Genomic DNA, 56,391 nt, shown 5'->3' with positions numbered 1-56,391 from the left:
TCTTTTGGCTTTCCGCGCTCTGCGCGGTGTCTTGGCACGTGAATTGCTGTTCTTCTCTCCCACGTTCTCTTTCTTAGCGGAACGAATCCTCTTGCTTGGAGGGCATGTGTATGGCCCATAACAGCTTACAAGATCCTTTCGATCCCAATACCTCGCTTGAGCATGCCCACGACCATGGTGGGCAGCCCACGCCGGACAACCAGGCTCTGCCTGACACCTCCGAAAAAATCATTGACCGGGCCGTTGAGAGCACGGTGGTGCGAGCCCTGTTTGGCGGGAATGACATGAAGCGGCGCCGCTTCATGCAGCTGGTTGGGGCGGGCGGGGCGGCGGCGCTCATCGAGACCTTCTTCCCCCTCAAAACCGCAAAAGCCATGGCCCAGGAAAAGGCCGGCGCGATTGAAAAGACAGACCTGACGATCGGCTTTATTCCGATTACCTGCGCCACGCCGATTATCATGGCCGAGCCCATGGGGTTTTACGAAAAACACGGGCTGAACGCCAAGGTTCGTCGCGCCGCCGGCTGGGCAATGGTGCGCGACTGGTCGATTAACAAAGACGTTGACGCGGCCCATATGCTGAGTCCGATGCCCCTGTCGATTACGCTCGGGGCCGGCTCACAGCAGGTGCCCTACTTCATGCCGGCGGTGGAAAACATCAACGGCCAGGCCATTACCCTGCATACCAAGCACAAGGAGGTCAAATCGGCCCAAGACATGAAGGGCTTCCGCTTCTGTGTGCCCTTTCGCTACTCCATGCACAACTACTTGCTGCGCTACTATCTGGCCGAGGGCGGCGTCCACCCGGACAAGGATGTACAGATTCGGGTCGTTCCGCCGCCGGAGATGGTGGCCAACCTCAAAGCCGAAAACGTCGACGGCTATCTCGCCCCCGACCCGTTTAACCAACGGGCGGTGTACGAAAACGCCGGATTCATTTACCTGCTGTCAAAAGAGATCTGGGATCGGCACCCGTGCTGTGCCTTTGCCATTTCTCAAGAGTTTGCGTCAAGCTATCCCAATACGTTCCTGGCCCTGTTCAAGTCTATTGTGGACGCAACCCACTACGCCTCCAAACCGGAGAACCGCAAAGACATCGCCAAAGCCATTGCGCCCAAAAACTACCTCAACCAACCCGTCATCGTGCTTGAGCAAGTCCTGACCGGAAGGTTTGCCGACGGACTCGGCAATATTCGGAATGTGCCGGACCGGATCGACTTCGATCCCTTTCCGTGGCATTCGATGGCGGTTTGGATTCTGACCCAGATGAAGCGCTGGAAGCATGTCGAGAGCGACTTTGATTATCAAAAGGTCGCCGAGGAAGTATATCTGGCCTCGGAGTGCGACAAAATTTCCCGGGAACTTGGCTACGACGATCACGCCCAGACCTATAGTACGCATGTCCTGATGGGAAAGACTTTTGACCCCGGTAAACCTGAGGAATACGTCAAGAGTTTTCCGATCAGCAATCTCTAGTCAGGCAAAGGAGGACACAACATGACACGGCAGGAAGCACTGGACATATTACTGACCGCCAAAAAAGAGAAAGGGCTGTCTTTCGCCGACCTGGCAAAGACCCTGGCCAGAGACAAGGTCTGGGTCGCCGCCGCCCTGATGGGCCAGGCGACGCTGTCGGCAGCCGAAGCGCGGCAGCTGGCCGAGGTCTTGGGCACAAGCCCAGAGGTGACCGCCCCACTCCAGGAGCCCCCCCTTAAAGGGGCTTTGGACACCACGGTCCCGGTCGATCCGCTCATCTATCGGTTTCACGAAATCACCCAGGTCTACGGCACGGCAATGAAGGCCGTGATCCACGAGATGTTCGGGGACGGCATCATGAGCGCCATCGACTTTGAGATCGATATTCAGAAACAGGAAGATCCGAAAGGGGATCGGGTCGTTGTGACCTATAGTGGCAAGTTTCTCCCGTACCGCAAATGGTAAGGCTATGAACACACGTGTTGTAACCCTGCGAGACACCACAACGGCCCTGCTCATGCGGCAGGCGGAGGGTGAGGCAGGCGAAAGGCAGGGTGCTGACGCGCGTGCGCGGCCGCCGGGACAAAAAATGTCTCTTCAAGGCCAGCCCTGGCTCCTGTCGGTCGCGCTGCTGGCCTTTTTTCTGGCGGTTTGGCACGTGGTGACCCTTCAGCCCGCGTTTGACCCGACCGGCCTGACACAAGATCAGCTGATGACCATGGAGTTCAACGGGGATATTATCCGGACCGAGCAGGGAAGCTACCTCTACAATCCCGACAAAATCCGAGGCATCCCGGGCCCTCTCATTCTGGCCAGGAAAACGGTTGAGGAGCTGTCAGAGCCGTTCCACAAGAAGGGCACCAACGATCACGGGGTCGGTCATCTGGTCGTCTATACGGTGACGCGTTTTGCGGCCGGATTTATGTCGGCCTCGCTGATCGCCGTGTGTATCGGGATTCTGATTGGTCTGTCGCGACCGCTGTACCAGGCCCTGAACCCCTTTATTCAAATCTTGAAACCGATTTCTCCCCTGGCCTGGATGCCGCTCTTATTGTACAGCGTGCAAGACCCGACCTGGACCGCTATTCTTGTGGTCTTCATGGCTTCGCTGTGGCCAACCATTGCCAACACGGCATTTGGGGTGAGTTCGATCCGCAAGGAGTACATCCAGGTCGCTCGATTACTGCAGCTGTCTTGGACCCGCCGCCTCGTCATGGTCATCCTGCCTGCGGCAGCACCGACCATTATCGCGGGTTTGCGTATCTCTTTTGGCAGTGCCCTGGTGGCTGTGGTGCCTGCCGAGATGCTGCTGGGCGAACTCGGCATGGGCTATTTGACCTGGATTGAGTGGAACAACCTCAACATTTCCGGCGTGATGTTTGCCATTCTGATTGTCGGCGTGGTGGGGATCGTGCTCGATTCCGGCTTCAATCGGCTTGCCCGGTTGGTGACATATACAGACTAGAGCATTTGCCAATTCCCCAGAGCATTCCAGCACGCTAGCCGGGATGGTAGGGACGGCGCAGGCGTCGTCCCTATTGGAGGGAGGTCAGGATGTCCTTTCTTGAAATCGACCACGTGACCAAGCATTTTCCGCTCCGCGAGGGCGCGGCCGGCAACGGCCACAATGCGGACACCTTCTGTGTCTTTGAGAATGTCTCGCTCCAGATCGAGGAGGGAGAATTTCTTACCCTGGTTGGTCACTCGGGGTGTGGCAAGAGTACGCTGCTCAATATCCTGGCCGGTTTTGAGACGGCCTCCGAAGGCGGCATGATCCTGGACGGCAGGGAGGTTGTCGAGCCGGGCTTGGACCGGATGGTCGTGTTCCAGAGCTTTGCCCTGATGCCCTGGCTGTCCGCGTTTGACAATGTCCGCATTGCGGTCAAAGCGGCCTATCCGGAGTGGGACAGAGGGCAGGTTGATAGCCACACCCAAAAGTATCTCAGCATGATGAGCCTGCTCGGTGCGGCCGACAAGAAACCGACCTTCTTGTCCGGCGGAATGCGGCAGCGGGTCGGGCTGGCGCGGGCGTTTGCCGTTCAGCCGAAAGTGTTGCTGCTGGACGAGCCGTTTGCCCAGATCGACGCCCTCACCCGAGGTGTCATTCAACAAGAGCTGATGAAGATGTGGGAGGCAACCGGCACCACGGTCTTCATGGTGACGCATGACGTGGATGAGGCGATTCTGCTCTCGGACCGCGTTGCCTTGATGAGTACCGGCCCCGCCGCCCGTCTGGCCGAATGCTTAGATGTCAGGATTCCTCGGCCGCGGCGACGGGAGACGATTATCGATCTGCCGGAGTACACCCAGCTGCGCAACGAGGTGTTGCATTTCCTGATGCAGGCCAGCTGAGCCGGTGCAGCGCCTCTCGGCCCACGGGATGTAGCCGGTGTCGGGGCTGCCGGCATGTGGCGCTCAGCTGCTGAACAGCCGCACCGGCAGATAGGCGTGCTGCATGGCCCGGATGTCGGCCAGGGGGGTAAAGCCGCCCAGCTCGTCCAGCTCGCGTTGCCAGACCATATCGACCAGGGACGACAGCTGGGGGCGGAGGTCGCGCAGGATGGCCTGGGCCTGGCGGTGGCCGAGGCTGCCCAGCCGCAGGGCGGCGCTCACAAAGCTGACCATGAAGCTGTGCAGCAGCACAATCCCGCCGGCCCGTTGCGGCACCTGCCAGCCGACACATACCACGGCCAGACACACCGGGCCGTTGGCCTGGCTGCGGCGCCGGTCAATCTCGCTGACAAAGGCCCGGAAGAGGGCGTCGTTTTCCGACGGGCGCAGGCTTTCCAGCATGGCCCGGCCCGAGCGGGCCGAGGCCTGGCGTAACTCCTGGGGCAGGAGCGAGGCGCTCAGCGCGCGGTCCACCTCGTGCAGCCGTTCGAGGTCGGCCGCTTCGGCCGCCCGGTAGGCGTGCAGATAGGCCAGCAGTTCGAGCGGGGCGACTTTGTAGCGGAGATAATCTTCGAGCAGACGCCGCACGTCGGTGTCCGGTGCCAGGCTCACAAAGGTCTCAAGCCCGTGCGACAGGTTGACCATGCCGGACGGAAAAAACGAGTCGGCCAGCTGCAGGGCGGCCAGCAGTGCGCTATCGTCCATGTTCATCCATGTTCATCTGGGCGTTCATGGGTGTGAGTTGGCGAGGCGCCCTGCTGATCGCGCGGCCAGGCACGGCGTTCGTAGCGAATGCGAAAACAGTCCGTCATGCGGTGCGTCCGTAACACCGTCTCCATCACCGCCCGGTCCAGCGACACGGGCACCAGGATGTGCTCTCCGACAAACGCCACCGGCCAGTGCTGATTGCCCAGCACGTGGCCCAGCCGCACCGCGCGCCTGAGCCGTTCGGCCGGGTCGGTCTCGGACGAGGGGGTGAGGACCATGACTTCCTGGAGACTGATGTGGATCAGCACTCCCCCGTCCTGGTCGGCCAGGGCAAACACGTCGCCCTCGCCCAGGCTGGTGCCACGCGGCAGGATCAGACCCAGGACGAGACCGCTGGCGGTCTGGACGCGCAGGCGGCTCTTGTGGGCGTCGCGCTCGTCGAGGCTGACTTCCTCCAGCCGGGCCGATTGTCGCCAGCGCCGGACCTGCTCGGCGACCTCGGGGTCGGTGTGCATATTGCCCAGCCGTTTGCGTATCCGCAGCATGGTTCTCCCTCGTCTGCCGACTATTTTGGAAAATGGGGCGCCGGCACGCCCCGATGACGCAGCCGCAGCAGCTGCCAGGCGCTGAACAGCAGACGCCGGACGGCTTGCACCTCCGAGCCGACGACCTTGACGCTGATGCCGCGCTCTTGCGGCAACAGGCTGACCCCCCAGACCGTTCCCGGCAGGTCGGCCTGGAGTTCGTGAGCCCAGTCGGCCGGAATGTCGGGACCGACCAGGAAAGCCTGGCCCCAGACATGATATCCGCCCAGGACTCCCGGCCCGTCGAGGGGGAGTTGGGCGGGCAGGGCCAGGCCGTGGTCTCGGACGAGAACGCGCCGCTCGGCGTCCACGACGCTCAGGCTGGTGCTGAACGCCTCAAAAGTCGCACCGTCGGCTGCGGCTCGGGACAGGATGACTTCGGTTCCCAGAAAACTCGCCCCGGCCGCCAGCTCGATGCGCAGCGCCTGACCGAAACGCGCCCCGGGAAACAGGATCAGCGGCTCGGGGCAGTACTCGGCGTAGGCCCCGGGGCCGAGGCTGAAGCCGACGCGCTGGAGGGCGCAGTTGGCCGTCATGGTGTGGATCTTCTCGGCCGCCTGGTTGGTGATATGAACCTGGGCGCCGGCGTCCAGACTAAACCGTAGCTCGGCGCGGTCGCCCTGGATCAGTCCGCCGGCCGGAGTTTGGACGTATACCACAGCCATGCCCGGCACGGCCGGGTCGAGATACCACGGCCGGGTGCAGTGAAACGGATGCGAGACAAAGGCGTGGCCCAGTCGGGTCGTATCCGAGCGGACGGCGAAGGCCAGCCGACATACCCCCCGCTTTCCGGTCGATCCGGCCGGGCGCTGGGCGAGCGGCTCGGCCGCGTAGGCGCGGAAGACGGCCGGCCAGGCGTCAGACGCCGCCTGGCGCGAAACCGGCGCGTCGGCCGGGTTCGGCTCGGCTAGCCGAACAGCAGCTCGCGCTGTATCCACGCCCCTACCTCGCCGATGCCCTGGCCGGTTTTGCAGTTGGTGAACACGACCGGGCGCTGGCCGCGTACACGCCGGGCGTCCTCAGCCATGACCTCAAGGCTGGCGCCCACATACGGGGCGAGATCGACTTTATTGATGACCAGCAGGTCGGAGCGGGTGATGCCCGGGCCCTGCTTGCGGGGGATATCGTCGCCGCCGGCCACATCAATCACAAAAATGAACGCATCGGCCAGCTCCGGTGAGTAGGTCGAGGCCAGATTATCCCCGCCGCTCTCCAGCAGGATGAGGTCGAGGTCGGGAAAGCGGACTTCCAGCTGGCGGACAGCCTCCAGGTTCATGGTCGGATCTTCCCGGATCACCGTATGCGGGCACGCCCCGGTCTCCACTCCGACGATCCGTTCCGGGGCCAGGAACCCTCGGCTGCGCAAACGCCGGGCGTCTTCTTCGGTCAGGATATCGTTGGTCACCACCGCGACCCGTTTGCCGCTGTCCTGCAGCCGGGGCACGAGCCGCTCGATCAGCGCCGTCTTGCCCGAGCCGACCGGGCCGCCAATGCCCAGACGGGGCACCTCGACGGGCATCAGGGCGTCTCCTCGGGCTCCACAAAGCCGCGTTCCCGGGCGGTCCGCAGCGCCTGCCGGCGAACCTCGGCGTCCGTCGTACTGCCCTCGGTCAGGCTGTTCAGACCCAGCACGATGCGCTGGCCGCCGAACGGCACGAGGCTGACCTGTTTCTCTGCTCCGGGCTCGAAGCGCACCGCAGTGCCGGCCGGAATGTCCAGATGCAGGCCAAAGGCGGCCGCGCGGTCGAAGCGCAGCGCCCGATTGACCTCAAAGAAATGGTAGTGCGAGCCAACCTGAATGGGCCGGTCGCCGCTATTCAGCACGGTCAGGGAGTGGCTCGGCCGGTCGGCGTTGAGGCTGAGCGTGCCTGTGGCCGGCAGAATCTCGCCGGGGATAGGCGTGGGTGTCTGGGATGCCATGTTTTCCTCTCTTGATTAGGTCGTGCTGTCGAAGTGCGCAAGAAGCTTGCCAGTTTGACGGCCGGTGGGGGAGGGCTTTTTCCCGGCCCAGGAGAAAAGATGCCCACAAAGTAAGCATGTCATGCCCAAAGCCTGGGCAGCCGGCCCGTCGCCGACCCGCCCGCCGGGCCAGGAGCCGTCTGCCCGCCTGGCCCCGTAACCCTACTCACTGCACGTATTTTTGCCATGCGACCTCCTGCCGTCAAGCGTTGCGCGCTCCCCGTCGCCCTGACCTGCCAGGATATGGCCCGCTTTTTGCTCTATTCGACTGGCCTGAAGCGCTTCGTGTCACGATCGGAAAGGGAAGGGATTTATGCAAACACACACATGGAAGACTCTGATTGTCGGAGTCTGTTGCGCCTGTGGCGCGCTGGGTGGGACCCCAGGCCGGGTAGCGGCCGACGAGATTGGTGAGTTGCGCCAGCAGCTGGCCGAGCAGCGTCGGGTCATGGAGTTGATGGAAAAACGGCTGCTTGAGCTTGAGGGCAAAGAGCAGACGCGAAGCGAAAAAGAGATCGAGTACGGCTATAGCCAACCCGAGGCGCTGCGCCGCGACGGCCTGGAGGCCGGCGATGTGTACGACGGCGGCTTCTACGTCCGCAGCAAAGACAACAGCTATTCGCTCAACGTGAACGGCTTCGTCCAGAGCCGCTACACGTTTCTGGCCCCGGAACAGGGCCGCAGCCGCAACAATTTCGACGTGGCCCTGGCCCGTCTGGCCTTTTCGGGCACGGTGTTTGACCCCAAGGTGTCCTACTTCTTCCAGTTTGAAGGGACCACCTTCGGCAACAACAACCGCCAGACCATGCTCGACTGGTGGATGCAGTACAGCTTTTCAGACTCCGCCAAGGTCCAGGCCGGGCGCTTTATCCTGCCCTACAGCAGACAGTTCTACACCCATCCGGGCAATCTGTTGTTCTCCGACCTGTCCGAGGCCGACTATGCCTTCAACCTCCAGCGCGCGGTTGGGGCCAATCTGAGCGGCAGTCTCGGCAAGCTGTCCTACCACGCGGTGGTCACCAACAGCATCCGCGCCCTGGATGCCGGCGGGCAGCAGAACGTGGGCTCTGAGGTCGCCTGGCAGGGCCGCCTGGAGTACGACCTGCTCGAACCCTACGGCTACCTGGAAAGCTCGCCCACGCCGGCCGCCGCCCCGCAGCTGTCGCTGGGCGTGGCCGCCGCCTTCAACCCGGTTGACGACGCCTCCGGCTTCCAGAACGTCAGGCCCGGCGACCGGACGACCAACGTGACCCTTGACGGCGGTTTTCGCTACCTGGGCCTGAGCGTCCAGGCCGCCGGCTACTACCGGCGCAACAACTTCCAGAACGCCGCCCAGATCGGCCGCGAAGTCGGTCACGACTGGGGCTATTACGGCCAGCTCGGCTATTACCTGACCGAGCGCCTGGAACTCGCCGGGCGGGTCTCGGGCGTCGATTTCCACTTCGACAACAATGCCAATCGCTCCAACCCCCGGACCCGGGGCGATGTGCGCGAGTACACGGCCGGCCTCAACTACTACCTGTACGGCCACGCCGTGAAACTTCAGCTGGACTACAGCTTTCTGGACGGCGATCCGTTTGACCCGAGCAGAACCAGCACGGGCGATAATCGGTTTCGGATCCAGACCCAGATTCTCTTTTAGCAACCCACACGTAAGGAGGTCCTGCGTATGAAAAGGAAGTTGAGAGGATGGCAAACCGGGCTGCTGCTCGCCGGCCTGCTCGTCGCGTCGCTGACCGGGGCGCGTGCCGGCTGGGCCGCAGACCCGATCAAGGTCGGTATTTTGCACTCGCTGAGCGGCACCATGGCCATCAGCGAAACCTCGCTCAAGGATGTCGCCCTGATGGCGATTGAGGAGCTGAACGAAAACGGCGGCGTGCTCGGCCGTCAGATCGAACCGATTGTGGTTGACCCGGCCTCGGACTGGCCGCTGTTCGCCGAAAAGGCGCGCGAGTTGATCCAGCAGGACAAGGTCGCGGTGGTGTTCGGCTGCTGGACCTCGGTGTCCCGCAAGTCGGTCCTGCCGGTCTTTGAAGAGCTGAACGGCCTGCTGTTCTATCCGGTCCAGTACGAGGGCGAGGAGTCTTCGTTCAACGTTTTCTACACCGGTGCGGCGCCCAACCAGCAGGCGATTCCGGCCGTTGAATACCTGATGAGCGAAGACGGCGGCGGCGCCGAGCGCTTTGTGCTGCTGGGCACCGACTATGTCTACCCACGCACCACCAACAAGATCCTGAACTACTTTCTGGAATCCAAAGGGGTGGCCAAAGCCGACATCATGGAGCTGTACACGCCGTTCGGGCACAGCGACTACCAGACCATTGTGGCCGATATCAAGCGCTTTGCGGTCGGCAAGCCGACGGCCGTGGTGTCTACCATCAACGGCGACTCCAACGTGCCGTTCTATAAAGAGCTGGCCAACCAGGGCCTGAAGGCTGAGGATATTCCGGTCGTGGCCTTCTCGGTCGGCGAGGAAGAATTGCGGGGGATTGATACCGAACCCCTGGTCGGGCATCTGGCGGCCTGGAACTACTTCATGTCGGTCGAGACGCCCGAGAACACAGCCTTTGTCGCCAAGTGGGACGCGTACGTCAAAAAGCATGGCCTGCCGGGTGGCGACAAGCGGGTGACCAACGATCCCATGGAAGCCACCTATATCGGTGTCAAGATGTGGGCCCAGGCGGTCGAACAGGCCAAAACCACCGAGGTTGACGCGGTGCGTCAGGCGGTTGGCAGCCAGGTCGTCCGCTCCCCGTCGGGTTTTGACATCACCATGGACGCTAAGAACCACCACCTGCACAAGCCGGTGCTGATCGGCGAAGTCCGCGAGGACGGCCAGTTCGATATTGTGTGGAATACCGACGGACCGATCCGGGCTCAGGCCTGGAGCCCGTTCATTCCCGACAGCGCCGAGAAGGTCGCCGACTGGACCTATCCGTGGGTGTGTGGCAACTGCACCGCGCCGCAGTTCAAGCACTGAGCACGGCGGCCGAGCCGTTGAGGCGGCTCGGCCCGCCGGCTGCGGAACGCGTATGACGGTCTGGTCTTTTCTCTTGCGGCTGAGCGTCGTGGTGATGCTCAGCCCTCTCTTTGTCAGCTCCGGCCAGGCGGCCGACACCGAGCTGGTCGAGCTGCTCAAGGGACTGGGGGCAAAAAGCCGCAGTCACATCAGACAGGCCATCGGCGAGCTGGGTCGGCTCAACGACCCGGCCGCCCTGCCGGCCCTGGAAGCCCTGGGCGAGCGGCGTCTGCGGGTCGATGAGGCGGGTCATGTCTACATCAGCCACGAGGACGGGCTACGGGCCGCGCTGAGCGGCGAGCCGGTCGGCCTCGACCCCGCGCGTCTGCGCACGCCCCGGATCAATAACGCCATTCGCCGCGCCCTGCGGCCGGTGATCGCCCAGCTGCGGCTGGGCTCTCCGCAGGCCGAGGTTCGTCTGGCTGCGGCCGAAGAGCTGGTCAGGCGGCCGCAGGCCGAGATAGTCGGCCCCTTGCAGGCCGCCCTGGAGCGTGAGCAGGCGCCGGACGTGCGTACGGCGCTGGCCGTTGCCCTGGCCCAGCTCCAGCTCCAGAGCCAGGACCGGGCCGAGCGTCTGGCCGCGATTGGGATGATTGGCGAGTCCGGGAATCTGGGCCTCAGACCTCAGCTCGAAGCCCTGCTGGAGACCGACCAGGACGGTGCGTTTGTCGAGCCCGACGCGGCGGTGCGCCAGGCCGCGCAAACGGTCCTGACCAGTTTTGAGCGCCGCCAGCTTCTGACTAATGGCTTCGGCAACCTGTTCTACGGCTTCAGCCTGGGCAGCGTCCTGCTGCTGGCCGCCCTCGGCCTGGGGATTACCTTCGGTCTGATGGGCGTGATCAATATGGCCCACGGCGAGATGCTGATGCTGGGCGCCTACGCCACCTATGTGGTCCAGGGTATATTCCAGGAGCGCTTCCCGGCCCTGTTTGACTGGTATCTGGTGGTGGCCGTGCCGGCCGCCTTTGGCGTGTGTCTGGTGGCCGGCATGATCCTGGAGCGCGGCGTCATCCGTTTCTTGTACGGCCGTCCGCTGGAGACCCTGCTGGCTACCTGGGGCATCAGCCTGGTGCTGATTCAGAGCGTGCGTGTCCTGTTTGGCGCCCAGAATGTCCAGGTCGCCAACCCGGCCTGGCTGTCGGGCGGCACCGAGGTGTTGTACGGCATCGTCCTGCCCTACAGTCGGCTGGCCATCCTCGTCTTCGTGGCCCTGGTGGTCGGTGCGGTGTGGCTCATCCTCCAGCGCACCCGCCTGGGTCTCCAGGTCCGGGCGGTGACCCAGAACCGGCCCATCGCTTCGTGCATGGGCATTTCGGTCGCCCGGGTCGATATGTGGACCTTTGGCCTGGGGTCGGGTATTGCCGGCCTGGGCGGGGTGGCCCTGTCGCAGATCGGCAATGTCGGTCCCGAGCTGGGCCGCCTGTATATTGTCGATTCGTTCATGGTCGTTGTCCTGGGTGGGGTGGGCAATATTGCCGGGACTGTGGTCGGGGCGCTGAGCCTGGGCCTGGTCAACAAGTTCCTCGAACCCGTCGCCGGCGCCGTACTGGGCAAGATTGGCGTGCTGATTTTCGTCGTGCTGTTCATCCAGCAGCGTCCCCAGGGGTTGTTTGCGCTCAAGGGCCGGATTGCAGAAGGCTAGTCCCGTGGCCGTTGTTTCCCTGACCAAGACCCCAGCCGAGCCGCTCGCAGAGAGGCTGGATGAGCTGCCGTTGCCGGCTACGGGCCTGCTCGGGCTGCACACCCGGGGCGGCTGGAGCCTGGTCCTGGCGGCGCTGCTGCTGGCCCTGGTCGTCGTTCCGGTCCTGAACCTGTTGCCGGCCGAATCGGCTTTCCACCTGCCCGACTACCTCATCCCCCTGCTCGGCAAGTTCATGTGCTACGCCCTGGTCGCCCTGGCGGTCGATCTGATCTGGGGCTACGCCGGTATTCTCAGCCTGGGCCACGGCGTGTTCTTTGCCCTGGGCGGCTACGCCATGGGCATGTATCTGATGCGGGCCATCGGCACCGAGGGCGTTTATCGCAGCGAGCTGCCCGACTTCATGGTCTTTCTGGATTGGAAGGAGCTGCCGTGGTACTGGTACGGCTTCAGCAGCTTCGGCTTCGCCCTGTTCATGGCCCTGCTGATTCCCGGCCTGTTGGCCTATATATTCGGCTTTTTTGCCTTTCGCTCGCGCATCCGCGGGGTGTATTTCTCCATCATCACCCAGGCCATGACCTACGCCCTGATGCTGCTCTTTTTTCGCAACGATACCGGCTTTGGCGGCAACAACGGACTGACCGACTTCAAGCGCATCGTGGGCTTTTCGCTCCAGGCCCAATCGACCAAGCTCGGGCTGTATATGGTGTCCGCAGCCGTCCTGGTGGCGGCCTACCTGGGCTGCCGCTATCTGGTGCGGTCCAAGCTCGGCCGGGTCTTGACGGCGGTCCGTGACGCCGAGAGCCGCCTGATGTTCTGCGGCTACAACCCGTACAGCTACAAGCTGTTTTTATGGACCCTGTCGGCCGTCCTGTGCGGCCTGGCCGGGGCCTTGTACGTGCCTCAGGTCGGTATTATCAACCCTAGCGAGATGCAGCCGTCCAACTCGATTGAGATGGCAATCTGGGTGGCGGTCGGCGGCCGCGGCAGCCTGTCGGGCGCGCTGCTGGGCGCATTTCTGATTAACGGGGCCAAGAGCTGGTGTACGGCCGCCTTTCCCGACCTGTGGCTGTACATCCTGGGCGGTCTGTTCATCGCCGTGACCCTGTTTCTGCCGCGCGGGGTGATCGGCCTGTTTGGTCCGGCCGAGCGCACCGCGCGGCCCTAGTCTGGAGCCTGGCATGGAGCCCAAAGACGAGACGACTGATCGCGATCAGGGCGGCAGCCCGGTGCTGGCCCATGTCGCCCGGCCGGGCGTGATCGACACCAGCCACGGGGTGAGCCTGTATATCGAAGACCTGACCGTCAGCTTTGACGGCTTTAAGGCCCTGGACGGGATCAGTCTGTATCTCAACACCGGCGAGCTGCGGTGTGTGATCGGCCCCAACGGAGCCGGCAAAACGACCCTGATGGATGTCGTCACCGGCCGGACCCGACCCGACAGCGGGCGGGTATTTTTCGGCAACAACCTGGATCTGACCCAGCTGTCAGAGTACGAGATCGCCCTGGCCGGCATCGGCCGCAAGTTCCAGGGACCGACCGTGTTTCAGGGCCACAGCGTGTTCGAGAACCTGGAGCTGGCCATGCAGGCGACCAAGACGGTGTGGCACAGCCTGGTGGCCCGTCTGAGCGGCGAGCAGCACGACCGCATCGGCGCCACTGCCGAGACCATCGGCCTGCTCGACCACCTCCACACCCGGGCCGGCCTGCTGTCCCACGGACAAAAGCAGTGGCTGGAGCTGGGTATGCTGCTGATCCAGGACCCCCAGCTGCTGCTGGTTGATGAGCCGGTCGCCGGCCTGAGCCAGCACGAGACCGAGCGGACGGCCGAACTGCTGGTCTCGCTGGCCGGCCAGCATACGGTCGTGGTGGTCGAGCACGACATGGAGTTCGTGCGCAGCCTGGCCCGGCAAGTGACGGTCTTGCACGAGGGACGGGTCTTGGCCGAGGGCAGTATGGCCGAGGTGCAGAACGACCCTCGGGTGGTCGAGGTGTATCTGGGAGCCTAGCCGGAACGGTTCCGCAGAGGCGTGGACAGCGATGATCCAAATCGAGCAGCTCAACCAGTACTACGGCGAGAGTCACATCCTGTGGGATGTCAGCCTCGCCATTCCGGCCGGTTCGTGCACCTGCCTGATGGGACGCAACGGGGTGGGCAAGACCACCCTGCTGAAGACGATCATGGGCATCCTGCCGGCCGCCTCGGGCAGTCTGCGGTTTGAGGACCTGGAGCTGACGAGTCGCCCGGCCGAGCTGCGGGCCCGGCTGGGTATCGGCTATGTGCCCCAGGGGCGCGAAGTCTTTCCCCAGCTGAGCGTCGAGGAAAACCTGCGCATCGGCCTGCCGGCGCGGCGTGACGGGCGGAGGGCGATTCCAGACGCGGTGTTTGACTTCTTCCCGGTCCTGAAACAGATGCTGGGCCGGCGCGGCGGCGATCTGTCGGGCGGACAGCAGCAGCAGCTGGCCATCGGCCGTGCCCTGGTCCTCGATCCCAAGCTGCTGATTCTGGATGAGCCGACCGAGGGCATCCAGCCCAATATCGTTCAGGAGATCGGCGATATTCTGTTACGGCTCAACCACGAGCAGGGGCTGACGATCCTGCTGGTTGAGCAGAAGCTGCCCTTTGCCCGTCGAGTGGCCGACGCCTTTGCGGTGATGGAAAAGGGCAGTGTGGTCGCCGAGGGACCCATCGCCGGGCTGACCGACGAGATTGTCCGCCGGCATTTGTCGGTCTAGCACTGAGCAAAGAGGAAACGTGTCGTCCAACCACATGAATCTGTTGACACGTTTCCTCTTCGAGGAGGAGCGCCGTGCACTTTACCCCCCACGAACAGGAAAAGCTGATGATTTACCTGGCCGCCCAGCTGGCCCGCGAGCGGCAGGGGCGGGGGCTGAGGCTGAACTACCCCGAGGCCATGGCCCTGATTACCAGCGCGATTCTCGAAGGCGCGCGCGACGGCAAGTCGGTCGCCGAGCTGATGTCCTACGGGGCGACGATTCTCAGCCGCGCCGAGGTCATGGACGGGGTGGCCGAGATGATCGATCTGGTCCAGGTCGAGGCCACGTTCCCGGACGGCACCAAGCTGGTCAGCGTCCATCAGCCGATTCGCTAGGAGGCAGGCATGAGTCACACGATTGAGCGCCGGCAGTATGCCGAGATGTTCGGGCCGACCGTCGGCGACCGGCTACGGCTGGCCGACACGGAGCTGGTGGTCGAGATCGAGCACGACCACACGGTCTACGGCGACGAGGTCAAGTTTGGCGGCGGCAAGGTGATTCGGGACGGCATGGCCCAGTCGCCGGTCCAGACCTCGGCTCAGGGCGCGCCCGACCTGGTCATTACCAACGCCACGGTGCTCGATCACTGGGGCATTGTCAAAGCCGACGTGGGGATCAAAGACGGCCGTATCTGCGGCATCGGCAAGGCCGGCAACCCGCTGCTGATGGACGGCGTATCGGCCGAACTGGTCATCGGGCCGGGCACCGAGATTTTGGCCGGCGAGGGCAAGATCCTGACTGCGGGCGGGATCGACGCCCATATTCACTTTATCTGTCCGCAGCAGATCACCGAAGCCCTGGCCTCCGGCATTACCACCATGTTCGGCGGCGGGACCGGTCCGGCGACCGGCACCAACGCCACCACCTGCACCCCCGGACCGTGGAATATCGCCCGGATGCTCGAATCAATCGAAGCCTTTCCCATGAACCTGGGGTTTTTGGGTAAGGGCAACGCCTCGCGTCCCGAGGCGCTGCGCGAGCAGATTGAGGCCGGAGCGATGGGGCTCAAGCTGCACGAGGACTGGGGCTCGACTCCGGCGGCGATTGACTGCGCCCTGTCGGTGGCTGACGCCTATGATGTCCAGGTTGCCATTCACACCGATACCCTGAACGAGACCGGCTTTGTCGAGGACACGCTTGCGGCCTTCAAGGGCCGCACGATCCATACCTATCATACCGAGGGAGCGGGCGGTGGCCACGCCCCGGACATCATCAAGGTATGCGGTTTTCCCAACGTCTTGCCGTCTTCGACCAACCCGACCCGGCCGTTCACTGTCAACACGATTGACGAACACCTCGACATGCTGATGGTCTGCCACCACCTCGACCCCGGCGTCCCCGAAGACGTGGCTTTTGCCGAGTCGCGCATCCGGCCGGAAACCATTGCGGCCGAGGACGTGCTGCACGATCTCGGTGCCTTCAGCATGATGGCCTCCGACTCCCAGGCCATGGGCCGGGTCGGGGAGGTGATTCTCCGCACCTGGCAGACGGCCCATAAAATGCGCGTCCAGCGCGGACGCCTGGCCGAGGAGAGCGGCGACAACGACAATTTTCGGGTCAAGCGCTACCTGGCCAAGTACACCATCAACCCGGCCCTGACCCACGGCATTGCCGACCACGTCGGCTCAATCGAGGTCGGCAAGCTGGCTGATCTGGTGTTGTGGGAGCCCAAGTTTTTCGGCGTCAAGCCCGAACTCATTCTGAAGGGCGGCTTTATTGCCTGGGCGGCGATGGGCGACCCCAACGCCTCGATTCCGACCCCCCAGCCGGTCTTCGGTCGGCCGATGTTCGGCCATTTTGGTCGTGCCCCGGCCAGCCTGTCGCTCAGTTTCGTCTCCCGCGCGGCGCATGACAACGGTCTGGCCGGGCAGCTCGGATTGCAAAAGCGGCTGGCGCCGGTTCACAACTGCCGGCAGGTGGGCAAAACAGACCTGATCCACAATGGGGCGCTGCCGCACATCGAGGTCAATCCCGAGACGTATGAGGTCCGGGCCGACGGGCAGCTGCTGACCTGCGAGCCGGCCAACGTGCTGGCGCTGGCCCAGCGCTACTTTCTGTTTTGACAAATCTACAGTTCGGGGCTACGAGTCACAGGCTGAGTGCCTGACGGTGTCCGAAGCTGTCCAGACGCAGAGTGGCACTCACGAATTCCGGGGCTTTTCCCAGGGGCGACTCTGGAAAAATTTTCTTTCTTCGTCGTGCCGCTCGACGGAAATCGACGACCGGGCCGGTGGACACGCTGATGCCAAGCTCGCTCAAGGAAGAGCGAGCCGTCGGCGATTCCTCAAGCATGGGCTGTCTGGACGAGTGGGGAATATGGATGAAACGCTCACGATCATCTGGAAGGACAATGCGTTCAAAGGGATAGGTATCGGTCTGTAAACCGGTGAAACTGTCATCGGTCGAACTTGTCACCGTGACCTCTTGCCCTGCGGTGCGCCTCGCTCACACCTGAGGATGAGGTTTTCTTGCAGGACGCCGTCGTCTTTGAAGGCCGTGTTGCGCGAGGCGAATAAGTGCAGGTGTTGGATTGCCGCGCGCTCCAGAACGAACTCGCGAAAAGGTCGATAGTAGGGACCGTTGCAGAAGCTGCGCGGTATGATTGCGACAAGCTGACCGCGATGGGCAAGCAGGGCGAGAGACAGGGCGACAAAGGCTGAGTACAGGTTGACTGTTTCGATACCAGCTCTACGCAAGGCCCTGCGGTGTACAGAATCGCTCCGTATTTTTTTGTACGGCGGATTCAGCAGGGCATGGGTATAGCGGGGAAGAGCTGGGGCAAAAAGGCTCCCGCACATCGACTGAACCGCGATTTCTATGAAGTCGCCCCCCTCGACGTGTGACACGATATTGAGAGACTGCCCGTACTCCTCCAGCGTTTTGTGCAAATAGGGGTGGAGGGACTCGTCACGCTCGAAAGCGTCGATTGTGATGTGCTGATAGTCGAGGCCGCCGGAAGCCAGTCTTTCCAGAAAGGCCGCACTCAGCGAGCCAACCCCGGCGCCAGCGTCGAACAGATGGCAGGAGCTGCTCGGTGTCTGGACAAACAGCCCGGCCATGAACCGAGCCGTTCTCGCCGGGGTGAAAAATTGACCGAGTTGCGATTTCCTCTTCGCCGCGATGGCTCGTGACACCTCACGACGTGTTTGTTCTACTGCGGACAGCATGGGGGGTCCGTTCTTCTCTGCTCATGCTTACGCCACGGATGGCCTTCGCACAAGACATCCGGCTCACCAGAGGCGGTCGCCCCTGAGCCTCGCCTTTCAGAGGTTGGACGCTCACAGCTGCGGCCGTCGTTGACTTGCCGGTGGTTCCTGACTATGCTCCCGTCTGCCTGTCCACTTGCATGTAACAGGAGGCTGACGAAACCTGCCGCTTCTTTCTGAGCACTCCAATTGAGCGCTGGTTTTCGATTGGGGCTGACAGGGCCAGGACATCGGGCCATGCAAGACACTGTGCGGAATCTCCTCGCCCAGGCCGATATTCAGATTGACGGCGACCGTCCGTGGGATATCCACGTCTGTAATCCGCAATTTTACAGCCGGGTTCTGACAGCCGGCTCGCTCGGACTGGGGGAATCCTACATGGACGGCTGGTGGGACTGTCAGGCGCTCGACCAGTGCCTGTCCAAAATGCTCACGGCCGGCCTGCCCGAGAAAGTGATCCCGCTGCGCGAGAAAATGTACGTGCTGGTCGCCAAGGTCACCAATCCACAGCGCAAGGCTCGCGCCTTCGAGGTCGGCGAGCGCCACTACGATATCGGCAACGACCTGTACGAAAAAATGCTGGACACGCGCATGGTCTACAGCTGTGGATACTGGAAACAGGCCGAAACGCTCGACCAGGCGCAGGAGGCCAAGCTGGAGTTGATCTGCCGAAAAGTCCAACTCCAGCCCGGTATGCGGGTGCTCGATATCGGCTGTGGCTGGGGCAGTTTCGCCAAGTACGCGGCCGAGCAATACCAGGCTGAGGTCGTCGGCGTCACGGTGTCCAAGGAACAGCGGGAACTGGCCGACCGGCTGTGCCGTGGGCTGCCGGTCGATATCATCCTCCAAGACTATCGTGAACTGAGGTCGGAGATTCACGGACGCTTCGACGCAATCGTGTCAGTCGGCATGTTCGAGCACGTTGGCTATAAGAACTACCCGGCTTTTTTCCGGGTTGTTGACGCCTGCCTCCAGTCCGAGGGGCTCTTTCTGCTCCATACCATGGGCGGAAACAAGACTGTCTACAGCGGGGACCCGTGGATCAACACATATATTTTTCCGGGGGGGACCCTGCCGTCCATGAAACAGCTCGGAGAGGTCACGGACGGGCTGTTGATGTTGGAAGACTGGCACAGTTTCGGCGCCGACTATGTCAGAACACTACGCGCCTGGTGTGACAATTTTCGGGCCAGTTGGCACGTCTTGCGGGAGCGCTATGACGAGCGCTTTCGGCGTATGTGGGAGTATTATCTGTTGTCCTTCGCCGCCGGGTTTGATGCCCGCCGCATTCAGCTGTGGCAGATTGTGTTTTCCAAGAACCGGCCGCCGGGCTACCAGAGCGTCCGCTGAGCGGCTAGCGCAAAAACCGACACGCGGCCCTGGCCAGAGTGGGGACGAGGCGCGGGCGCAGCAGGCGCCGGTCGTACACGCCGAGGCGCCGCTCGTTTTCCCGCAGACACAGCTCCAGGAAGCCGCGCGGGGAGATATCGAGGTCAATGGCTTCGTGGCCGCGTATGGTGAAGTGTTCGTCATCCATGCCGCGGGCCGTCCGCAACCGCCGCCACGCCTGAACGGTCAGCGCTGTCAGGCGGCGGCCCAGGTGAACGGGCTGTTGCCACCAGCCCAGCCGGATCCGTCGGTAGGCCAGCCAGTTGACGAAAAACAGAATATGACGCGCCTCCTCCTGGATGATCGGCTCAAAGCGTTCGATCAGCGCGGCTGGAAAAAATCCCGAGTCTTTGGCCACGGCAAACAGGCCGAAGGCAAAAAAGGAGTCAAAACATTCGCCGTACTCGGCCCGCATAAAGACCCACTCGATATCCGCCCCGACCGTGACCGGCCGGGCCAGCGCTCCGGTGCCAGCAGGCTGGATATCGTAAGCCCGCAACAGGGAGTCGAGGAGCTGTGAGTGCCGCTTCTCCTCCGCGCCCTGCAGCGCGACCGCGCGGCGGATCAGCGGGTCGGTCTCCAGCGCGGTCTGGGCCTGGACCTTGGCGGCGGTCAGACGTTCGGTGGCCACGGCTTCGTCCCAGAAGGGCAGGCTCCGCAGCCGTTCCCGGCTCGCCGGGTCGAGCTCAGGCCAGCGCAGGCTGGCGACCTGATAGGGCTGATGGGTATCGAGGAACTCTCGGCAAAACACCTCTTTGTGGTGTTCCGAGCCTAACCACGCCATGGGACATGCTCCTGGACCAAAGGGAGCTGAAGAGCTGCTCAGCCGTCCGCCGTATCCGAGCCGTCGTTAGCCAGTGCCTCACGGATCGTCTCGGCTAACTCGTCAAACGTCGCTCCGCGTCCCACGGCCAGACCGAGCACGTAACACAGCAGCGGCGCGTTAGTACGGTTGCCGCTGCTGCGGGCGGCCAGTCCGGCCAGCTCGAGCAGCTCGCGCATGCGGTCCGGCGTCACAGCCAGAGAGTCGGCCGTGTGTCCGCTGGTGGCGGCCAGTCGCTCACCCATTTGTTCTAACCACGCCATGTATCCAACCTCCTCGGAGATAGCCTGCGTAGGCTAGCACGTCGGAGGCGACGGGGCGAGCGAGGGCGATCCGCGGAGAGGTCGTCCGTCAGAACAGGCGGTAGCGCTTCATCCGCTCTCGCAGGACGTTGCGGCTGATGCCGAGCAGACGGGCGGCCTGGACCTGATTATGGCGGGTCAGTTCGAGCGCCTTGCTGACCAGCAGCTGCTCGGCAACGGCGGACACCTTGCCGGCGTGCCGTTCAAACAGGGCGTCGAGGCTGGCGTCCGCTGGGCCGGTCGGAGCCGTTTCCCGGGCGACGGAGTGGAGTTGGCTGTCGTGCAGGGCCAGATCCCCGGCCCGGATGACCGGCCCCCGGGCGCGCAGAACGGCCTGGGCGATGACGTTCTCCAACTCGCGCACGTTGCCCGGCCAGGCATAGTCGAGGAGGGCGTGGCAGGCGTCTTCTGAAAAGCCGCGCGGCCCCTGGGCGTCGGCTTGGCGTTGCAGAAAACGTTTGGCCAAGAGCACGATGTCGTCTCCCCGCTCGCGGAGCGGGGGCAGCTTGATCCGCACGACGTTGAGCCGGTAGTACAGGTCTTCGCGAAACCGGCCCGCTGTCACCAGCTCTTCCAGGGCCTGGTTGGTGGCGGCAATGATGCGTACATCGACCAGGCGGGGCGCGCGGGCGCCCAGGCGGTACAGCTCTCGTTCCTGGAGCACGCGCAGCAGCTTTGACTGCAACACCAGCGGCATATCACCGATTTCATCCAGGAACAGGGTGCCGGTATGAGCCAGCTCAAATTTTCCCGGTCGTGCCTCGGCCGCCCCGGAAAAGGCGCCGCGTTCATGGCCGAACAGCTCGCTCTCCAACAGGGACTCTGGAATGGCGGCGCAGTTCAGCGCCACGAAGGGACCCCGGTCGCGCTGGGAGTAGGTCTTGAGCGCGCGGGCGACGAGTTCTTTACCGGTCCCGCTCTCTCCGGTGATGAGGACGGTCACGTCGCGGGCTGCGGTTTTGCCAATCGTCTTATACACCTCCTGCATGGCGCGGCTGTGGCCGAGCAGCGCTGCGCCCCTGGTCGTCAGCGCCTCGGCCTCGGCCGTCTCGTCGGGGAGGGCTGCTCCGTCGGTCATGGCCGGACTCGAGTGCTGGAGGGTTTCGCTGATCAGCCGCTTGAGCCGTTCGATGTCTAGCGGCTTTTCGAGATAATCCTCGGCGTCAAAAGTCGTGGCCCGGATGGCGGTTTCGGCCGACACAAAGGCGGTCATGATGATGACCGGCAGATCGGGGCGGCGCTGTTTGAGTTCCTGGAGCGTCGCCAGCCCGTCTTTGCCCGGCATGCGCACGTCCATCAGCACGAGCCGCAGGGCTGGGTCCTCGATCTGTTGCAGCGCCTCTTCACCCGAGTAGGCCGACAGCAGCTCGTAGCTGCCGCCCAGGACGCGCCGGAACGAATAGTGCACGTTGCGCTCGTCATCGACCACCAGAATCTTGGTCATCTTGAGGCTCGTTGTTATAAGGGCAGACGGACAATCACCGCAGTACCCGCTCCGGGCTGGGAGGACAGGCGCAGGCGGCCGTTATGGCTCTCGACAATGCGCTGGGAGATGGACAGACCCAGACCGGTGCCGCCCTGTTTGGTGCTGAAAAACGGCTCAAACAGTTTGGCCCGAACCTCGGGCGAGACGCCCGTGCCCTCGTCCATGATGGCGGTCAACAGACTGCCGCCGCTGACCGCGATGCGCACGGTCAGCGTCCCGCCGTGGTCCATGGCCTGCATGGCGTTGAGCAGCAGGTTCAAAAAGACCTGTTTGATCTGGGTCCCGTCGGCCCAGACCGCAGGCAGCTGCCTGGCCCAGTCTTTGACCACCCGAATCCCCCGCGTACGCGCCTCGGGCCCGATCAGCAGCAAGGTTTCTTCCATGACTTCTTCGATCCGTTCGCGCTGAAAGTGGGGCGGCCGCGGACGGGCGAATTCGAGAAACTGCTCAATCAACAGCGACATGCGGGCCAGCTCGGTCCGGACGATCTTGACGTCGTCGGCAAAGGCGCTGTCGGCCGCCAGGTCTTGGCCCATGGCATACATGAGCATGCTGACCGTGTTGAGCGGATTGCGCAGCTCGTGGGCCAGCCCGGCCGACAAGGTCCCTAGCGCGGCCAGTTTCTCGGACTGGCGCAGCCGCTCTCGGGTCTCCATCTCGTCGCGGTGCAGCCTGGCGTTTTCAATGGCGATGGCCGACTGGCTGGCCAGCAGGGTCAGCAGCCGCAGGTCGTCGTCGTCAAAACAGCGCGGCTCGCCGGTATACACGTTGAGAACGCCGATGATCGCCGTCTTGGTCCGCAGCGGAATCGAAACCAGCGTGCACAGCCCCTCCTGGCGCGCCACGTCGGAGACGCGATAGCGGGTTTCCTGGCGTACGTCTGGAATGTGCAGCGGCCGGCCGCTGGTAATGACCTGGCTGATCAGACTCGAATTGACCTCCCGGTCGGGCAGGGCCAGATAGGCGTCGCTGGCGCCGTGGGTCGCGGCCGGGCGGAGCGTGCCGCGCTCGGTGTCAATCAGCAGCAGGGAGGCAACCCGCGCCTCCATCAGCCGGCAGGCCTGGGCCGTCACCCGATTCAGCACCTCGTCGAGCTGGAGGGTCGAGGAGATCTCCGTCCCTATCGAAAACAGTGCCTCGAGACGTTCCTGTAAGGCGTTCATGCTTGGCCACGCGTGTACCGAGAGGACGCGAGGGAAGGGCGCGGCCGGGACATGTCACCGGAGCGCCCTTCCGGCTTGGTCTCAGGCCCGAGGCGCGGCTGAAGACAGCCCCCGCCCGCCGGGCGTCAGGCCGCCGCCCACCGACACGGTCTGAAAGTCGGCATAGGCGACGTTGCCGTGTTCGCCGACATCGAGTCCCTCAAACTCTTCTTCTTCGCTCACCCGCAGGCCCATCGCGGCCTTGATGATACTGAAGACGATGAAGGCAAAAGCGAAGGAGAAGATGCCGATGCTGATGATGCCGATCAGCTGGCTGACGAGCTGGGCGCCGCTGGCCAGGCCGCCAAAGATGCCAACGGCCAGGGTGCCCCATATGCCGGCCACCAGGTGGACCGATATGGCCCCGACCGGATCGTCGATCTTGACCTTGTCAAAGAACAGCACCGAAAAGACCACGATGGCTCCGGCGATCAGGCCGATGAGGGTGGCCGACAGGGCCGCCATCTGATCGGCGCCGGCGGTAATGCCGACCAGCCCGGCCAGAATCCCGTTCAGGGCCATTGATAGGTCGGGTTTTTTCAATACCGCCCACGAGGTCGTCATGGCCCCAAGCGCTCCGCCTGCCGCCGCCAAACAGGTTGTCATCAGCGTCAGCGAGACCAGATGCGGGTCGGCGTTGAGCACCGAGCCGCCGTTGAAGCCGAACCAGCCCAGCCACAGCAGAAAGACGCCGATGGTGGCCAGCGGCATATTGCTGGGCAGAATCGGCCGCACCCGACCGTCGGAGGCATACTTGCCCATGCGGGGACCGAGCAGGATGGCGCCGGCCAGCGCCCCCCAGCCGCCGACCGAGTGGACGATTGTCGAGCCGGCGAAGTCGTAAAACGGGGTGTCCATCATGTCCAGCCAGCCGCCGCCCCATTTCCAGCTGCCGGTAATCGGATAGGAAACAGCCACATAGAGTGCGGCAAAGACCATGAACGACGACAGTTTGATGCGTTCGGCCACGGCGCCCGAAACAATGGTGGCGGCGGTGGCGGCGAACATGGCCTGGAACAGGAAGTCGGTCCAGTAGGTGTAGCCGGCGTTATACACGTCGGTCTGGCCGGCAACCACATCGCTGACCTCGACCCCAAAGCCGGCAAAGGCCAGGAAGCCCGAGGATCCGTCGGCAAAGCCCGGATACATGAGGTTAAAGCCGCAAAAGGCGTAGGTCAGCAGGCCGATGCTGATGATAAAGGTGTTCTTGAACAGGATATTGACGGTATTTTTGGCCTGGGTGAGCCCCGATTCCAGGGTGGCAAAGCCCAGGTGCATGATGAACACCAGGGCTGCGGCAATCATCATCCACAGATTGTGCACCGTAAATACGGCATAGCCGGGTGAGGCGGCAAAGGCGTCGTAGTCGGCATATTGGGCGGCGTCTTGAGCGTGGACAACCTGGGCGGCAAGGGATGCCTCAAGCATGCAGGCACCGAAAACGGTGAGGAGAGCAATTCGTAACCAGCCTTTCATTGTCTGAACCTCCTGGTTATAATCGCCCGGTGTATCCTGTCCGGGCAGTCTTTTGGGGCTGTGTGTGACGGATAAGGGGCGGGGCGTATGGCAGTACGCCCCGCCCGCCGGTGCACCTCGCACCGCTACAGCGCACTCTCTCCACGCTCCCCGGTCCGAATCCGAACGGCCTCTTCCATGGGCAGGATAAAGATTTTGCCGTCGCCGATTCGCCCGGTGCGAGCCGCGTCGAGAATGGTGTCAGCAACCAGCCCGGCTTTGTCGTCATCGACCAGAATTTCCAGCTTGACCTTGGGCAGGAAGTCCACGACGTACTCGGCGCCGCGGTACAGCTCAGTATGGCCGCGCTGACGGCCAAACCCCTTGACCTCGGAGATGGTCATGCCCTGAATCCCCTGTTTGGCCAGGGCTTCTTTGACCTCGTCAAGCTTGAAGGGTTTGATGATCGCTTCGATCTTTTTCATGCCGGTCTCCTTCGTGGTGGGGCAGGCTGTCCGCCCGCCCGTATACTGGCTTACAAGAGGTAGGCGAATTCCAGGATCATCGAATTCTGACTCTTCTTGTACCGGTGGTCTTTGCCGAACACCCGGCGGTTGGCGTCGTCGTGGCGGTATTCGAGCCGCGCCTGCAGGTTGTCGCTCATCGCCCACTTGAGCGTTGTGGTGATTTCCCACAGGTTGACGTTGCCGTCCCCGTCGTAGGCGCCGGTCCGGTAGTTGGCGTCGTCCGCGAACCACTCGCCACGCAGCGCCACCGACCACTTTTCCCAGCCCGGATTCAGCAGGGCGCCGCCCAGGCTGACGATGCCCGACACGCCGGTCCACTCCGCGTTTTTTGTACCCAGGACATCGCTGGCGGTGCCGTGGTCGAAGTTGATCAGGAAATCGACATGATCCATTGGCGTGTAGGTCAGCACCGTGTCGAAGACACCCGTTTTCGACGCGCCGCTGTCATCGTCCTCTGCGCCGTAGACCCCGTTGAAGGTCCAGGCCAGGTTGCCGATTTCCAGACCCAGGCTGCCCAGAAAGGTCTTGCCGTTGTTGTTATCGGCCACGTTGTCCCAGCCGTTCACCACTCCGGCGCTCAGGCTGAGCATGTCGGTCAGGGCGTAGGAAAACAGCGCCCCGGTATGGGTGAAGGGAATGGCATAGCCGAACATGAACGAGCGGGAGATGTTCGGGTTGTAGGGCGATTCGATCACCTCACCGCCCAGCAGGGTGGCAAATTTTCCGAACTGCATATCCAGGCCGTTGCCGATGCCCCAGGTATAGGTCGCATAGGCCTGCTGGATCTCGAAATTGTGGGCGAGGTCTCCGCCCCAGTCGGACTGAATGAGCCCGGCGGTTTTGCCGTAGTCCAGAACGGTATGGAAGCCAATGCCGCTGTCGGTCTGCTTCGAGATCTCGAGCTGCAACAGGTCCATGGTGAAGTCGTTATGGTTGACGTCAAAGATGCGGAGGTCATTGCCGCCCGAATCCGGCGTGTTGAAGTTGTAGTTGTAGGACGCGTAGGCCATCCCGCCGAACTCTATGCCCTTGAGCAGGCCGAGGCCGTCTTCGAGGGCGGTCACGCGCTGGTCGAGCATGGTCGAGGCGTCCGGCGCTTCGGCGTCTGCGGCTTGGGCCGCCGGGGCTTCCGGCTGTTTGAGCCGCGCGACCTCCTGTTCGAGTTCTTTGATGCGTTCATTGAGGGCGCGCAGGCTCTCCTCGACCGCATCTCCATTTGCCCAGGCCGGCAGACTCCACACGACTGCCACGCCTAAACAACTGGCCGCCACAAATTTTTTCATCATTCCTACCTCCTTGGTCTGGTGTGACTTCAGACGCACCTGCCCTGTGCCCGAAGTCTACTCTGTATGAGCAAAGACCGTACCAGCCGCCGCCGTGGTAAAAAGCGTAAAAATCCCGGGGAAAAGCCGGTTTTCGGCCAGCCGGGCAAAAAAGCTGCTCAGCAGACAGGCAGCCGTGCCGACTTGTGCCTAAGTTCTAGACACAGGCGATTGCTTGACAAGACCCAGGCGATTTCCTATGCACGTGGATACGTTTGCAGGAATCACACGAAAGGAGCCACACTATGGCGACGACAGATTTTGAGGCCCGACAACTGCTCAAGGCCTACCGCAAGGGCTTGATCTCGGACGAGCTGTTTGAGGAACAGATGCAAGAGCTGCGGAGCGACCCGGCCAGCCAGGGCTACAGCTACAACGGGAAATCCTATGAGACCGAGAAAGAGCTGGTCCTGGGTATCCTGGACGAGTTTCGGTGCGCCGAGGATTTTGCGGCTGAATACCTGAACCGCTGGGTTGAAGTCAGCGATCAGGAGTGTGTCAAGGGCGGTCTGCGGGTGGTGCAGCAGCGCGAGGCTTACCACGCTCAGATTCTGGAAGAGCGGCTGCGCGAGCTGGGCGGCTCCCCGCAGTGCAGCGTGCCGGCCGAACGGCGCGAGAAAGAGCTGCCGTTCTTTGCCTCGACCGACAGCAACGACATCGAGAAGCTCCAGTCCATTGCCGCTCAGCTCAAGGATCCGGTCGAGATCCTCAAACCGCTGACCGACGCCATCGGCCAGATCCAGGACGATCAGCACAGCAAAGAGTTGCTCGGCTCGCTGGTCGACGATGAGCTGTCCAGTGTCAAATGGCTGATGGGGGCGTGTGAGACGCTGAGCAAATAGGGATCGCGTGTCACGGGCTTTCGGCCTGTGACACGGCCCGTCCTGTCACCATGTCCACCGCCACCCCGTCCGTCTCCGAGCCCCTCCACATTCTCCTGCCCCTGCGTGAAAGCCTGTCCGCCTGGTGGGACGCCATTGCGGCCGGCGTGGCGGCCGCGCCGGACCCTGGCCTGGCGGCGACGAATCTGAGCCGCCTGCTCGACCATGGAAGCGGCCGGGGCAGGGTGCTGGGAGACGCCCGGCGGTGTGCCGACCTGCTCTTTGTGCTCGGCGCCAGCCAACATCTCACCACGGTCTTGCTGCGTCAGGCTGAGGCGTGGGAAGCGGCCTTTTTGGCCGATTGTCAGGCGTCGGGTAGCAGCCTTGCCCAGCATCTGTCCACGCTCCGCGCCCGGCTGCCGCACGAGCTGCCTGAGGAGGAGTTTTGGCACGCGCTGCGGGTCTACCGTGACCGCGCGTACCTGCGCATCGGTACCCGCGACCTGCTGTCCCTGGCCAGGCTGGAAGAGACGACCCGGGAGCTGAGCTGTCTGGCTGACGCTGCGGTCGAGGTCGCCTACGAGTACAGCCGGGCGCGGCTGTGTGAGCTCTACGGTCAGGCTGTCTCGTCCGACGGCCGGCCGCTCGGATTCGTCGTCTTTGGCATGGGGAAGCTCGGTGGTCAGGATTTGAATTTCAGTTCTGACATCGATCTGATCTATATGTACGAGAGCGATGCCGGGCACACCACCGGGGGCAGCAAGGGCAGCCTGGCACCGCGCGAGTTCTTCACCCATTTGGCCCAGAAATTGACCCGAGCGCTGAGCGATCAGGTGGCTGGTGGACGGGTGTTTCGGGTTGACCTGCGCCTGCGGCCGGACGGCTCGAATGGCCCGGTGGTCAATTCCCTGTCCAATACCCTGGGTTATTACGAAGCCTGGGGCCAGACCTGGGAGCGGGCGGCCCTGCTTAAGGCCCGGCCGATTGCCGGAGACCTGGCCTTGGGGGAGCGTTTCATTACCGAGATTCAGCCGTTTGTGTTTCGGCGCTATCTCGATTTTACGACGGTTGAAGACCTCAAGGACATGAAAGCTCGGATTGAGCGCAGCCTGAACAAAACCGAACCCGCCAGCTCCAACGTCAAGCTCGGGCGCGGCGGCATCCGGGAGGTCGAGTTTGTCAGCCAGGTGCTTCAGCTCATTCACGCCGGCAAAGATCCCCACGTGCGGGAGCTGAAGACCCTACCGGCGCTCGACCGCCTGGCCGAGGGCCATTACCTGTCGGCGAAGGATCGTGACCGCCTGCGCCATGCCTACCGCTTTCTGCGTCAGGTCGAACACAAAATCCAGATCGTTCACGACCGTCAAACCCACAGCCTGCCGGACACCGAGGCGGAGATTCGGGTGCTGGCCCGCCGGCTGCGGGTAGAAGACTGGAGAGAAGGCAAAACTCAAAGGGCAAAACTCAAAGGGCAAAACTCTCCTCTCCCGGACGACGAGGTGGCGCTGTTCCGGTCGCTGTTCCACTCCCATACCGAGGCGGTCCATCAGGTTTTCTGCTCGCTCTTCTATGCGCCCCAGGAACAGCAGCAGGCCGACGACCCCCACGCCGAGGCCGTCCAGACTTTTTTTGAGGCGCTGGACGACCGGGAACGGGCCGCCGAGTTGCTGCGGCAGTTCGGCTTTCGCGATATCGAGCACAGCTATCAGCACGCGGTGCTGCTCCACGCCGGACCGCCGCACTCGCCGGCCTCACCCCGGCGGCGCAAGATTCTGTACGAACTCGCCCCGAGTCTGTTCCGCGAGGTGACCCAGACCCCGGATCCGGACTTTGCGCTGTCCGGCATAGCCAACCTGGTCGCCTCGATTGGGGCGCGCTCCAGCTTTCTGGCCTTGCTGCGCGAGAATCCGTCCACCCTGCGCACCCTGGTCGGGCTGTTTGGCACGAGCGCCTATCTGTCGCGGACCTTTTTGCGCCACCCCGAGCTGCTCGACAGTCTGGTGCGGGCCGATCTGGTCCACATCCATAAATCCCAGGCCATGATGCAGGCCGAGCTGTCGGCCCGTTTGGCCGAGGTGAACGACCTGGAGGATCGGCTCGATATCCTGCGCCGCTACCGGACCGAAGAGTTTTTGCGGATTGGGATCAACGACAGCAACGGGCTGCTGGACTGCACCCAGGTCAGCATACAGCTGTCCGACCTGGCCCAGACCTGTCTGGGCGGCGCCTATGAGACGGCGCGGGCGGCCCTGTTTGAGCAGCTCGGGCTCAGCGCCCTGCCGGGCCGCTTCGCCATTGTCGGCATGGGCAAGCTGGGCGCCCGGGAACTCAACTACAACTCGGACCTTGATCTGATTTTTCTGTACCAGCCGGCCGCACAGCTCGACCGGGGCGCTGCCCACCCCAAGGTCGGGCCGCACGAACTCTTCACCAAGCTGGCCCAGCGCATTATCTCGACCCTGCAAGTCCAGACCCGCGAGGGCTATGTGTATAAAATCGACACGCGGCTGCGGCCCTCGGGCCGGTCCGGCTCGCTGGTCTCGTCCCTGTCGGCTTTTGAACGCTACCATCAGGCCAGCTCTCAGGTGTGGGAGCGCCAGGCCCTGATCAAGGCCCGGGTGGTGGTCGGGAATGTGTCTCTGGCCGATCCGATACAGGCCTTGCTGGAGTCAATCGTGTATGCCGACGCCATCACCGTGGATGATGTGGCCGAAATCGACCGGCTGCGCGGACGCATGGAAAATGAGCTGGCCGGCGAGGCCAGCGACCGCTTCAATATCAAGACCGGTCGGGGCGGCATTGTCGATATCGAGTTCCTTGTACAAATGTTGCAGCTGCGGTATGGTCGGCGTCTTCCGGCGCTGAGACAGCGCGCCACACTCCAGGCTCTTGAGGCTCTCCAGACCTGCGGAGTTCTGCCGGCCGACGATTGTCAGCTCTTAAGTCAGGGCTACCGTTTTCTGCGGACCTTGGAAAACCGTCTCCGCATCGACTGTGACCAGCCGGTTGAAGCGCTGGAGAGCGAGGGCGCGCAACTGCCCCGGTTGGCCAGACGGATGGGCTATGGCGGCGACGACGCGGCGTCCCGGCTGCTGGCCGACTATCACGTCCAACGCGAGGCCATCCGGGACTGTTACACGCGCTGGTTTGCACGCCAGAAAGGACCTGAAGTATGAGTGACGCGCAGACACCCACCACCGACACGGCAGAGGATTTTGCGGCGCTGCTGGCCCAGGAAGCGACGCAGCCCACGCTCCAAACGGGTCAGATCGTCAAGGGCAGTGTGATCCAGATCGGCGAGGACAGCATCTTCGTCGATGTCCGCGATAAGGGCGAGGGCATCATCGCCCGGGCCGAGTTGGAGGACGAGGACGGCAGCCTGCAGGTCGAGGTCGGGGACGAGATCGAGGCGACGGTGTTATCGACCGAGGGCGAGATTCGTCTGTCCCGCAAGCTGCTCAAGGGCATGCAGGCCCGCCAGCAATTGGAGGCGGCCTTTGCGCACGGGCTGCCGGTCGAGGGAACGGTCCACGCGGTCATCAAGGGCGGCTATGAGGTCATGGTCGGCGGGCTGCGGGCCTTCTGCCCGTTTTCTCAGATGGATATCCGGCGGGTCGAGTCCTCAGACGTTTTTCTGAACCAGACCCTGGAATTCCTGGTGACGCGCTATACCGAAAACGGCCGCAATATCGTCATCTCACGGCGGCGCCTGCTCGAAGCGGCGGCGGCCAAGGAAGCCGAGGCGGTCCGGGAAAAAATCGTGCCCGACGCGGTCTTGCCGGGCACGGTGACCTCGCTGACCGACTTCGGTGCCTTTGTCGATCTCGGCGGCGGTGTCCAGGGCTTGGTCCACGTTTCGGAGCTGTCCCACTCCCGCACCGTCAAGCCGGCCGAATTCCTGAGCGGCGGTCAGGCGGTGAGCGTCAAAGTCCTCAAGGTCAACGAACAGACGGGCAAGATTTCCCTGAGCATGAAGGCGCTTGAGGGCGACCCCTGGGAACAGGTCGCCGAGCAGCTCAAGGCGCGCCAGATCGTCACCGGCCAGGTCGTGCGGATGGCCGATTTTGGCGCCTTTGTCGAGGTCTTGCCCGGGGTCAACGGCCTCCTGCACGTCAGCGAAATCCCGCGCAGCCAGCACGGTACGCTCAAGGACGCGGCCGCCGAGCAGTCCCAGATCACGGTCATGATCCTCAGCATCGACCCTGACAAGCGCCGGATTGCCCTGGCCCTGGCCCCCGAAGGAGTGAGTCTCGGCCAACAGATCGAAGAAACCGTCATCACCGTCGGCAGCGTGCTGAACGGCCGGGTCGACCGGGTCGAACCGTTCGGGGTGTTTGTCCGGCTCGGGCCCGGACAAATCGGCTTGGTTCCTAACGCCGAGATGGGGACGCCGCGCGGCACCGACCACACCAAGGACTTTGGGCCGGACACCGAGGTGAAAGTCCTGGTCTTGGCGGTTGAGGACAAGGGCCGACGGATCAGGCTGTCGCGTTCCAAAGCCCAAGCCCAGGAGGAACGACTCGAGGCCCAGGCGTATATGAGCGATTCCGGACAGGCCAGCCGTGGTTTTGGCACCACGCTGGGAGATCTGCTGCAGCAGAAAATGAAGAAGTAGGCAGACCGCCCGCGTCGCCCCTAGGCGAGGCTGTCCCGCAGGCGCTTCACGCCCTGAGCCGGGCCACCGGGGGCGCCAAACACGGCTGAGCCGGCGACCAGCATTCGGGCTCCGGCGGCGACCGCCTGAGGCGCGGTGCGGGGATCAATCCCGCCGTCAATCTCCAGCAGGACGGTCGAGTCCCGGGTGTCGAGTAGCTCGCGTAGCCGGCGGACCTTATCGGTGCTGGCGGCGATAAAACGCTGGCCGCCAAAGCCGGGATTGACGCTCATCAGCAGAATCAGATCGACCTCATCCAGCAGGTCTTCCAGGCTCGACAGCGGCGTGCCGGGGTTCAGCACCACCCCGGCCTGCTTGCCCAGCTGCTTGATGTGTTGGACGGTGCGGTGCACATGGAGACAGGCTTCCTGGTGGACCGAGATGATGTCGGCCCCGGCGCGGGCGAAGTCGTCCACATAGCGCTCGGGCTCGACGATCATCAGATGCACGTCGAGGGTGAGGCTGGTGGTGTGCCGAACCGCCTCGACGATGAACGGACCGAGGCTGATATTGGGCACGAAGCGGCCGTCCATCACATCAATATGAATTCCGTCCGCTCCGGCCCGCTCCACCTCGGCGATCTGCTGGCCCAGGCAGCGAAAATCCGCAGCCAGGATAGACGGCAGGATTTTGATCGTACTCATACCGCCCCTTTCAGGAGGAGGGCCGTCCCGGGCTCTCCTCCTGAAGGACGAAACGCGTCCTACTCGATCCCGTACAGCTCGGCGGCGTTGCCGCCGACGATCTTGGCTATGTCGTCTTCGCGCATGTCCTCGAACGCCCCGGCGATAAACTCGCGCGAGCGCGGCCACGGCGAGTCGGTATGGGGGTAGTCTGAGGACCACATGATCTGTTCGGTGCCGACCGCCTGGCGGGTGAACTCGACATTGCTGGTCTCAAACTGGAAGGTCGCCCAGATGTTGCGCTTGATGTACTCGCTGGGCAGCATCGACAGGGTCAGGCCCTCGATATGGCGCAGCCGATCATAGGCGTGGTCGAGCCGATACATGAAGTGGGGCAGCCACGACACGTCGTTTTCGGCCGACACGATTCTCAGCTTGGGGAAGCGCTCAAACACCCCGCCGGTGACCATATCGGCCAGGGTCAGCTGGATTTCCTGGGGCAGGCGCATATAGCCGTACAAGACCCGGCGGCGGCTGAACCGGTTACCGCCCCGGCCGGTCAGGATATGCAGCGACAGCGGCATGTTCAGGTCTTGGGCGGCGGCCCAGAACGGATCGTAGACCGGATCGCTATACGGTGCGTCTTCGGGCGGCGAGCCCCAGATCAGCGTACCCCGCAGGCCCTTGTTGGCGATCCGTTCCAGCTCTTTGACGCCGGCCGGAATGTCTTCCAGGGTGATCGCGCCGAGGCCGATCAGGCGCTTGGAATCATAGCTGCAATACTCGGCCGCCCAGTCGTTGAAGGCGGTGAAACTGGCGGCGCGCAGCTCGGCATCGTCGAGGCCGAACAGCAGCATGCCCATCGAGGTGTACAGCCCCTCGGCGCTGACGCCGTCGCGGTCCTGTTCCTTGAGGCGTTCGGCCGGGTCCCAGACGCTCTTGGGGGCGACCTCAAAGCCTTTCTTGAGGTGTTCGGGCAGCTCCTCGGAGCTTTTGCCCGAACCGAAAAAGCCGCCGACCTGAACCGGCTGGATATTTTCGCACCTGAACCACTCGCCGGGTCTGCCCTTATACCCCTGCTGGGTGTGTGGTGCCCGGTCACGAAACTTGGCGTCAATCCGTTCGGCCCACATTGTCGGTGGTTCGACAAAATGCGAATCCGCAGAAATAATCCGATGTGCTGCCATGGCAGTCCCCTCCTTTAGGCTTCGGTCTGGTGTGTCGGACAGCCTAGCGCGCTTGGCCGGGACGGGCAAGGGAAGGCCCGGGACTCGGTGCTGTCCTATTTTGAACTGTAAGCCACTGTTGCTGTTGAGGGAAAAACCTCAAATTAGGACAGTACCCGGGACTCACGCCTGGCAGATCCCCTTCACTCGCTCTTTTCTCAAAGGCGGCAGCGCTGCTGGTTGCAGTTGCTCAGTGGTGCGCTATGCTCCACGGCGACAGCGGTCTGACTGAAAGAAGGAAGATACGACCATGAACTTCACGGTCGAAGTTGAGCAAGAAGAGGATGGACGCTGGCTTGGCGAGGTAGCAGAACTCCCTGGGGCTCTCGCCTACGGCCAGACCCGTGAAGAGGCCATAGCGCGTGTCCAAGCCTTAGCGCTCCGAGTCGTCGCTGACCGGCTGGAGCACGGTGAGTCAGTGCCGCAGATGGCCGCCGTCTTCTCGGTCATCACATGAGCCGGTGGCCAGCCACTAAAGCGCGGCAAGTGTTGGTCGCGTTGCAAAGGCTGGGCTGGACCATAAAGCGTCGCATTCGTGGCTCACACCGAGTTCTCACACGTCCCGGCTGGCCGGATTTTGTCTTTGCCTTTCATGATAGAGAAGAGATCGGTCCGCGGATGCTGGCTCGTATTGCTAAACGGACTGGCCTCAAACCGGACGACCTCTGATCCGGCCGAGCCCTGCGGTCTCACTTTTTGCCGCGGGCCGAAAGGGTGGGGTAGGGTGGCTCCCAGCACACAAAATTGCCGGTGCCGACGGCTTGGATGGCGGGCGGAGCGTCCATTTCGTCCAGGGACACGCTGTACACCCGGGCCGGGGAGCCGGTGTCGAGCGCGACCGGCCCGATGCGATGCCCGGCAAAGGCCAGTGCGCTGCCGTCTGGAGCGACGGGTGGATGTGAGCCGGCGTACTGGTCAAAAAACGAAAAGATAAAGGTCTGCTCGCGGCTGGGCAGAAAGCGGACCAGTTCACGGCTGGTGTCGTTGGCACGCGACAACCGGTGCCAGCGCATATGGCTGTGGCGGACGTCAACGCTCAGATACAGCAGGGCGTCGCCGCGCGGCGACCAGAAGAACCCCGTAATCGCGCGCTCCGTCTCGTCCAGCAGCGACGTAATCCGGCCGCTGCCCAGATCGAGAATCCGCAGCCCGGAAAACAGCAGCGAGCCCGGTCTGGCGGTGCTGCCAAAGGCCAGGGCTTGTCCGTCGGCCGACCATACCGCGGCGACCGAGCCGGGCAGCACGGCAACCGGCGCCGTCTGGCCGCTCGGTACGTCGAACAGACGGAGCATATTGTCGCCGTTGTCTTGCCGCTCGACATACACCAGCAGCTCTTCGGTCGGCGACCAGGCCGGCACGCGAAAATCGCCCGGTCGGTCTGAGATCTCACGGATAACCTGTCGCGAGGCGACGTCCAGCAAGACCACTCGAGCCGCCTGGTCAGAGCCGGTGCGGCGGCCCACATGGGCGGCCAGCCGCTTCCCGCTCGGCGACCAGGACCAGAACAGCGGCGCGCCGTGCAGCACGGCCGTCATGTCACCCGGCTGGCCCAGGACGGCGACTTCCAGCGACAGCGCGGATTTCTCCCGCTGAATGAGGGCGGCGAACGCATCGGCGCGGGGCGACCAGTTGCCGTAGATCGGCATGCCGCCGCTGATACTGGCCAGCTCCCAGGATTCAACACCGTCGGTCGCAAGCGCGTACAGACTGGTGCGTACCTCCGGACCGCCCGTCCCCCGCAGACCAAAGCAGGCCAGCCGGCTGCCGTCCGGCGCCCAGCTGGGCCACACATGGCTCAGTTGGGCGCCGTCCTTGTCCGAGGCCGGCTCGTCCCAACTCCAGGTCAGCTGCTGTGGCTGGCCCGACTGAGGGGTAGCAATGAAGATGTTGCCCTTCTCGCCGGTGTAGGCGAGACGCGGAGCTGAAGGCGGTGCTGCGACGGCCATAAGCCCTCCCTATCGGTTCGACTTAGCGCTTGGCTCCCTCCAGGACGATCAGCGGCTGCTTGGGCGCGTGCTCGTGGCGCAGCAGGATGTACAGGGCGCCCGGTCCCCCGTCGTAGGCCCGGGCGGTGGCAAAGGCCAGCACGACCTTGGCCAGCTTGCCGCGGGTCAGCCAGTATTTCAGCCGATCTTTCAGCACCGGCATCTGGCCGGGCGAGTTGCGTCCCCGGCCGTGGATGACCAGAACGCAGCGCAGACCGGAGCGCAGCGCTCCGAGCACAAAGCCTTCGACCTCGGCCTGGGCTTCCTCGGTTGTCATGCCGTGCAGGTCCAGCGAGGCTTGGCGGGAAAAGGCGCCCTGGCGCAGCTTATGGACCAGCCGGGTATCCAGCCCTATGACGCAGCCCTCCACGTATTCATCGGTATCGGTGACATCAAACTCGGACCGGCCGGCAACCAGATCGTACAGCTCGGCCAGGGCCTCGTTCTCCTCATCGATCAGGCTGCGGCGTAACACGGCCGGGGACGGCCGGCCGACCCGTGCGCCGGCGTCCTTTTTGAGTGGGACGACATCTTTCATCTCCTGCGCGAACAGTTCGGCGTCGCTGGGCGCCTGCGCGATCCGCAGGGCCGGAGATTTCGGCTTGGGGGCGGACTGGACCTGCTTGTGACGTTTGCGGGCCTGCTTGCTGAGGTGGCGGAAGGGGGAATTGAAGCCTGCCATGGCTTGGAATGGTACACCCGACGTGAAGTCAGGACAAGCGCGCCAAACCGCGTCCCGTCCTCAGCCGTCGGCCGTTTCGGTCACAATCCAGTCGAGATAGTCGGCCGATCCGGCCAGCAACGGCAGGCCGATGACCTCCGGAACCTCGTAGGAGTGCAGGGCGCGTACCCTGGCCTCGACTGCGGCAAAGCGTTCCGCCCGGGTTTTGATCACCAGCAGCCACTCGCGGTCGTCCGCAATCTTGCCCTGCCAGCGGTACACGGAGCGGACCGGGCTGAGAATATTGGCGCACGCCGCCAACCGTTCTTCGAGCAGGGCAGTGGCGATTGTTTCGGCCTCGGCCTCCGAACCGGTGGTGACCAGGACGACGCAGGCCTGGGGGGAGGGAGTGGTCATGGGGTGTGTTCCTGGTCCAGACGCCGCCTGAGTTCGGTGGCGCTCAGCTCATACATGAACGCGCGCTGGCCGTTGATATACAGTAGCGGGATCTCGAGGCCGAAGCGGGCGCTCAGCTCCGGGTCGGCGGAGATGTCGATGATCTCCAGCCGAAACGGCGTCTCGGCCTGGATTGCGAGCAGGGTCGCGCGCATGGCGTCACACAGGGAGCAATCGGGACGGGTGTACAGCGTCAGGCTGGCCATGGCTGGGAATCCTGTCACGGCTGGGGTGGCCGGCCGTTGGACTGGGTCAGCTGCGGCGAGAGCGGTCCGGTGGGTTCGCTATGCTCAATCCGGACCTGTTCGACATGGTGGTTCTCGGTCTTGAGCACGGTGATGCGCAGCCCGTCGCGTTCGCACGCCTCGGAGACTTCCGGAATCCGGTCGAACCATTTGTTGACCAGGCCGTTGAGGGTGGTGTAGTCGCTGCCCTCGGGCAGCTGAAAATCGTCCAGCCGATCATTGATATCCGAGATGGTCAGCGACCCCTGCACGACATAACCGCCCTCGGCCAGCTTTTCCACCCCGGCCGTTTCGTTGTCATACTCGTCCTGGATTTCACCCACCAGCTCTTCCAGAATGTCCTCCATCGTCACCAGCCCGGCCGTGCTGCCGAACTCGTCGACTACAATCGCCAGCTGCTCCTTACGGCGCTGAAATTCGCGCAGCAGCTGCGAGATGGGTTTGGTTTCGGGTACAAAAAAGGCCGGCCGCAGAATGTCCTGGAGGATGATCAGGTCCTTATGCTCCAGCAGTGGAAACAAATCCTTAGCGTGCACGATGCCGCGGATATTGTCCAGGTCGCCGTCGTACAGCGGCATCCGCGTATAGCCCTCTTCGACCATGGTTTTGAGAAGCCGGCTTGAAGAGGCGTGGATGTCGAGAGCGACAATGTGCGTCCGGGCGACCATGATCTCCTTGACAACCGTCTCGCTGAACTCAAAGACGTTTTCGATCAGCTCGTGCTCGGCTTCTTCAATCGTTCCGTCCTCGCGGCTCTGCTCGAGCAGCAGGCGGAGTTCCTGGCCCGAGTGGTAGTGCGACGACTCGCTGGCCGGTTCGATGCCGAGCAGCCACAAGACCTTGTTGGCCACCCAGTTGAGGGCGGTGATGACCGGAAACAACAACACCGAGAACAGCCACAGGGGAAAGGCCACGACCAGGGCGGTCGGTCGCGGACGCTGGATGGCCAGCGATTTGGGAGCCAGCTCACCAAACACGATATGCAGAAACGTCAGCAGCAGAAAGGCGACCGGCAGAGCCAGAGTATGGGCCAGTTCGGGATCGGGGTGCAGGCCGACCGCGGCCATGGCGCCGAGCAACAGGCGGGCGACGACCGGTTCGCCGATCCAGCCCAGACCGAGCGAGGCCAGGGTGATGCCCAGCTGGGTGGCCGACAGGTAGGCGTCCAGGTGGGCGATCAGGTGTTGGGCCATGCGGGCCGTTCTGCTACCGGTCTGGACCAGTAGCTCAATCTGTGAAGAGCGAACTTTGACCAGGGCGAATTCGGCCGCCACAAAGAAGGCGTTGGCCAGCACCAACAGCAGCGTAATGAGAATGCCGAGAGCCGGACTGTCCATGGCCTGCTTTCATCTCTCCCGAGGGGAGGATGACACCAGTGCAGTCAGCCTCGGGCGACTACTTTGATATGGAGGGTCATCCATAAGCTGTGGACCAGCATAGTATGAGCGGTGCTTTTTTTGCAAGAGGGCGGACACAGGAACCCGCCGGATGCGGGCTCGACCCGAGCACGTGCAACACCCTCACCGAGGCTCAGCCCGTCCCCCCTCGGCAGCCAGAAACCCGCTGATATCGGCCTGGCTCAGTGCGGTCCAGCGCTCGGCCAGCAGCACCGCAGCCTGAACCGAGCTGCGTTCGCTCTCGCCGATCAGCTCCCGACTCACCGGATAGCGACGAGTCGGGCTGCGCAGGACCAGCCCGTCACCGTTCGGAGACCAGTCTGCCCGCCGCACCAAGAGCGGGTCCCCAGACTCGGCCGCCGCAGCGGAGACAGACGCGGCAATGTCTGCCAGCAGCGGGTCGTCGCCGTCGATGATAAACCGACACCGTGGGCCGACCGTGTCGCACAAGGTCCGGATTTCCTCCTGCAAGGTGCCGAGCAGTTCGACATCGGTGCTGTAGCTGGGCGTCAGGGTATTCACAATCGCAATATCGGGCCGCACGGTCTGGACCAGGCGGCGCATATCGCCACGCTGGCGCACGCCGAACTCCACCACCAGGATTTCCACCGGCGCGGCTGAAAACAGCGCGCTCCAGCTCGCCCGACCCAGCGTGTGTAGCACCGACCAGACCGATTTGGGCGCGATCTCGACATTGAGTACGGCCAGCGGCAGGCCGATCTCGGTATTATACGAGCGCGGGTTGGTCCGGACCCGGTAGCGCACGGCCAGCAGTTCGGCCAGCAGGCGTTTGGTGACGGTTTTGCCACGGCTGCCGGTAATGGCGATCACCAGCGGTTTTTTACGACGCAGAAAAATCCGGGCCAGCAGGCGTAAGTATGGAATCGCCAGGCTGCGCAGGCGGCGCCGGGGCGCCGAGGCGGGCAGGGGCGTCGGAGAGTGTGGCCCGGGCGGAGCCGTCCGGTCTGACTCGGACGCCCGGGGCGAGCGGATCGCATGGGGCGCCAGGCTGGGCTGGAAATAGCGCGTCAGGCGCTCAAACGCCCGCTCAATATCGGCCGGCTCCCGGCCGCAGTTGATCCGCACGTGGGCCTCTCCGCTGGGACCGAAGGCCAGGCCGGGGACCAGGGCGACTTTTGCCTGTTCGAGCACCTCACGGGCGAGCCGTCGGGAGTCGTGCGCCCAGCGGACCGTGTCCTTGACCCGGGGAAAGACAAAATACGACCCCTCGGGTTTTTGATAGTCGAAGACGTGCGACAGCCGGTCGAGGTGTTCCAGGGTCAGGTCGCGCCGCGCTTTGAACGCGTGGCGAAACGCGGCGATGTGCTCGGCGCCGTATTCCAGGGCGGCCATGGCGGCGTACTGCGAGACGACCGGGGCACAGGTGACCAGGGCGTCGTGGACCTTCAGGATTTCCCGGGCGTAGGGCGCTGCGGTATGCAGGTAACCAACCCGCCAGCCGGTCATGCCGTAGGCCTTGGAGAAGGTAAATACGCGCACCACCCGGTGGCGCACCGCAGACACCTGGGCCGGGCTGAAATACGGCTCCGGGCTGTAGACGAAGTCTTTGTAGGCCTCATCGATCAGCAGAAACAGATTGTGATGCTCGGCCAAGTCGATCAACGTCCGGGTCTGCGCCTCGGAAAAGACGGTGCCGGTCGGATTATTGGGGTTACAGTACAGAATCAGACGGCTGCGGGCCGACACGCAGGCCTCGAAGGCAGCCGGATCAAAGGCAAAGTTGTGCTCCTCGTCCAGCGCCGCAAAGCGCGGCACACAGCCGGCCAGGCGAACCACCTCCTGGTAGGAGGCATAGCTCGGCGAGGCCAGGATGACCTCATCACCGGGTTGGGTCAGGGCCAGCAGGCTGGCCGCAATGGCCTCTATCGAGCCGCACGAGACAATGATCTCGCTGTCCGGATCGTAGTGCATGCCCTCGTGCAGCAGGGATTCGGCGATCAGCTCGCGCAGCTGGGGCAGGCCCGGCGTCAGCGAGTATTTGGCGCAGGCGCCCTCGGCGATTTTCTGTTGGACAAAGGTCTTGATCGGCTCCGGCGTGTCGAAGCTGGGAATCCCCTGGGCCAGCGACACCACGCCGGGAATACGACCGGCGGCCAGTTCCACCTCCTTGATGGGCGACAGCTTGAGCTGGGCGGTGCGGGATGATTGCCAGTGTTTCTCCTGTTTCACCTGGGCGGCGACTCCTCACGGGAACGGCTGGCAGCAGCCTAGCGAGGCGGCCCGGGCTTTGCAATGTGAGGGGCAGTTGGGGTATACCCGGCAAAGCGAACGACAACGGCCGCTCAATGGATAGGAGAAGCGACGATGGCAGAGCGATTTTTTTCTGAGGACGAGCTACGCGAGATGGGCAAACGCTCGGTTGATCGTTTGACCGAGGCGATTGAGGCCGGGGACACTGAGACGGCCAAACGGATCGGTCAGCGGATGTATAACGAATTTCTGAGCATGCACGACCTGTACCGCAACTGGACGACGGCCATGCTGAGCGAGATCGGCCGCCGCTTCGGGGACGAGACGCTGGACGAGATCATGACCGCCGGGGTCAAAGCCTGGTGGTTGCCCAACCTGGAAAAAATGCCTCAGGGGGCGGACAAACTGCCCCAGCGGATCAAGATGTTCGTGGCCGGCCTGCGCGGCCACCTGCAGCCGATGGAGATCCAAGAGGATGACGACAAGGTCGTGATCCAGATGCAGCCGTGCGGCAGCGGCGGGCGGCTGGTCCTGGAAGGCAAATACGAGGGGCCGGACGGCTTTCTGACGGTTGAGAAACCCCAGCGGATGACCTATAACCGGGCCAACTTCCCGGTCTATTGCGCCCACGAGCCCCCGATGGAACTGGTGGACATTGAGAAGAACGGCAAGCCGTTTGTGGTGGTCGAACCGGCCGCAGTCCTGGGCAAGGAGCACTGCTCGTTCATCATCTACAAGGATGCGAGCAAGGTCCCGGCCAAATACTACGAGCGTCTGGGCCTGAAGAAGCCGGAAACCGACACGGCTGACTGAAGTCGGTCGGAAGTGGCAGGAGGAGCGGGCCATGATTCAAGCTGGAGTGGGTCTGTCGACCCAGAAGAACACGGCCGAGGCTGCGCGTGAGGCAACCCAGACCGCCCTCAGCCAAGCCGTGATTGATCGCGCCGACCTGGCGCTGGTCTTTGCCACGGCCGATCATGGGGCCGCCTACAGCCAGCTGCTGCGCACGGTCCAGACCACGGCCCAGACCGCCAACGTGGTGGGCTGTAGCGCCGGCGGCGTGCTGGTGTCCGGCCAGGAGGTGGAGCGGACGGCCGGGGTTGCGGTTCTCACCGTGCGGGCCGACGCGTTTGCCGCCGAGCGATTTTTTATTCCCCAGCTGCGCGGCCGGAGCCAGGAAACCGGCCAGGAGATTGCGACCCGTGTCCAACCTCACCGCGGGTCGGAAAACCTGCTGATGGTGTTTCCGGACACGTATAATTTTAATTCCGGGGCATTTTTTCAGGGCCTGAGCCAGGGCTTGAGCGCCGGTGGGGGGCCGATTGAGGCCGTCGGCGGTGGGGCGTCCGAGGACGGCAGCGTTGGTGAAACCTTCCAGCTGTGCGGCGATACGGTCGGCAACAATGCCGTGAGCGGCGCCCTGCTGAGCGGCAATTTTGCCTACTCGGTCGGCATCTCTCAGTCGTGCCAGCCGATTGGTCCGGTCCATACCGTCACCAAGGCCCACCGCAACCTCATCCTCGAGCTGGACGACCGGCCGGCCTTCGAGGTCTTTGTCGAGCTGCTGCCGCCGCCCCTGCGCGAGGATTTGCGCCGGGCGGCCGGGGTGGTGTTCGCCGGGATGCCGGTTGACGCCGAGCGCCAGCACATTGCGGCCAGCGAGTACGTGGTGCGCAACCTGATCGGTTTTGATGCCGACCAGGGGATTGTGGCGATTGCCGACGAGGTCCACCAGGGACAGAAAATGGTCTTTACCCTGCGCAGCGGCGACGGCTCGCGGGCCGACCTCAAGCGGGTGCTGGAACATCAGGCCCAGACCTGGGCCGACACCAAGCCGGCCTTCGGCCTGTACGTCAACTGCGTAGGCCGGGGCAAGGGCTTGTACGGTTTTGCCGATCTCGACACCTCGTATATCGCCCAGTACATCGGTGACGTGCCGATTGTCGGATTTTTCTCGGGGTGTGAGATCGCGCCCATTCAGCGGGTCGAATCCCTGCTCCAGTACACCGGTGTGCTGATCCTGGTCGGCGAGCGGGCCGCATCACTCCACTAGGCGGGGGGCGACACATGACCAGGGACGAGTTTATTCAGAAAATCGCCAAGGGTATGGACCTGCCCGTTCCGCTGCTCGAACGGCTGACCCAGTCGCGCGCTCCGGGCGACAGCCAGGACGGCGGCTGGCGGCTGGCGCGTATGCCGAGCATGGACGAGGTGGAGGAGTTTCACCTGGAGGCGCGTTTTGCGTCCTCGGGCTGGCGCACGGCCCTGCGCTCGTTCATTGAGGACTAAGCTCTTCTACGAGTCTCCGTTTCTTGAGCGCTTGCTCTGAGAATACGCCGCGCCCGAGTTCTTCCTGCGGCGCGATGTCCCGAGGAACATTCACGGGGTCTGGTCGCCCTGCTGTGCCAGCTCGGCCAGGGCTTCACGCACGAAACCGTCGGGAAGTGTCTGGGCGTTGGAATACCGGGTGCGGCGATGCTCGCCGTTCATATTGACCAGGCACAGCGCGCCCCCTTCCGAGTTGCACAACAACAGCACTGACCGCCCATGGCCACCCGGCGCGTCTATGGCAATCTCGCCGTCCGGCGTGGGATACACCTCCAAACGACGGGGCGAAATCCTGTACATCTCTCTCAACAGGCGGTCTGCGTTTTCCAACGCCAGCCGAGACGGGAGAGGAAACCCCTCTTCGCGTGCCTCCTCGGCTGCTTCCTGAAGATCGCGGAGAGCACCGTGCAGTTCGGCATCCTCTGGAACTCTGTCCGAACGAGATTCATCCAGGACTGCTCCTGCGCCTTCTGGCGGCGGCATGGGAGTCATTCTTCGACCACCCTCTCCATTGCCGCGCGTTTTCCCCTGTCGCATGTGTGAGGTCCTTAGCTACGTGTGTCGCCAATTCCTTTTAGCCGTGCATCCGTGTACCTCAAGTACTCATACGCGCCCAGTGAAGGTTTGTTCTCAAGAAAGGCCCACTAATTGGCATACGCGGGCGTGCCGACAATATTGCCTTTCTTGTTGTCAATTTCTGTCATAAGGGGATCAATCAGGCGATGAGCCGGGCGCTTCTTGATCGTCTCTTCCCGCCCGCAATTGTAGCGGAGGCGGTGAGGATAGCCAGGCGAGGCTTAGCCGAAACCCATGCTGCTTTCCTACTGCGTCACTCAGGCTGACATGCCGCCGTCAACCATGTACACCCCGCCGGTGCAGTAGCTGCTGTCATCGCTGGCCAGGAAGAGCGCCATCTGTGAGACTTCCTGGGGCTCGCCGTAGCGGTGGAGCGGCAGCAGGGTGGCAAAGCCCTCCTTGGCCTGGGCCGGCGCGTCGGGCGAGAAGCCCTCTTCGAGGGAGCGCATCATGCGGGTTTCGATCGGGCCCGGATTCACGGTATTGACCCGAATGCCCTTCTTGGCGCCCTCCAGCGCCGCGCTGCGCATCAGGCCGACCACGGCGTGTTTGCTGGTGATATAGGCCGAGACATTCGCCGTGCCCCTGACCCCGGCCACGCTCGAGGTGATGACGATACTGCCCCCGCCGCGTTTTTCCATCTCGGGCATCACGTATTTGAGCCCCAGCCACACCCCGCGTACGTTGACGGCCATGACCTTGTCGAACATGTCGATCGGGTAGTCGGGAATCGTCTGCACCACGCCCTCAACCCCGGCGTTGGCCAGCAGGATATCCACCCCGCCGTAGCGCTCGACTGCGGTCCGAACGTAGGCCTGCGCCTGCTCGGGGTCGGTCACGTCGGCAACCGCATAGCTGAGCGCCGAGCTGCCGATGTCGTGGGCCGCCTGCTTGAGGGGTTCTTCGGCCAGATCGACCAGCAGAACCTTGGCCCCGGCCTCGACAAACAGCCGGCCGGCCGCCTTCCCGATGCCGCCCGAACCGCCGGTGATAATCGCAACTTTTCCGTCTAAGCGCGCCATACGTCTCTCCTTACTGTGTCCTGTCTTCAGCGTCCGTTTTTCGTCCGTCGCCGGGCTCCTCTTTGTACTGCGTCGAGGTCGGGCTTGTCGAGTAGGGGCGGGTTTCAAACCCGTCCCGCGTTTGTGTATGCTCTACGGGCCAAGACACAAGGAGGAGCGGCCGATGACTGCTGAGGGAGCGATTGATATCGTCTGTAATCTTTTCACCGAACAGGAAGTCCGGCTGGGGCAGACCGGCATTGACGAGACGTTCATGACTCAGCTGCGCTTTTCCGAGGACATTCGCCACGGGGTGTCGATCGAAAAATATCTGGAAAAAATGGACCGAGCTGGCATTGAGCGCTCGTTCCTGATTGCGGTCCGAGCCGGTGACATGCGGGTCACAGGCTCGTTTGCCATCCCGTATGAACGGGTGGCGGATATCTGCCAAAAATATCCGGACCGCTTCTCGGGTGTAGCCGGGGCAGATCCGACGCTGGGCATGCGCGGCCTGCGTGAGTTGGAGCAGGGCATTCGCGAGTACGGCTTTGTCGGCGTGCATCTGTACCCCCACTGGTTCGAGCGGGCGCCCGACCAGGCTCGATATTATCCGATTTACGCCAAGTGCTGTGAACTTGAGGTGCCGATCATGATGCAAGTCGGTCACTGTCTGCGCTACCAGCACGACCGCATTCTGCCCAGCGTCGGGCGGCCGATCACGCTCGATCAGATTGCGATTGATTTTCCGGAGCTGACCCTCATCGGCATTCATATCGGCTATCCGTGGACGGAAGAAATGATCTCGGTGGCCTGGAAGCACGAGAATGTGTATATCGGCTGTGATGCCTACGCCCCGCGCCACTGGCCGCAGCCGTTCGTGCACTATCTCAATACCTACGGGCGGGACAAAGTCCTGTTTGGCACCGACTGGCCGGTGATCGATCCGGAGCGGATGGTCAAAGAGATAGACGAACTCGGCCTGCGACCGGACGCCCAGCGGAAGCTGATGCGTGACAATGCCGTGCGGCTCTTCCGGCTGCCCGAGGGATAAAGGCGGCTTGTGTATTCCCGGTGCGGGGGAGGTCCGCCCCGGGTGTGTCGAAGAGGTCGGAGTGTCTGAGTGAGCCGAACGGCCCGGCTCAGCTCATATTCTCAATCGTGACCGGCTCGACCGGCTCGGCCAGCCCAAAGCCGAAAATCCGCGAGTAAAAATATAACTCGCCGTCCAGTGCCCGCTTGATGTTTTCCGCCCTTCGAAAACCGTGCTGCTCGCCGGCAAACGGCACATGGGCAACGGGCAGGCCCTTTTTCCGCAGCGCCTCGGCCATCAACTCGGCCTGGTTGGGCGGCACGACCTTATCCTCCAAGCCCTGAAACAGAATCAGCGGGCACGACAGGCGGTCGGTAAAATGGATCGGCGAGCGCTGCCGATAAACCGCTTGTTGTTCGGGATAGGGGCCGACCAGGCTGTCCAGATAGCGCGACTCGAATTTGTGCGTATCGCGGGCCAGGACCTCCAGGTCGCAGATCCCGTAGTGGCTGGCGCCGGCCCCAAACAGATCCCGAAAGGTGAGGGCGCTCAGGGTCGTATAGCCCCCGGCACTGCCGCCGGTGATGGCCAGGCGCCGGCCATCGACCCGGCCCTGCTCAACCAGATGACGCGCGCCATTCACACAGTCGTCCACATCGACAATGCCCCACTGGCCGTTCAGCCGCTGGCGATAGGTCCGGCCATAGCCCGTGCTGCCGCCATAGTTGACGTCCAGCACAGCGATGCCGCGGCTGGTCCAGTACTGGATCCCCAGACTGAGCGTCGAGCCGGCGGCTGCGGTCGGTCCGCCGTGGCTTTTGACCACCAGCGGCGGCCGCTCGTCGGCGGGCGCGGTATAGTCCCGGTTGCACGGCGGGTAGAACAGGGCGTGGGCCGTGCGGCCGTGTTCGGTCGGAAATTCGAGCGCCTGGGGACGGGACACATAGCCCGCCTCGATGGCGATATCGCTGGAGCGGCGCAGCACGCTCAGTTGTCCCGAAGCCAGGTCAAGCTCGGCGATACAGGCCGCCTCGGTCGGTGAGCCGGCGCTGAACACGACCCGGTCCGCCGCGACATGGATGCCGGAGATGGCGGTGTACGGGGTGGGGAGTTCGTCCAGCCGTTTGGTGCGGGTATCGAGGCTGGCCAGATGCCAGGTGCCGTTTTCGGTATAGGTACAAATCAGGCGTTCGGCACTGGCAAAGGCGTATGTGGACATGCCGAAGGCCCACTGGGGCAGGCCGAACTCGGCCGCTGTGTCACACATCGGCTCGACCTGGCCGTCCTGCACCCGATACACATTCCACCAGTCCGTTCGGTCGGACACGAAGTACAGCACGCCGTCCGGCGACCAGGCCGGCTGGAAGATGGATTCGGCGCCGCCGCCGGCAACGCGTCGGGCCGTGTCCAGCGACCCGTCGGACCGGACCTCGGCCAGCCACAGTTCGGTGCCGTCCCAGGGCATATTGGGATGGTTCCAGCTCAGCCAGGCCAGGCGGCTACCGTCGGGGCTCAGACGCGGGCTGGAATAGAAATCACTACCGGACACCAGCACCCGACTGTCGCCGGAGTCGAGAGCGATCCCGACGATGGCGTTGACGGCTTCACGGTCGGCCCGGCGGTGATCTTCTCGGACACACACCAGACGGTTCCGGCGCGGGTCGACCTGTCCGTCGGCATAGCGCAGGTTTTCGTCCGGGGTGACGGGTTCGGGTGCGGCGGCATCTCCCCGCTGACGATACACCCGCTGGTCGGCAAAGTTGGAGAAATACAGGCTGCCCCGATGGACAACGCACGCCCCGCCGCCGTACTCATGGACCCGCGTGCGGGCGTTGAACGGGGCGGGCGTGCGGTCCCGTATGCGGCCGTCCGGGCTGCGCTGGACAACGACATTCCGGCCCCCCTCGGTCGGCCGCTGTTCCACCCAGTAGACCTCGTCCTCGTCGAGCGCGATCTGACCCAGGCCGACGACGGCCGAAACGATGAGGTCTGAGGTGATGGGCGATTTCCAAGAACCGTAGGGTGCAGTGTGTGGCATGCTGTTTCCTTTTCTCAGGCCGCAGTCACAGTGCAGAGCGCCCCCTAGGAGAACAGCTCCAGCTGGCTGGTGTTCCTGGGCTTGCGAGTCATCCGTGAACGCTGGCGTTCGAGCAGCCCCTCTTCGATGGCGGCCAGATAGGGCGAGGGGGGCAGTTCCCGGATTTTCCCCCGCCAGCGGCGTTTCCTGGCCCGACTCAGATACAGCTTCGTTTTTGCCCGAGTGACGCCGACATAGAAGACCCGGCGTTCTTCGTCCGTCTTGTCGTCGAGCTTGGCCGACTCGGATTTTCCCCACCGCAGGGGCAGAATGCCGTCCTCGCAACCGACGATAAACACCACCGGGAATTCGAGGCCCTTGGCGGCGTGCAGGGTCAGCAGCGAAATCCGGTCGGCGCGCGGATCCCAGCTGTCAATCTGGCTGCCCAGAGCCAGTTCGGACAGGAAGCCGTCCAGGTCGTGGTCCAGGTCGTGGTCCAGGTCGTGGTCCAGGTCGTGGTCGCGGGCCTGGGCGATGGGCTTGAGGAGGCTGTAGGCGTGTGTCGTCTCGTCCGACTGAGCCCGGGCCGAGGCTGTCTGCTGGAGCTGAGCGTAGGCTGCTTCGAGCCGGTCGCCAAGACTGCCGGCCTGGAGACTGCCGGCCTGGGCGCGCATCGCCTCGCTCAGGCCGGCCACGCCGGGATGGTCCAGCAGCCGGTCGTGGGAGCGTTTCTGAAACGGCATACCGGAGCGTTGCAGGGCTTCGACCAGAACCGCGGCCTGGCTCTCGGTGCGGTACAGCACGGCAAAATCCGAGAACGCCAAATCCTGTCCCTCGGCGTCGGCCGAGCGGCCGCTGTCGATCGAGAAGAAACTGTGGCCGCCGAGGCTGCGCTCCAGGGTCTGGACGATGAATTCGGCCTCGGCTTTTTCGGTCGGCGCCTCATGGATGGTGATCAGACTCGGCGCGTCTTCGAGCACCGCCTGGGTCGAGGAGGTGGCCATCAGCTGGGACGAGAGCCTGACGATATTGCGGTCGGAGCGATAGTTGCGGCTCAGCCGCACGACCTGAGCCGCTGGAAAGTCGCGCTGAAACTCCGAGAAAAAGCGCACATCCGCGCCCCGGAAGCCATAGATGGCCTGGTCCGGGTCGCCAATCGCGCAGATGTTGCCATCGGCAGGAACGAGGTGTTTGAGGAGCCGGACCTGCTGCTCATCGACATCCTGGTACTCGTCGATGGACACCCAGCGGTAGCGCTGCCGATACGCGGCCTGGAGGGCCGGAGCGGAGGCCAGAGCATCGGCCGCCCGGATCACCAAGTCGTCAAAGTCGAGCAGGTTGTGGGTATCGAGCTGGTGCTGGTAGGCCGTGTAGGCTGCGCCTAGCTTGCCGCCGGTCGGTGCCGTCCGGGTCCGCTTGGCGCGGGAGATGGCCGACAGCTGGCCGCGCGCTTTTTTGGCCGACACGCCGAGAGCGTCCCCGAGCAGGCGCAGGCGCTCGGCGTCCGAGGCGAGCCGAAAGCCGCGCTGCAAACCGGCCGCGTTCCAGTTGGCCTGGAGAATGGACAGAGCCAGGGCGTGAAACGTTCCGACCGTCAGCGCTCGCCACCCGTCGGGCAGCAGGCTTCGCAGGCGCGCGCGCAGCTCGTCGGCCGCCCGGCGGGTGAAGGTCAGGGCCAGACACTCGGCCGGCGGGACGGCCTGCTCGGTGATGAGCTGGACCAGCCGATGGGCCAGGGTTCGGGTTTTTCCCGAGCCGGGACCGGCCACAATCAGCAGCGGGCCGCGCGTGATTTCGGCCGCCCGGCGCTGGTCGGCGTCGAGCCCGGCCAGACTGTCGGTCGAGCTGTCGGTCGAGCTCTGGGTCGAGCTGGCGGCGGACGGCACGGCTGGAAGCGTACGGGCCGGGTGGTGGGGGGCTGCGCGATATGCGGTCGGCTGTTCGGCGGCCGCCGGCGGAGCCGGCGGGCTGGGCGGGGCCTCTCGAAACAGCGACGCCCCGCCGTCGTGGCGGCGCAGCTCGGCGTCGTGGAACAGGCGAATAGTGCCGTACACGCCGTCGTAGCCGGCCGCTCGGATTACTTCCTGTTTGCGCAGCCGAGACACCGCCTCGGGCACCAGCGCGGGGCTGGCGCGCCGGATATCTTCCAGCGGCAGCGTGGTCAGCAGCTGGAGTTCGGGGCCGAGCCGGCCCAGCAGGCTCTCGTAGTGGTGGCTGATTTTTTTACTCTTGGGACCGACCCGGTAAATCTCGGACAGCATCTCGGGCAGCGGGACGAGGCTGCGGCTCGTACCGGCCGTGGGGGGTGGGTCTTCTTCTGCCTGGCGGTCGGCCAGGTCTTCAACCCGGTGCATGACGCCGACGGTCAGGGCCTTGCCGCACACCGGACAGCGGCCCTGATGCTGGCGGGTCTCGGCCGGAGAGAAGCGGATATCGCAGCTGCGGTGACCGTCGAGGTGGTATTTGCCCTCTTCGGGGAAGAACTCCAGGGTACCGCCATAGCCGTGGCCCGTTTCCAGGGCGCGGCGCAGGGCAAAATAGTCCAGCTCGGTGTCGAAGACGCACACCTCGCGGCCCAGCTTTTCCGGCGAATGGGCGTCGGAGTTGGACACCAGCCGGAAACGGTCCAGAGACGACACCCGCCAGTTCATCGGCGGGTCTGAGGACAGCCCGGTCTCAACGGCAAAGATGTGCGGGGCCAGATCGCCGTAGCAGGCGTCAATGGCGTCAAAGCCCGACTTGGAGCCCAGGGCGGCAAACCACGGCGTCCAGATATGGGCCGGAACGAGGTAGGAGCCCGGACCCGACTCCAGGGTGATTTCTAGCAGGTGGCGGGAATCCAGCCCCAGGATCGGTCGGCCATCGGAGTGCAGGTTGCCGATTTTGGACAGGCTGTGAATCAGCCGGTCGCCGGCCTCAAAATCCGGGCTATAAATCAGGTGGTGGATTTTGCGTGTTTTGTCGCCCTTTTTGTAAATCGTCGAGATCTCGACCGACAGCATGAAGCGGGTAGTCGTGTGGCCGGTCCGACAGGCCGACGGCAGGGCGTGCTCAACCGCCCGCTCCAGCTCGGGCCGCAGGCGGAACAGGCCCGGCTCGGCTGGCACGAGTTTGTCTTTCAGCTCGGCGTTCCAGGCCGGATGGGTGAAATCGCCGGTGCCGACCAGGCTGATGCCCTTCTTGCGCGCCCAGATGGCCAGGTGTTCGAGGTCGCAGTTTTTGCTGGTGGCGCGGGAGTACTTGGAGTGGATATGCAGGTCGGCGTAGAAAGCCATGCTGTCCCCGGTGGCTGGTCTAGCGTTGCAGAAAATGCACAATCGCCTCGGCAATCGCCTGGGGCTGCTCGGGCAGCAGGGCATGGCCGGCCTGCCCGATTTCGATCAGGGTGACGCGCGTCCCGTGACGCTGTTTGAAGCGCCGGGCGTTCTCCAGCGGGGCGATCTTGTCTTCCCGGCCCTGGAGCAGGAGGATAGGCGCGCTGCCGGCCCCGCTCCAGGCCTGGGCGGTGGTCGCCAGGTTAGCGTTCAGCTGTGTCCGGGTGGCTTTCTGATGCCAGCCGTCCTGCCAGCCGCCCGGATCGTTGCCGGCGGCAAAAAAGGCTTTTTGAATAAGCTTGCGTCGAACCCCGAGCGACAGGCTGGGGTCGTAGGACATCAGCCGGGCGTGCAGGACTTCGGGCGGGGTGGGCTGGCCCTCTTCGGCCGCCAGCAGCACCAGGCCGCTGACAAGCTGGGGGTGATCGGTGGCCACCACCCGGGCGATGCGGCTGCCGAGGGCGTGGCCGACCAGGGTGACCGGGCCGTTGTCCAGGGCGCGAATCACGGCCGCAATGTCGTTGCCCAGGTCGTGCAGGGTGAGGCCGGTCGCCGGCCCTGTGCTGGCGCCGATACCCCGTGGCTGGGGCCGGACGACCTGAAACCCGGCGGCCACCAGGCGGACGCTCAGGTCGCCAAAGTCGGCGATGCCCCGACCCAGGGACGGCAGCAGGACAACCGGCCGGCCCTGGCCCTCGATGAGGGTGTGGATGGTGGCCGACCCGGCCTCAATCATGGCCGAGGTGTCGGACGAAGAGTCTTGGTTTGCATTTTGGGCTGGTGGCTCGGCCCAGCTCGGCCGGCCCCCAGCGCACACGAACACCAGCCCGAGCAGGACGAGCCACCAGCGGGCGTGCGGCTGCCGCAGCTCGTCCGACCGGTCCGGGCTAGCCGAGCGGGGTGGGATCGACAAAGCGCTGCAAGACATTGTGGGTGATCCGCGAGACGTTATTGTCATAGTCGTTATGCGACAGGCTGCCGGCCCAGGCGATCGAACCCGTTGACCACACCGACCCGCCGTGCGGGGTTTCATAAAAGACCATATCGGCCCGCACCAAGGGGTTTTCGGTGCCGCCCAGGCCGGGATAGGTGGCCAGCAGCTCTTCGCACACCAGCAGGTACAGATCGGTATGCACGCCGGCCGAGGTGGCCAGCACCAGGGCGTGCGGCGGCGTGCCCAGGTGGGGGTCGGCCCGGTCCAATTCCAGCCCGGCCGCTCCGTTGCCGATCAGCCCGAAGTCGCCGATCAGCTCGTCTTTGTCCACCCCGGCGAAGATAAACGCGGCGCGCGAATCGAGGCTGTCCGGCAGCCGCCGGTAGGGTCCCGAGATATCAAAGCCCTGGGCCGAGAAACCCACCCCGGTCATGACCTGCGGCGGGCGGCCCTGGCGGCGCCACAGTCCGCCGTACTCGCCGCTGAAGCTGTGATAGTACTCGCCCGGCTCGGCCGCCCAGGTCCGAATCCCGCCCTCGGCGCGGCGCACCTCCATCAGCCCCGGCAGCTCGGGATGGTAGGCGATTTTCCAGTACCAGCCGTTGCCGCCCATATACATCAGCCGTCCGCCCTGGTGCTGGTAGGCGGCCATGGCGTCCCACATCGCCTGGGAGTGATACTCGGGGTGCGAGCCGCTGAGGACGACGCGGTAGGGTGTGAGCAGTTCCAGACCCTGCTGGTGCAGATCCTCGTCGGTAATGACATCGAACTCGTGGCCCATGGCTTCCAGCCAGTCGGTGATATGGGTGTCGGCGTTGAACTGCCACAGCGAGGAGCCCGAGCCGCCCAGGGAGTCGATGTGTTTGGGGCGCATGTTCAGGATCGGGCGTAGACGCGAGGAGTAGCACACGCCCGAGCCGTCCGCGTGGGTGTCGTAGCACGACGCGCCGTACTCGCGGTGGGCGTTCAAAAAGACATCGTGGTGGCTCAGCTCCACTAGCCGGCCGGTGACCAGTTCGCTCAGGGCGGCGTTGGTCGCCATGTGGCTGTTGGCATACGCCATGTAACTGGCGGTCGGCAGCAAGAAGGCGATTTTGCGCTGTTTGCCCGGCGCGGGTTTGACTACGAACGGAATGTAGTCCTGGGTGTCCGGGTCGGAACCTGCGGTGAGCCGGGCGGCGTACAGGCCGCTCTTCAGATTGGCGGGAACCGTCAGGCGGAAGTCGGCTTCCCAGCCGGCGTCGTACACGTCGTCGTCGTGAAAGTGGATCGCCCCATACTGCCCGGGCGCATCCTGCCAGTTCATCGCCCGGCCGGTCCAGTTATAGCCCTTCATGCCTCGGGCCGGCATGTTGACGGTCTGGCCGTGGAGCTGGTTGGGGGAGCGGTCGGACACGCGGACGGAGCTGATATCGCGCCCAAAGTCCCAGGCTCCGACCACCGCCGGGCGGAGTTGAGTCGAGTCCGGGGCGTGGACGAGGGTTTCCATTTCCGCCCGGCTGAGCGCCTGGTTGGCCAGCCGCGGGCTGTCGATTTTGCCGTTATACTGCCCGGTCAGGTGCTGCCTGCTGCGGCGCCGCGCGCCCAACATGAGCGGGGCGGTATTCCGGCCCAGGCGTCGTGTTGTGGCCGTGGTCTGGACGGCGGCCGCGTCGGCCACGCCCGGATAGCTGGTCAGCGGCTCCTGGTACAGACACACCCGGCGCGTCCGGGCGTCATAGCTCACGGCGACAAAATACCACGAGCGGTTGAGCAGCGGCCGCTGGGTGGCCAGGACTTCCTCGTGCCCCCGGCCGTCGCCCAGCACGACGGCCAGCGAAGCGTCGTGTTCGGAGATGATCAGCGCAAAGCCGGCCTTGCCGCGGTCCCGGAACTTGGCGGCAATGACCTGGCGACCCTTGGTCGGCGTCGTCGGCCAGATGAAGGCCTGAAAGGAAAAGCTGTCGAGGTCTTCAAGTGGCGGACGGTTGGGAATGGTGACATACGAGCCGGCCTCGATCGTCTGCCGGCGGCCTGCATAGGTCTTGCTGACCGGCGTCTTGACGACGTGTTCTTTGACGCCCGGGCCGGCCGGATTGGTATCGCCGCAGATGATCCTGACCACCTCGACCCGGTAGCACGGCAGCTCACAGTTGACCATGAACGAGATGGTTTCGCCCGGGGCGGCGCTCAGTGTGTCGGCGTAGCCGGTGATTTTCATGGGCGCGTCCTCATGCGGCTTGGCCGTGTTTCTTCCGACGGCGCCGAAAGACTTCCCGCTCGGCGTCCTCCAGGCTGGTAAACACCTGGTTCTTGAGAATCTTGATCGGCCCGCCGCGTCTGCCGCTGAGTCGCCCGAGCACCCACTCCCGGTGTGGTCGGCGACACACCACAACGTATTTGTCTTCGAGCGGCTCGCCCCGCAGGCGGGTCAGCAGGCGTTGCAGAGCCGGGCTGTGGTGGCCGACGGGCCGCTGCTCGAACTCGTCAGCCAGTGCAGTCTGCTCGGTGGGTTCAGGGCTCGGCATGGGGCGTCCTCCTCGGCGGCGTGGCAGCGGAGTTTGCGGCTTATTCTGTGGAGGACTGTCCCTGAGCCGCGGCCTTGACCGCCTTGACGATATTGGCATAGCCGGTGCAGCGACACAGGTTGCCCGACAGGCCGTGGCGGATTTCGTCTTCGCTCGGCTGCGGGTTTTTGGCCAACAGGTCATAGGCGCTCATCAGAAAGCCCGAGGTACAAAACCCGCACTGCAAAGCATGATGATCCCAGAAGGCTTGTTGCAGGGGGTGGAGTTGCTCCCCGTCGGCCAGGCCCTCCAGGGTCATGATCTCGCCGCCGTCGGCCTGCACGGCCAGCAGCAGGCAGGAGCGTACGCTGTCGCCGTTGAGCATGACGGTACACGCGCCGCACACGCCGTGTTCACAACCCAGATGGGTGGCGGTCAGGCCGAGATCGTGGCGCAAAAAATCGGCCAGCAGACGACGGACTTCGACCTGGCGTTCCACGTCTTGGCCGTTCACCCGCAGGCGCACGGTTTGGGTGGTGGTGAATTCCGGCATACGCACCTCCTCAGCTGTGTTGCCAGGCCTGGTCCAGCGCACGGCGGCTGAGCACCCGGACCATGCGGCGCCGAAAGTCGACCGAGCCGTGCACGTCCGAGGGGGGATCGACCGCTGCGGCTGCTCGGTCTGCGGCCTCGGCCAGCACCGCGTCCTCCCCCCGGCTACCGACCAGACAGGCTGCGGCCTCGGCAACGGCCAGCGGCACGTCGTGCGCCCCGGCGACGGCCAGGCTGGCCACCCGGCAGGTCTGGCTGTCGTCCAGCGTCAGCTGACAGGCGACTGCGGCAATGGCAAAGTCACCCGGCCGCCGACACAGCTCCTGAAAGCCCCAGCGCGTCTGCTCGGAAGCGACCGGCACCCGGATTTCACACAGCAGCTCGTTGGGTTCAGTCGTCGTGGTCAACGGCCCGACAAAGAAATCCCGGGCTGCCACCGTCCGTGAGCCGGTGTGCGAGCGCAGCAGAAGTTCGGCATCCAGAGTCACCGCCACCAGCGGCCATTCCGCAGCCGGGTCGGCGTGGACCAGGCTGCCGCCAATCGTGCCCCGGTTGCGAATCGCCAGATGCCCCACCTCACTCGCGGCCCGGGCCATCAGGGGCTGCGCCGTCCGCACGGTGTCCGAGACCTCGAGTGCCCGGTGGCGGGTCAGGGCGCCGATGCGCAGCGTCCCGTTCTCCTGCACGATGAAGTCCAGCTCGCTCAGCCGATTCAGGTCGATCACGGCGTCTGCCCAGGCCATGCGCAGGTTGAGCAGCGGAACCAGGCTCTGGCCTCCGGCCAGCAGCTTCGCCCCGTCCCCGGCCTCGGCCAGCAGGGCCAGGGCCTCATCAACCGAGTCGGGACACGCGTAGCTGAAGGGGGGCGGTTTCATGTCGATTCTCCTGAAAAGGTAAGCGTGATGTCCTCTGATATCGTGTTGTTATCACGATTACCTTTTGAAGCCGAACCGGCCCCGCAGCCAGCGCGCCAAGGCCCGCCACAGGTTGACGAGCCCGCCCTGGCGGACGGCTTGGCCCGGTATAGCGCTGAGTTCCGCTTCCAGGGCGCTGAAAAACTGGCCCAGCATCATTTTGGCTACGCCGTCAAGCATGCGTTGCCCGACGCTGGCCAGCGGGCCGCCGAGCTGCACGTCGCCGCTGTAGTGCAGCACGGTGTGGTCGGCCTGTTCGGTCAGGTCAATTGTGCCAGCGCCCCTGATAAAGCCCTGTCTGCCCTTGCCGTCCAGGACGAGTTTGTAGTGGTGCGGCGCCTGGATGTCTTGGAGCTTGACCGTGCCGCTGTACCTGCCCTTGATGGCGGCGACACCGAGCTGCAGCTCGCCCCGGTAGGCGTGGGCGGCCGTGGGTTCCAGCTTCTCGCAGCCGGGCAGGCAGGTGGCCAGGCACACGGGGTCGGTCAACAGCCGCCACACCGTCTGGCGGGGTGCGGGAAGGGTCTGGGTGCCGGTGAGTTTCATGTCTGTGCCTGGCCTGTTTCCGGGTCGGAGAAACGCCTGCCCGGGGCTTCGCCACGAGCCTCCGCATACTACTGCTCCGGGCCGGGCGGTGCAAGAACGCGGTCGGCGGCATTGCATCCGGGCTGCGGGCTGGGCAATATAGTCCCGCC

Annotated in this window: 54 protein-coding genes; 22 read left to right on the top strand and 32 right to left on the bottom strand. The window is 63.9% G+C overall.

All coding sequences use genetic code 11. The annotated features are described in order from the left end of the window. The first annotated feature begins 110 nt into the window (after positions 1–110). The 4 genes from J4F42_00785 (at position 111) to J4F42_00770 (ending at position 3,827) form a co-directional block, all read left to right on the top strand. Positions 111–1,475, top strand: coding sequence for an ABC transporter substrate-binding protein (locus J4F42_00785; protein ID MCE2484017.1), 1,365 nt, complete (start codon positions 111–113; stop codon positions 1,473–1,475). Positions 1,476–1,496: 21 nt separating this feature from the next. After that, positions 1,497–1,940: a cyanase gene (cynS, locus tag J4F42_00780; GenBank protein ID MCE2484016.1), complete on the top strand. Its 444-nt coding sequence runs from the start codon at positions 1,497–1,499 to the stop codon at positions 1,938–1,940. Positions 1,941–2,064: 124 nt separating this feature from the next. Then, entirely contained in the window at positions 2,065–2,940 is an 876-nt protein-coding gene (locus tag J4F42_00775) for an ABC transporter permease subunit (GenBank protein MCE2484015.1), read from the top strand. 89 nt (positions 2,941–3,029) lie between these two features. Beyond that, entirely contained in the window at positions 3,030–3,827 is a 798-nt protein-coding gene (locus J4F42_00770) for an ABC transporter ATP-binding protein (protein MCE2484014.1), read from the top strand. Positions 3,828–3,890: 63 nt separating this feature from the next. Here the strand turns inward: J4F42_00770 and J4F42_00765 are convergent, their stop codons facing one another. The 5 genes from J4F42_00765 to J4F42_00745 are packed head-to-tail and all read right to left on the bottom strand — an operon-like array spanning position 3,891 to position 7,078. Then, complete coding sequence (locus J4F42_00765) at positions 3,891–4,571, bottom strand: hypothetical protein (GenBank protein ID MCE2484013.1); 681 nt, start codon at positions 4,569–4,571, stop codon at positions 3,891–3,893. A gap of 2 nt (positions 4,572–4,573) precedes the next feature. After that, a complete protein-coding gene (locus J4F42_00760; protein ID MCE2484012.1) occupies positions 4,574–5,119 on the bottom strand; it encodes a hypothetical protein in 546 nt (181 codons plus the stop codon). A 20-nt stretch (positions 5,120–5,139) separates the two neighbouring features. Then, entirely contained in the window at positions 5,140–6,096 is a 957-nt protein-coding gene (locus tag J4F42_00755) for an urease accessory protein UreD (protein ID MCE2484011.1), read from the bottom strand. Beyond that, positions 6,066–6,677 (bottom strand): urease accessory protein UreG, encoded by a 612-nt coding sequence (gene ureG, locus J4F42_00750; protein MCE2484010.1) that lies wholly within the window; start codon positions 6,675–6,677, stop codon positions 6,066–6,068. The genes J4F42_00755 and ureG overlap by 31 nt, the downstream gene beginning before the upstream one ends. Continuing rightward, the gene (locus tag J4F42_00745) at positions 6,677–7,078 is read right to left on the bottom strand and encodes an urease subunit beta (GenBank protein MCE2484009.1); all 402 of its coding nucleotides are present in this window, start codon (positions 7,076–7,078) and stop codon (positions 6,677–6,679) included. Before J4F42_00745 ends, ureG begins: the two co-directional genes overlap by 1 nt. A 352-nt stretch (positions 7,079–7,430) precedes the next feature. Between J4F42_00745 and J4F42_00740 the strand changes: the two genes are divergently transcribed. The 8 genes from J4F42_00740 (at position 7,431) to ureC (ending at position 16,616) form a co-directional block, all read left to right on the top strand. Continuing rightward, on the top strand, positions 7,431–8,759 hold the full coding sequence (locus J4F42_00740; protein MCE2484008.1) for a hypothetical protein: 1,329 nt from the start codon (positions 7,431–7,433) through the stop codon (positions 8,757–8,759). Between the two features lie 27 nt (positions 8,760–8,786). Beyond that, positions 8,787–10,097 carry an urea ABC transporter substrate-binding protein gene (gene urtA, locus J4F42_00735; GenBank protein ID MCE2484007.1) on the top strand — a complete coding sequence of 437 codons (1,311 nt, stop codon included), beginning with the start codon at positions 8,787–8,789 and terminating at the stop codon, positions 10,095–10,097. A gap of 52 nt (positions 10,098–10,149) precedes the next feature. Beyond that, a complete protein-coding gene (gene urtB, locus J4F42_00730) occupies positions 10,150–11,778 on the top strand; it encodes an urea ABC transporter permease subunit UrtB (GenBank protein MCE2484006.1) in 1,629 nt (542 codons plus the stop codon). Between the two features lie 4 nt (positions 11,779–11,782). Further along, positions 11,783–12,943, top strand: coding sequence for an urea ABC transporter permease subunit UrtC (gene urtC / locus J4F42_00725; GenBank protein ID MCE2484005.1), 1,161 nt, complete (start codon positions 11,783–11,785; stop codon positions 12,941–12,943). A 13-nt stretch (positions 12,944–12,956) separates the two neighbouring features. After that, positions 12,957–13,784, top strand: a complete 828-nt coding sequence (urtD, locus tag J4F42_00720; GenBank protein ID MCE2484004.1) for an urea ABC transporter ATP-binding protein UrtD — start codon at positions 12,957–12,959, stop codon at positions 13,782–13,784. Positions 13,785–13,815: 31 nt separating this feature from the next. Further along, positions 13,816–14,511: an urea ABC transporter ATP-binding subunit UrtE gene (gene urtE / locus J4F42_00715; protein MCE2484003.1), complete on the top strand. Its 696-nt coding sequence runs from the start codon at positions 13,816–13,818 to the stop codon at positions 14,509–14,511. Positions 14,512–14,585: 74 nt separating this feature from the next. After that, positions 14,586–14,888, top strand: coding sequence for an urease subunit gamma (locus J4F42_00710; protein MCE2484002.1), 303 nt, complete (start codon positions 14,586–14,588; stop codon positions 14,886–14,888). Positions 14,889–14,897: 9 nt separating this feature from the next. Further along, complete coding sequence (ureC, locus tag J4F42_00705) at positions 14,898–16,616, top strand: urease subunit alpha (protein ID MCE2484001.1); 1,719 nt, start codon at positions 14,898–14,900, stop codon at positions 16,614–16,616. Between the two features lie 25 nt (positions 16,617–16,641). On the opposite strand, the gene J4F42_00700 is transcribed toward ureC, so the two are convergent. Then, the gene (locus J4F42_00700) at positions 16,642–16,968 is read right to left on the bottom strand and encodes a hypothetical protein (protein ID MCE2484000.1); all 327 of its coding nucleotides are present in this window, start codon (positions 16,966–16,968) and stop codon (positions 16,642–16,644) included. Continuing rightward, positions 16,965–17,612, bottom strand: a complete 648-nt coding sequence (locus tag J4F42_00695; GenBank protein ID MCE2483999.1) for an Eco57I restriction-modification methylase domain-containing protein — start codon at positions 17,610–17,612, stop codon at positions 16,965–16,967. Before J4F42_00695 ends, J4F42_00700 begins: the two co-directional genes overlap by 4 nt. Positions 17,613–17,996: 384 nt before the next feature. Between J4F42_00695 and cfa the strand changes: the two genes are divergently transcribed. After that, positions 17,997–19,109, top strand: a complete 1,113-nt coding sequence (cfa, locus tag J4F42_00690) for a cyclopropane fatty acyl phospholipid synthase (protein ID MCE2483998.1) — start codon at positions 17,997–17,999, stop codon at positions 19,107–19,109. Between the two features lie 4 nt (positions 19,110–19,113). Here cfa and J4F42_00685 read toward each other — a convergent pair whose 3' ends face one another. The 7 genes from J4F42_00685 to J4F42_00655 all read right to left on the bottom strand — a co-directional run bounded on the left by J4F42_00685 (position 19,114) and on the right by J4F42_00655 (position 26,226). Continuing rightward, the gene (locus tag J4F42_00685; GenBank protein MCE2483997.1) at positions 19,114–19,932 is read right to left on the bottom strand and encodes a hypothetical protein; all 819 of its coding nucleotides are present in this window, start codon (positions 19,930–19,932) and stop codon (positions 19,114–19,116) included. Between the two features lie 38 nt (positions 19,933–19,970). Beyond that, positions 19,971–20,234, bottom strand: a complete 264-nt coding sequence (locus J4F42_00680) for a hypothetical protein (GenBank protein MCE2483996.1) — start codon at positions 20,232–20,234, stop codon at positions 19,971–19,973. A gap of 88 nt (positions 20,235–20,322) precedes the next feature. Beyond that, positions 20,323–21,717, bottom strand: a complete 1,395-nt coding sequence (locus J4F42_00675) for a sigma-54-dependent Fis family transcriptional regulator (protein ID MCE2483995.1) — start codon at positions 21,715–21,717, stop codon at positions 20,323–20,325. A 14-nt stretch (positions 21,718–21,731) separates the two neighbouring features. Next, positions 21,732–22,922: a GAF domain-containing protein gene (locus J4F42_00670; GenBank protein MCE2483994.1), complete on the bottom strand. Its 1,191-nt coding sequence runs from the start codon at positions 22,920–22,922 to the stop codon at positions 21,732–21,734. A gap of 81 nt (positions 22,923–23,003) precedes the next feature. After that, positions 23,004–24,437 carry an ammonium transporter gene (gene amt, locus J4F42_00665; protein ID MCE2483993.1) on the bottom strand — a complete coding sequence of 478 codons (1,434 nt, stop codon included), beginning with the start codon at positions 24,435–24,437 and terminating at the stop codon, positions 23,004–23,006. Positions 24,438–24,562: 125 nt separating this feature from the next. Continuing rightward, a complete protein-coding gene (locus tag J4F42_00660; GenBank protein ID MCE2483992.1) occupies positions 24,563–24,901 on the bottom strand; it encodes a P-II family nitrogen regulator in 339 nt (112 codons plus the stop codon). A 50-nt stretch (positions 24,902–24,951) separates the two neighbouring features. Further along, positions 24,952–26,226 carry a porin gene (locus J4F42_00655; GenBank protein ID MCE2483991.1) on the bottom strand — a complete coding sequence of 425 codons (1,275 nt, stop codon included), beginning with the start codon at positions 26,224–26,226 and terminating at the stop codon, positions 24,952–24,954. Between the two features lie 284 nt (positions 26,227–26,510). On the opposite strand from J4F42_00655, the gene J4F42_00650 reads away from it, so the two are divergent. From J4F42_00650 to J4F42_00640, 3 genes are read left to right on the top strand one after another with little or no spacing between them, the layout of a single operon-like run. After that, entirely contained in the window at positions 26,511–27,107 is a 597-nt protein-coding gene (locus tag J4F42_00650) for a hypothetical protein (protein MCE2483990.1), read from the top strand. A 50-nt stretch (positions 27,108–27,157) separates the two neighbouring features. Next, positions 27,158–30,262, top strand: coding sequence for a bifunctional [glutamate--ammonia ligase]-adenylyl-L-tyrosine phosphorylase/[glutamate--ammonia-ligase] adenylyltransferase (gene glnE / locus J4F42_00645; protein ID MCE2483989.1), 3,105 nt, complete (start codon positions 27,158–27,160; stop codon positions 30,260–30,262). Further along, the gene (locus tag J4F42_00640; GenBank protein MCE2483988.1) at positions 30,259–31,701 is read left to right on the top strand and encodes a S1 RNA-binding domain-containing protein; all 1,443 of its coding nucleotides are present in this window, start codon (positions 30,259–30,261) and stop codon (positions 31,699–31,701) included. The genes glnE and J4F42_00640 overlap by 4 nt, the downstream gene beginning before the upstream one ends. Positions 31,702–31,721: 20 nt before the next feature. On the opposite strand, the gene J4F42_00635 is transcribed toward J4F42_00640, so the two are convergent. Further along, positions 31,722–32,384 (bottom strand): ribulose-phosphate 3-epimerase, encoded by a 663-nt coding sequence (locus J4F42_00635; protein MCE2483987.1) that lies wholly within the window; start codon positions 32,382–32,384, stop codon positions 31,722–31,724. A 59-nt stretch (positions 32,385–32,443) separates the two neighbouring features. Beyond that, complete coding sequence (locus J4F42_00630; protein ID MCE2483986.1) at positions 32,444–33,550, bottom strand: amidohydrolase; 1,107 nt, start codon at positions 33,548–33,550, stop codon at positions 32,444–32,446. 289 nt (positions 33,551–33,839) lie between these two features. On the opposite strand from J4F42_00630, the gene J4F42_00625 reads away from it, so the two are divergent. Further along, a complete protein-coding gene (locus tag J4F42_00625; protein ID MCE2483985.1) occupies positions 33,840–34,046 on the top strand; it encodes a type II toxin-antitoxin system HicB family antitoxin in 207 nt (68 codons plus the stop codon). A gap of 29 nt (positions 34,047–34,075) precedes the next feature. Beyond that, positions 34,076–34,258 (top strand): type II toxin-antitoxin system HicA family toxin, encoded by a 183-nt coding sequence (locus J4F42_00620; protein MCE2483984.1) that lies wholly within the window; start codon positions 34,076–34,078, stop codon positions 34,256–34,258. Positions 34,259–34,278: 20 nt separating this feature from the next. Here J4F42_00620 and J4F42_00615 read toward each other — a convergent pair whose 3' ends face one another. From J4F42_00615 to J4F42_00590, 6 genes are all read right to left on the bottom strand, one after another. Next, positions 34,279–35,535, bottom strand: coding sequence for a hypothetical protein (locus J4F42_00615; GenBank protein MCE2483983.1), 1,257 nt, complete (start codon positions 35,533–35,535; stop codon positions 34,279–34,281). A gap of 22 nt (positions 35,536–35,557) precedes the next feature. After that, entirely contained in the window at positions 35,558–36,256 is a 699-nt protein-coding gene (locus tag J4F42_00610; GenBank protein MCE2483982.1) for a Smr/MutS family protein, read from the bottom strand. Positions 36,257–36,316: 60 nt separating this feature from the next. Then, the gene (locus J4F42_00605) at positions 36,317–36,652 is read right to left on the bottom strand and encodes a divalent-cation tolerance protein CutA (GenBank protein MCE2483981.1); all 336 of its coding nucleotides are present in this window, start codon (positions 36,650–36,652) and stop codon (positions 36,317–36,319) included. Beyond that, positions 36,649–36,897: a glutaredoxin family protein gene (locus J4F42_00600; GenBank protein MCE2483980.1), complete on the bottom strand. Its 249-nt coding sequence runs from the start codon at positions 36,895–36,897 to the stop codon at positions 36,649–36,651. Before J4F42_00600 ends, J4F42_00605 begins: the two co-directional genes overlap by 4 nt. Positions 36,898–36,911: 14 nt before the next feature. Then, positions 36,912–38,273: an HlyC/CorC family transporter gene (locus J4F42_00595; GenBank protein ID MCE2483979.1), complete on the bottom strand. Its 1,362-nt coding sequence runs from the start codon at positions 38,271–38,273 to the stop codon at positions 36,912–36,914. A 183-nt stretch (positions 38,274–38,456) separates the two neighbouring features. Further along, positions 38,457–40,523: an aminotransferase class I/II-fold pyridoxal phosphate-dependent enzyme gene (locus J4F42_00590; protein ID MCE2483978.1), complete on the bottom strand. Its 2,067-nt coding sequence runs from the start codon at positions 40,521–40,523 to the stop codon at positions 38,457–38,459. A 135-nt stretch (positions 40,524–40,658) separates the two neighbouring features. Here J4F42_00590 and J4F42_00585 point away from each other — a divergent pair, with 135 nt between their 5' ends. From J4F42_00585 to J4F42_00575, 3 genes are read left to right on the top strand one after another with little or no spacing between them, the layout of a single operon-like run. Beyond that, positions 40,659–41,357, top strand: coding sequence for a hypothetical protein (locus J4F42_00585; protein ID MCE2483977.1), 699 nt, complete (start codon positions 40,659–40,661; stop codon positions 41,355–41,357). 31 nt (positions 41,358–41,388) lie between these two features. After that, a complete protein-coding gene (locus J4F42_00580; GenBank protein ID MCE2483976.1) occupies positions 41,389–42,597 on the top strand; it encodes an FIST C-terminal domain-containing protein in 1,209 nt (402 codons plus the stop codon). Between the two features lie 14 nt (positions 42,598–42,611). After that, positions 42,612–42,833, top strand: a complete 222-nt coding sequence (locus J4F42_00575) for a hypothetical protein (GenBank protein MCE2483975.1) — start codon at positions 42,612–42,614, stop codon at positions 42,831–42,833. 90 nt (positions 42,834–42,923) lie between these two features. Here J4F42_00575 and J4F42_00570 read toward each other — a convergent pair whose 3' ends face one another. Beyond that, complete coding sequence (locus J4F42_00570; protein MCE2483974.1) at positions 42,924–43,181, bottom strand: hypothetical protein; 258 nt, start codon at positions 43,179–43,181, stop codon at positions 42,924–42,926. Between the two features lie 524 nt (positions 43,182–43,705). Further along, positions 43,706–44,470 (bottom strand): SDR family oxidoreductase, encoded by a 765-nt coding sequence (locus J4F42_00565; GenBank protein MCE2483973.1) that lies wholly within the window; start codon positions 44,468–44,470, stop codon positions 43,706–43,708. Positions 44,471–44,633: 163 nt separating this feature from the next. Here J4F42_00565 and J4F42_00560 point away from each other — a divergent pair, with 163 nt between their 5' ends. Continuing rightward, positions 44,634–45,500 carry an amidohydrolase gene (locus tag J4F42_00560; protein ID MCE2483972.1) on the top strand — a complete coding sequence of 289 codons (867 nt, stop codon included), beginning with the start codon at positions 44,634–44,636 and terminating at the stop codon, positions 45,498–45,500. A gap of 88 nt (positions 45,501–45,588) precedes the next feature. Here the strand turns inward: J4F42_00560 and J4F42_00555 are convergent, their stop codons facing one another. Genes J4F42_00555 through J4F42_00520 form a run of 8 tightly spaced genes read right to left on the bottom strand, consistent with a single transcriptional unit; the run spans position 45,589 to position 56,242 of the window. Then, positions 45,589–47,517, bottom strand: a complete 1,929-nt coding sequence (locus tag J4F42_00555) for a S9 family peptidase (GenBank protein ID MCE2483971.1) — start codon at positions 47,515–47,517, stop codon at positions 45,589–45,591. A 44-nt stretch (positions 47,518–47,561) separates the two neighbouring features. Further along, positions 47,562–50,771: a UvrD-helicase domain-containing protein gene (locus J4F42_00550; GenBank protein MCE2483970.1), complete on the bottom strand. Its 3,210-nt coding sequence runs from the start codon at positions 50,769–50,771 to the stop codon at positions 47,562–47,564. A gap of 19 nt (positions 50,772–50,790) precedes the next feature. After that, positions 50,791–51,738: an alpha/beta hydrolase gene (locus J4F42_00545; protein MCE2483969.1), complete on the bottom strand. Its 948-nt coding sequence runs from the start codon at positions 51,736–51,738 to the stop codon at positions 50,791–50,793. Next, entirely contained in the window at positions 51,698–53,944 is a 2,247-nt protein-coding gene (locus tag J4F42_00540; protein ID MCE2483968.1) for a hypothetical protein, read from the bottom strand. Before J4F42_00540 ends, J4F42_00545 begins: the two co-directional genes overlap by 41 nt. Positions 53,945–53,954: 10 nt before the next feature. After that, entirely contained in the window at positions 53,955–54,251 is a 297-nt protein-coding gene (locus J4F42_00535; protein ID MCE2483967.1) for a hypothetical protein, read from the bottom strand. 40 nt (positions 54,252–54,291) lie between these two features. Then, positions 54,292–54,783, bottom strand: coding sequence for a (2Fe-2S)-binding protein (locus J4F42_00530; protein ID MCE2483966.1), 492 nt, complete (start codon positions 54,781–54,783; stop codon positions 54,292–54,294). Between the two features lie 10 nt (positions 54,784–54,793). After that, the gene (locus tag J4F42_00525; GenBank protein ID MCE2483965.1) at positions 54,794–55,657 is read right to left on the bottom strand and encodes a xanthine dehydrogenase family protein subunit M; all 864 of its coding nucleotides are present in this window, start codon (positions 55,655–55,657) and stop codon (positions 54,794–54,796) included. A 57-nt stretch (positions 55,658–55,714) separates the two neighbouring features. Continuing rightward, positions 55,715–56,242, bottom strand: a complete 528-nt coding sequence (locus J4F42_00520; protein ID MCE2483964.1) for a carbon monoxide dehydrogenase subunit G — start codon at positions 56,240–56,242, stop codon at positions 55,715–55,717. Between the last annotated feature and the right edge of the window lie 149 nt (positions 56,243–56,391).

Source organism: Desulfurellaceae bacterium (genome assembly GCA_021296095.1).
Taxonomy (GTDB): Bacteria; Desulfobacterota; Binatia; order Bin18; family Bin18; genus JAAXHF01.
The sequence above is the reverse complement of the archived record's forward strand: the minus strand, read 5'-3'. Positions and strand labels throughout refer to the sequence as shown.

What these genes read in the sequence shown, in the direction of transcription:
- J4F42_00785 (MCE2484017.1), top strand. Translation starts at nt 111, where the DNA reads ATGGCCCATAACAGCTTACAAGATCCTTTCGATCCCAATACCTCGCTT.
- cynS (MCE2484016.1), top strand. Translation starts at nt 1,497, where the DNA reads ATGACACGGCAGGAAGCACTGGACATATTACTGACCGCCAAAAAAGAG.
- J4F42_00775 (MCE2484015.1), top strand. Translation starts at nt 2,065, where the DNA reads ATGTCTCTTCAAGGCCAGCCCTGGCTCCTGTCGGTCGCGCTGCTGGCC.
- J4F42_00770 (MCE2484014.1), top strand. Translation starts at nt 3,030, where the DNA reads ATGTCCTTTCTTGAAATCGACCACGTGACCAAGCATTTTCCGCTCCGC.
- J4F42_00765 (MCE2484013.1), bottom strand. Translation starts at nt 4,571, where the DNA reads ATGGACGATAGCGCACTGCTGGCCGCCCTGCAGCTGGCCGACTCGTTT.
- J4F42_00760 (MCE2484012.1), bottom strand. Translation starts at nt 5,119, where the DNA reads ATGCTGCGGATACGCAAACGGCTGGGCAATATGCACACCGACCCCGAG.
- ureG (MCE2484010.1), bottom strand. Translation starts at nt 6,677, where the DNA reads ATGCCCGTCGAGGTGCCCCGTCTGGGCATTGGCGGCCCGGTCGGCTCG.
- J4F42_00745 (MCE2484009.1), bottom strand. Translation starts at nt 7,078, where the DNA reads ATGGCATCCCAGACACCCACGCCTATCCCCGGCGAGATTCTGCCGGCC.
- J4F42_00740 (MCE2484008.1), top strand. Translation starts at nt 7,431, where the DNA reads ATGCAAACACACACATGGAAGACTCTGATTGTCGGAGTCTGTTGCGCC.
- urtA (MCE2484007.1), top strand. Translation starts at nt 8,787, where the DNA reads ATGAAAAGGAAGTTGAGAGGATGGCAAACCGGGCTGCTGCTCGCCGGC.
- urtB (MCE2484006.1), top strand. Translation starts at nt 10,150, where the DNA reads ATGACGGTCTGGTCTTTTCTCTTGCGGCTGAGCGTCGTGGTGATGCTC.
- urtD (MCE2484004.1), top strand. Translation starts at nt 12,957, where the DNA reads ATGGAGCCCAAAGACGAGACGACTGATCGCGATCAGGGCGGCAGCCCG.
- urtE (MCE2484003.1), top strand. Translation starts at nt 13,816, where the DNA reads ATGATCCAAATCGAGCAGCTCAACCAGTACTACGGCGAGAGTCACATC.
- ureC (MCE2484001.1), top strand. Translation starts at nt 14,898, where the DNA reads ATGAGTCACACGATTGAGCGCCGGCAGTATGCCGAGATGTTCGGGCCG.
- J4F42_00695 (MCE2483999.1), bottom strand. Translation starts at nt 17,612, where the DNA reads ATGGCCGGGCTGTTTGTCCAGACACCGAGCAGCTCCTGCCATCTGTTC.
- cfa (MCE2483998.1), top strand. Translation starts at nt 17,997, where the DNA reads ATGCAAGACACTGTGCGGAATCTCCTCGCCCAGGCCGATATTCAGATT.
- J4F42_00685 (MCE2483997.1), bottom strand. Translation starts at nt 19,932, where the DNA reads ATGGCGTGGTTAGGCTCGGAACACCACAAAGAGGTGTTTTGCCGAGAG.
- J4F42_00680 (MCE2483996.1), bottom strand. Translation starts at nt 20,234, where the DNA reads ATGGCGTGGTTAGAACAAATGGGTGAGCGACTGGCCGCCACCAGCGGA.
- J4F42_00675 (MCE2483995.1), bottom strand. Translation starts at nt 21,717, where the DNA reads ATGACCAAGATTCTGGTGGTCGATGACGAGCGCAACGTGCACTATTCG.
- J4F42_00670 (MCE2483994.1), bottom strand. Translation starts at nt 22,922, where the DNA reads ATGAACGCCTTACAGGAACGTCTCGAGGCACTGTTTTCGATAGGGACG.
- amt (MCE2483993.1), bottom strand. Translation starts at nt 24,437, where the DNA reads ATGAAAGGCTGGTTACGAATTGCTCTCCTCACCGTTTTCGGTGCCTGC.
- J4F42_00660 (MCE2483992.1), bottom strand. Translation starts at nt 24,901, where the DNA reads ATGAAAAAGATCGAAGCGATCATCAAACCCTTCAAGCTTGACGAGGTC.
- J4F42_00655 (MCE2483991.1), bottom strand. Translation starts at nt 26,226, where the DNA reads ATGAAAAAATTTGTGGCGGCCAGTTGTTTAGGCGTGGCAGTCGTGTGG.
- J4F42_00650 (MCE2483990.1), top strand. Translation starts at nt 26,511, where the DNA reads ATGGCGACGACAGATTTTGAGGCCCGACAACTGCTCAAGGCCTACCGC.
- glnE (MCE2483989.1), top strand. Translation starts at nt 27,158, where the DNA reads ATGTCCACCGCCACCCCGTCCGTCTCCGAGCCCCTCCACATTCTCCTG.
- J4F42_00640 (MCE2483988.1), top strand. Translation starts at nt 30,259, where the DNA reads ATGAGTGACGCGCAGACACCCACCACCGACACGGCAGAGGATTTTGCG.
- J4F42_00635 (MCE2483987.1), bottom strand. Translation starts at nt 32,384, where the DNA reads ATGAGTACGATCAAAATCCTGCCGTCTATCCTGGCTGCGGATTTTCGC.
- J4F42_00630 (MCE2483986.1), bottom strand. Translation starts at nt 33,550, where the DNA reads ATGGCAGCACATCGGATTATTTCTGCGGATTCGCATTTTGTCGAACCA.
- J4F42_00625 (MCE2483985.1), top strand. Translation starts at nt 33,840, where the DNA reads ATGAACTTCACGGTCGAAGTTGAGCAAGAAGAGGATGGACGCTGGCTT.
- J4F42_00615 (MCE2483983.1), bottom strand. Translation starts at nt 35,535, where the DNA reads ATGGCCGTCGCAGCACCGCCTTCAGCTCCGCGTCTCGCCTACACCGGC.
- J4F42_00610 (MCE2483982.1), bottom strand. Translation starts at nt 36,256, where the DNA reads ATGGCAGGCTTCAATTCCCCCTTCCGCCACCTCAGCAAGCAGGCCCGC.
- J4F42_00605 (MCE2483981.1), bottom strand. Translation starts at nt 36,652, where the DNA reads ATGACCACTCCCTCCCCCCAGGCCTGCGTCGTCCTGGTCACCACCGGT.
- J4F42_00600 (MCE2483980.1), bottom strand. Translation starts at nt 36,897, where the DNA reads ATGGCCAGCCTGACGCTGTACACCCGTCCCGATTGCTCCCTGTGTGAC.
- J4F42_00595 (MCE2483979.1), bottom strand. Translation starts at nt 38,273, where the DNA reads ATGGACAGTCCGGCTCTCGGCATTCTCATTACGCTGCTGTTGGTGCTG.
- J4F42_00585 (MCE2483977.1), top strand. Translation starts at nt 40,659, where the DNA reads ATGGCAGAGCGATTTTTTTCTGAGGACGAGCTACGCGAGATGGGCAAA.
- J4F42_00580 (MCE2483976.1), top strand. Translation starts at nt 41,389, where the DNA reads ATGATTCAAGCTGGAGTGGGTCTGTCGACCCAGAAGAACACGGCCGAG.
- J4F42_00575 (MCE2483975.1), top strand. Translation starts at nt 42,612, where the DNA reads ATGACCAGGGACGAGTTTATTCAGAAAATCGCCAAGGGTATGGACCTG.
- J4F42_00565 (MCE2483973.1), bottom strand. Translation starts at nt 44,470, where the DNA reads ATGGCGCGCTTAGACGGAAAAGTTGCGATTATCACCGGCGGTTCGGGC.
- J4F42_00560 (MCE2483972.1), top strand. Translation starts at nt 44,634, where the DNA reads ATGACTGCTGAGGGAGCGATTGATATCGTCTGTAATCTTTTCACCGAA.
- J4F42_00555 (MCE2483971.1), bottom strand. Translation starts at nt 47,517, where the DNA reads ATGCCACACACTGCACCCTACGGTTCTTGGAAATCGCCCATCACCTCA.
- J4F42_00550 (MCE2483970.1), bottom strand. Translation starts at nt 50,771, where the DNA reads ATGGCTTTCTACGCCGACCTGCATATCCACTCCAAGTACTCCCGCGCC.
- J4F42_00545 (MCE2483969.1), bottom strand. Translation starts at nt 51,738, where the DNA reads ATGTCTTGCAGCGCTTTGTCGATCCCACCCCGCTCGGCTAGCCCGGAC.
- J4F42_00540 (MCE2483968.1), bottom strand. Translation starts at nt 53,944, where the DNA reads ATGAAAATCACCGGCTACGCCGACACACTGAGCGCCGCCCCGGGCGAA.
- J4F42_00535 (MCE2483967.1), bottom strand. Translation starts at nt 54,251, where the DNA reads ATGCCGAGCCCTGAACCCACCGAGCAGACTGCACTGGCTGACGAGTTC.
- J4F42_00530 (MCE2483966.1), bottom strand. Translation starts at nt 54,783, where the DNA reads ATGCCGGAATTCACCACCACCCAAACCGTGCGCCTGCGGGTGAACGGC.
- J4F42_00525 (MCE2483965.1), bottom strand. Translation starts at nt 55,657, where the DNA reads ATGAAACCGCCCCCCTTCAGCTACGCGTGTCCCGACTCGGTTGATGAG.
- J4F42_00520 (MCE2483964.1), bottom strand. Translation starts at nt 56,242, where the DNA reads ATGAAACTCACCGGCACCCAGACCCTTCCCGCACCCCGCCAGACGGTG.